Origin of the sequence: Undibacterium sp., from assembly GCF_030683615.1 — a bacterium.
GTDB classification, from domain to species: Bacteria; Pseudomonadota; Gammaproteobacteria; order Burkholderiales; family Burkholderiaceae_D; genus Undibacterium; species Undibacterium umbellatum.
Genome location: NZ_JAUXQE010000005.1, coordinates 228,577 through 286,247, shown reverse-complemented (window position 1 = coordinate 286,247; position 57,671 = coordinate 228,577). Strand labels below are relative to the sequence as shown.

Annotated in this window: 48 protein-coding genes (2 of these 48 only partly in view); 13 read left to right on the top strand and 35 right to left on the bottom strand. The window is 50.8% G+C overall.

Features of this window, described 5'->3' with window-relative positions; genetic code table 11:
* A protein-coding gene (locus Q8K39_RS02570) for an HAD family hydrolase (protein ID WP_305258165.1) crosses the window boundary here: on the bottom strand, positions 1-357 show its 5' portion. The gene continues 330 nt to the left of window position 1, outside the view; the window shows 357 of its 687 coding nt (coding positions 1-357); its start codon is at positions 355-357; its stop codon lies beyond the left edge, outside the window.
* A 75-nt stretch (positions 358-432) separates the two neighbouring features.
* Here Q8K39_RS02570 and Q8K39_RS02565 point away from each other — a divergent pair, with 75 nt between their 5' ends.
* The 4 genes from Q8K39_RS02565 (at position 433) to Q8K39_RS02550 (ending at position 5,047) form a co-directional block, all read left to right on the top strand.
* Entirely contained in the window at positions 433-1,326 is an 894-nt protein-coding gene (locus Q8K39_RS02565) for an NAD kinase (protein ID WP_305258164.1), read from the top strand.
* A 122-nt stretch (positions 1,327-1,448) separates the two neighbouring features.
* Positions 1,449-3,095 (top strand): DNA repair protein RecN, encoded by a 1,647-nt coding sequence (gene recN / locus Q8K39_RS02560; RefSeq protein WP_305258163.1) that lies wholly within the window; start codon positions 1,449-1,451, stop codon positions 3,093-3,095.
* A 13-nt stretch (positions 3,096-3,108) separates the two neighbouring features.
* Positions 3,109-4,215, top strand: a complete 1,107-nt coding sequence (gene hemH / locus Q8K39_RS02555; protein ID WP_305258162.1) for a ferrochelatase — start codon at positions 3,109-3,111, stop codon at positions 4,213-4,215.
* Between the two features lie 7 nt (positions 4,216-4,222).
* Positions 4,223-5,047 (top strand): symmetrical bis(5'-nucleosyl)-tetraphosphatase, encoded by an 825-nt coding sequence (locus Q8K39_RS02550; protein ID WP_305258161.1) that lies wholly within the window; start codon positions 4,223-4,225, stop codon positions 5,045-5,047.
* A gap of 381 nt (positions 5,048-5,428) precedes the next feature.
* Here the strand turns inward: Q8K39_RS02550 and Q8K39_RS02545 are convergent, their stop codons facing one another.
* The 7 genes from Q8K39_RS02545 to Q8K39_RS02515 form a co-directional block, all read right to left on the bottom strand.
* Positions 5,429-6,118 (bottom strand): 1-acyl-sn-glycerol-3-phosphate acyltransferase, encoded by a 690-nt coding sequence (locus Q8K39_RS02545; RefSeq protein WP_305258160.1) that lies wholly within the window; start codon positions 6,116-6,118, stop codon positions 5,429-5,431.
* A gap of 209 nt (positions 6,119-6,327) precedes the next feature.
* The gene (locus Q8K39_RS02540; RefSeq protein WP_305258159.1) at positions 6,328-6,648 is read right to left on the bottom strand and encodes a 1-deoxy-D-xylulose-5-phosphate synthase; all 321 of its coding nucleotides are present in this window, start codon (positions 6,646-6,648) and stop codon (positions 6,328-6,330) included.
* Between the two features lie 8 nt (positions 6,649-6,656).
* Positions 6,657-7,943 carry a dihydroorotase gene (locus tag Q8K39_RS02535; RefSeq protein WP_305258158.1) on the bottom strand — a complete coding sequence of 429 codons (1,287 nt, stop codon included), beginning with the start codon at positions 7,941-7,943 and terminating at the stop codon, positions 6,657-6,659.
* A gap of 7 nt (positions 7,944-7,950) precedes the next feature.
* Positions 7,951-8,922 (bottom strand): aspartate carbamoyltransferase catalytic subunit, encoded by a 972-nt coding sequence (locus Q8K39_RS02530; protein ID WP_186952126.1) that lies wholly within the window; start codon positions 8,920-8,922, stop codon positions 7,951-7,953.
* On the bottom strand, positions 8,915-9,436 hold the full coding sequence (gene pyrR, locus Q8K39_RS02525) for a bifunctional pyr operon transcriptional regulator/uracil phosphoribosyltransferase PyrR (RefSeq protein WP_305258157.1): 522 nt from the start codon (positions 9,434-9,436) through the stop codon (positions 8,915-8,917). The genes Q8K39_RS02530 and pyrR overlap by 8 nt, the downstream gene beginning before the upstream one ends.
* Positions 9,433-9,828 carry a Holliday junction resolvase RuvX gene (gene ruvX / locus Q8K39_RS02520; RefSeq protein ID WP_305258156.1) on the bottom strand — a complete coding sequence of 132 codons (396 nt, stop codon included), beginning with the start codon at positions 9,826-9,828 and terminating at the stop codon, positions 9,433-9,435. The genes pyrR and ruvX overlap by 4 nt, the downstream gene beginning before the upstream one ends.
* Positions 9,828-10,508: a YqgE/AlgH family protein gene (locus Q8K39_RS02515; protein ID WP_186952124.1), complete on the bottom strand. Its 681-nt coding sequence runs from the start codon at positions 10,506-10,508 to the stop codon at positions 9,828-9,830. The genes ruvX and Q8K39_RS02515 overlap by 1 nt, the downstream gene beginning before the upstream one ends.
* A gap of 84 nt (positions 10,509-10,592) precedes the next feature.
* Here Q8K39_RS02515 and Q8K39_RS02510 point away from each other — a divergent pair, with 84 nt between their 5' ends.
* Positions 10,593-12,083, top strand: coding sequence for a deoxyribodipyrimidine photo-lyase (locus Q8K39_RS02510; RefSeq protein ID WP_305258155.1), 1,491 nt, complete (start codon positions 10,593-10,595; stop codon positions 12,081-12,083).
* 575 nt (positions 12,084-12,658) lie between these two features.
* Here Q8K39_RS02510 and Q8K39_RS02505 read toward each other — a convergent pair.
* The 6 genes from Q8K39_RS02505 to Q8K39_RS02480 form a co-directional block, all read right to left on the bottom strand.
* Entirely contained in the window at positions 12,659-19,417 is a 6,759-nt protein-coding gene (locus tag Q8K39_RS02505; protein ID WP_305258154.1) for an Hpt domain-containing protein, read from the bottom strand.
* Between the two features lie 261 nt (positions 19,418-19,678).
* Positions 19,679-22,018, bottom strand: a complete 2,340-nt coding sequence (locus tag Q8K39_RS02500) for a methyl-accepting chemotaxis protein (RefSeq protein ID WP_186952121.1) — start codon at positions 22,016-22,018, stop codon at positions 19,679-19,681.
* 58 nt (positions 22,019-22,076) lie between these two features.
* Positions 22,077-22,661, bottom strand: a complete 585-nt coding sequence (locus Q8K39_RS02495) for a chemotaxis protein CheW (protein WP_230413597.1) — start codon at positions 22,659-22,661, stop codon at positions 22,077-22,079.
* Positions 22,662-22,718: 57 nt separating this feature from the next.
* Complete coding sequence (locus Q8K39_RS02490) at positions 22,719-23,084, bottom strand: response regulator transcription factor (protein WP_186952120.1); 366 nt, start codon at positions 23,082-23,084, stop codon at positions 22,719-22,721.
* 39 nt (positions 23,085-23,123) lie between these two features.
* The gene (locus tag Q8K39_RS02485; RefSeq protein WP_186952119.1) at positions 23,124-23,516 is read right to left on the bottom strand and encodes a PleD family two-component system response regulator; all 393 of its coding nucleotides are present in this window, start codon (positions 23,514-23,516) and stop codon (positions 23,124-23,126) included.
* A gap of 116 nt (positions 23,517-23,632) precedes the next feature.
* Entirely contained in the window at positions 23,633-23,785 is a 153-nt protein-coding gene (locus Q8K39_RS02480) for a rubredoxin (RefSeq protein WP_110255217.1), read from the bottom strand.
* A 169-nt stretch (positions 23,786-23,954) separates the two neighbouring features.
* On the opposite strand from Q8K39_RS02480, the gene Q8K39_RS02475 reads away from it, so the two are divergent.
* Positions 23,955-24,818, top strand: coding sequence for a hydroxymethylpyrimidine/phosphomethylpyrimidine kinase (locus tag Q8K39_RS02475; RefSeq protein ID WP_186952118.1), 864 nt, complete (start codon positions 23,955-23,957; stop codon positions 24,816-24,818).
* Positions 24,819-24,865: 47 nt separating this feature from the next.
* Entirely contained in the window at positions 24,866-26,146 is a 1,281-nt protein-coding gene (gene hemL, locus Q8K39_RS02470; RefSeq protein ID WP_305258153.1) for a glutamate-1-semialdehyde 2,1-aminomutase, read from the top strand.
* A 63-nt stretch (positions 26,147-26,209) separates the two neighbouring features.
* Here the strand turns inward: hemL and Q8K39_RS02465 are convergent, their stop codons facing one another.
* Complete coding sequence (locus tag Q8K39_RS02465) at positions 26,210-27,487, bottom strand: amidohydrolase family protein (protein WP_305258152.1); 1,278 nt, start codon at positions 27,485-27,487, stop codon at positions 26,210-26,212.
* A gap of 100 nt (positions 27,488-27,587) precedes the next feature.
* Between Q8K39_RS02465 and Q8K39_RS02460 the strand changes: the two genes are divergently transcribed.
* Positions 27,588-28,598 (top strand): LacI family DNA-binding transcriptional regulator, encoded by a 1,011-nt coding sequence (locus Q8K39_RS02460; protein WP_186952115.1) that lies wholly within the window; start codon positions 27,588-27,590, stop codon positions 28,596-28,598.
* Between the two features lie 11 nt (positions 28,599-28,609).
* Here the strand turns inward: Q8K39_RS02460 and Q8K39_RS02455 are convergent, their stop codons facing one another.
* Positions 28,610-29,134 carry a YggT family protein gene (locus Q8K39_RS02455; protein ID WP_305258151.1) on the bottom strand — a complete coding sequence of 175 codons (525 nt, stop codon included), beginning with the start codon at positions 29,132-29,134 and terminating at the stop codon, positions 28,610-28,612.
* A gap of 264 nt (positions 29,135-29,398) precedes the next feature.
* Here Q8K39_RS02455 and Q8K39_RS24915 point away from each other — a divergent pair, with 264 nt between their 5' ends.
* Positions 29,399-30,223, top strand: coding sequence for a hypothetical protein (locus Q8K39_RS24915; RefSeq protein ID WP_370868543.1), 825 nt, complete (start codon positions 29,399-29,401; stop codon positions 30,221-30,223).
* Between the two features lie 537 nt (positions 30,224-30,760).
* On the opposite strand, the gene Q8K39_RS02445 is transcribed toward Q8K39_RS24915, so the two are convergent.
* The 13 genes from Q8K39_RS02445 to Q8K39_RS02385 form a co-directional block, all read right to left on the bottom strand.
* Positions 30,761-31,948 carry a ribonucleotide-diphosphate reductase subunit beta gene (locus Q8K39_RS02445; RefSeq protein WP_186952113.1) on the bottom strand — a complete coding sequence of 396 codons (1,188 nt, stop codon included), beginning with the start codon at positions 31,946-31,948 and terminating at the stop codon, positions 30,761-30,763.
* A gap of 77 nt (positions 31,949-32,025) precedes the next feature.
* Entirely contained in the window at positions 32,026-34,923 is a 2,898-nt protein-coding gene (locus tag Q8K39_RS02440) for a ribonucleoside-diphosphate reductase subunit alpha (protein WP_186952112.1), read from the bottom strand.
* A 550-nt stretch (positions 34,924-35,473) separates the two neighbouring features.
* The gene (locus tag Q8K39_RS02435) at positions 35,474-36,928 is read right to left on the bottom strand and encodes a sigma-54 dependent transcriptional regulator (protein WP_305258149.1); all 1,455 of its coding nucleotides are present in this window, start codon (positions 36,926-36,928) and stop codon (positions 35,474-35,476) included.
* The gene (locus Q8K39_RS02430; RefSeq protein WP_305258148.1) at positions 36,925-38,688 is read right to left on the bottom strand and encodes a PAS domain-containing sensor histidine kinase; all 1,764 of its coding nucleotides are present in this window, start codon (positions 38,686-38,688) and stop codon (positions 36,925-36,927) included. The genes Q8K39_RS02435 and Q8K39_RS02430 overlap by 4 nt, the downstream gene beginning before the upstream one ends.
* A 24-nt stretch (positions 38,689-38,712) precedes the next feature.
* A complete protein-coding gene (locus Q8K39_RS02425) occupies positions 38,713-38,946 on the bottom strand; it encodes a PP0621 family protein (protein ID WP_186952110.1) in 234 nt (77 codons plus the stop codon).
* A complete protein-coding gene (locus tag Q8K39_RS02420) occupies positions 38,943-39,752 on the bottom strand; it encodes an inner membrane protein YpjD (protein ID WP_186952109.1) in 810 nt (269 codons plus the stop codon). The genes Q8K39_RS02425 and Q8K39_RS02420 overlap by 4 nt, the downstream gene beginning before the upstream one ends.
* A gap of 68 nt (positions 39,753-39,820) precedes the next feature.
* Positions 39,821-41,179 carry a sigma-54-dependent transcriptional regulator gene (locus tag Q8K39_RS02415; protein WP_370868542.1) on the bottom strand — a complete coding sequence of 453 codons (1,359 nt, stop codon included), beginning with the start codon at positions 41,177-41,179 and terminating at the stop codon, positions 39,821-39,823.
* 34 nt (positions 41,180-41,213) lie between these two features.
* Positions 41,214-43,055, bottom strand: coding sequence for an ATP-binding protein (locus tag Q8K39_RS02410; protein ID WP_305258147.1), 1,842 nt, complete (start codon positions 43,053-43,055; stop codon positions 41,214-41,216).
* A gap of 6 nt (positions 43,056-43,061) precedes the next feature.
* Positions 43,062-43,520, bottom strand: coding sequence for a cache domain-containing protein (locus tag Q8K39_RS02405; protein WP_305258146.1), 459 nt, complete (start codon positions 43,518-43,520; stop codon positions 43,062-43,064).
* Positions 43,521-43,587: 67 nt separating this feature from the next.
* Positions 43,588-44,385, bottom strand: coding sequence for an ABC transporter ATP-binding protein (locus tag Q8K39_RS02400; RefSeq protein WP_305258145.1), 798 nt, complete (start codon positions 44,383-44,385; stop codon positions 43,588-43,590).
* A 1-nt stretch (position 44,386) separates the two neighbouring features.
* On the bottom strand, positions 44,387-45,205 hold the full coding sequence (locus Q8K39_RS02395; RefSeq protein ID WP_186952105.1) for an ABC transporter permease: 819 nt from the start codon (positions 45,203-45,205) through the stop codon (positions 44,387-44,389).
* Between the two features lie 247 nt (positions 45,206-45,452).
* The gene (locus Q8K39_RS02390) at positions 45,453-46,424 is read right to left on the bottom strand and encodes an ABC transporter substrate-binding protein (RefSeq protein ID WP_305258144.1); all 972 of its coding nucleotides are present in this window, start codon (positions 46,422-46,424) and stop codon (positions 45,453-45,455) included.
* A gap of 190 nt (positions 46,425-46,614) precedes the next feature.
* The gene (locus tag Q8K39_RS02385; RefSeq protein WP_305258143.1) at positions 46,615-47,763 is read right to left on the bottom strand and encodes an ABC transporter substrate-binding protein; all 1,149 of its coding nucleotides are present in this window, start codon (positions 47,761-47,763) and stop codon (positions 46,615-46,617) included.
* A gap of 403 nt (positions 47,764-48,166) precedes the next feature.
* On the opposite strand from Q8K39_RS02385, the gene ffh reads away from it, so the two are divergent.
* The gene (gene ffh / locus Q8K39_RS02380; RefSeq protein WP_186952102.1) at positions 48,167-49,534 is read left to right on the top strand and encodes a signal recognition particle protein; all 1,368 of its coding nucleotides are present in this window, start codon (positions 48,167-48,169) and stop codon (positions 49,532-49,534) included.
* 556 nt (positions 49,535-50,090) lie between these two features.
* Positions 50,091-50,498: an SWIB/MDM2 domain-containing protein gene (locus tag Q8K39_RS02375; RefSeq protein WP_186952101.1), complete on the top strand. Its 408-nt coding sequence runs from the start codon at positions 50,091-50,093 to the stop codon at positions 50,496-50,498.
* A gap of 135 nt (positions 50,499-50,633) precedes the next feature.
* On the opposite strand, the gene Q8K39_RS02370 is transcribed toward Q8K39_RS02375, so the two are convergent.
* The 4 genes from Q8K39_RS02370 to Q8K39_RS02355 all read right to left on the bottom strand — a co-directional run bounded on the left by Q8K39_RS02370 (position 50,634) and on the right by Q8K39_RS02355 (position 54,581).
* A complete protein-coding gene (locus Q8K39_RS02370; RefSeq protein WP_186952100.1) occupies positions 50,634-51,290 on the bottom strand; it encodes a hypothetical protein in 657 nt (218 codons plus the stop codon).
* A 15-nt stretch (positions 51,291-51,305) separates the two neighbouring features.
* A complete protein-coding gene (locus Q8K39_RS02365) occupies positions 51,306-52,013 on the bottom strand; it encodes a hypothetical protein (RefSeq protein WP_305258142.1) in 708 nt (235 codons plus the stop codon).
* Positions 52,014-52,146: 133 nt separating this feature from the next.
* Positions 52,147-52,719, bottom strand: coding sequence for a lytic transglycosylase domain-containing protein (locus Q8K39_RS02360; protein WP_186952098.1), 573 nt, complete (start codon positions 52,717-52,719; stop codon positions 52,147-52,149).
* Between the two features lie 125 nt (positions 52,720-52,844).
* Positions 52,845-54,581, bottom strand: coding sequence for a proline--tRNA ligase (locus Q8K39_RS02355; RefSeq protein WP_305258141.1), 1,737 nt, complete (start codon positions 54,579-54,581; stop codon positions 52,845-52,847).
* A gap of 224 nt (positions 54,582-54,805) precedes the next feature.
* Between Q8K39_RS02355 and Q8K39_RS02350 the strand changes: the two genes are divergently transcribed.
* Entirely contained in the window at positions 54,806-55,378 is a 573-nt protein-coding gene (locus Q8K39_RS02350) for an RNA pyrophosphohydrolase (RefSeq protein ID WP_186952096.1), read from the top strand.
* 3 nt (positions 55,379-55,381) lie between these two features.
* Positions 55,382-55,885: a CNP1-like family protein gene (locus tag Q8K39_RS02345; protein WP_305258140.1), complete on the top strand. Its 504-nt coding sequence runs from the start codon at positions 55,382-55,384 to the stop codon at positions 55,883-55,885.
* Between the two features lie 74 nt (positions 55,886-55,959).
* On the opposite strand, the gene proB is transcribed toward Q8K39_RS02345, so the two are convergent.
* On the bottom strand, positions 55,960-57,078 hold the full coding sequence (proB, locus tag Q8K39_RS02340) for a glutamate 5-kinase (RefSeq protein ID WP_305258139.1): 1,119 nt from the start codon (positions 57,076-57,078) through the stop codon (positions 55,960-55,962).
* A gap of 251 nt (positions 57,079-57,329) precedes the next feature.
* Positions 57,330-57,671, bottom strand: the 3' end of a protein-coding gene (gene obgE / locus Q8K39_RS02335; RefSeq protein WP_305258138.1) for a GTPase ObgE. It continues 771 nt past the right edge of the window; the window shows 342 of its 1,113 coding nt (coding positions 772-1,113); the start codon falls outside the window, past its right edge; its stop codon occupies positions 57,330-57,332.

Here is a 57,671-nt window from a genome sequence, read left to right as displayed (position 1 = left end):
CAGTTTTTCTTGCAAGGCTTCCAAAGCGGGCCTGACATCGCTGTACAAGTCCACTTTGTTTCTCGCATCGGCAAATACCGCCATGGCATGGTCAGCTTTTTCGGCTGCAACACCATGCTCATCAAATACTTGTTTCAGCAAGGTATGACGCAAGGCCCATAGGTCGTATTGAAAACGCTGGTCGCTCGCCACCAACAGATTCCTGCGCTCACGCAATTCTTCCACATTATAATTTTGCGCAACGACGGGCACATGTTCATGCATCCATTGCTGCAAAACCGATTCGGCATGGCGAATTACCGGCGCAACCGGCCACAAAGTATCATCCAGATCCAGCAAAACTGCTTTAATTGCCATAAGGAGCACTCATTCCATTCATAGATGCCCTAATTATGTTCTAATCTTAGCCATCATGTCACCCTACCCTTGTTTATGACAGTACAGGCCAAAACAATTGCACTTGTTGGAAAATCTAACGCGGCAGGCATTGCTGACTCGATTAAGGAACTGGCCAATTTCCTCGCGAGCGCAGGGCATCGTGTCGTCATCGAAGCAGAAACGGCACAATACCCGCAATTAAGCGAGTTCAGCAGCATGCCAGTACCAGAGATAGGCAAGCTGGCGGATGTGGCCATTGTGGTTGGTGGTGACGGCACCATGCTGGGAATAGCTCGGCAACTGGCACCCTATAATATTCCCCTGATTGGCATCAACCAGGGGCGGCTGGGCTTCATCACTGATATTGCACTGGACCGCATGATCCCAGTCATTTCGGAAATGCTGGATGGCAAATATGTCTCAGAACGTCGCAGCCTGCTGCAGGCCATTGTCACACGCGATGGCAACCAGATTTTCAGCGGCGTGGCTTTCAATGACATTGTCGTATCACGTGGCGCTGGTTCAGGCATGGTCGAATTGAGAGTAGAAGTAGACGGGCATTTCATGTACAACCAGCGTTCAGACGGCCTTATTGTCTCAACACCGACTGGCTCTACCGCCTATGCACTTTCTGCCGGTGGCCCCTTGTTACACCCCAGTCTGTCCGGCATTGCGATGGTGCCGATTGCCCCGCATGCCTTATCGAACCGGCCCATAGTCTTGCCAGACAGTAGCGAAATCGTGATTACCATCGTGGCCGGGCGCGATATCAGCCTGAATTTTGATATGCAAAATTTTGCCAGCCTGCAGCATCAGGACAGGATTATCGTCAACCGCTCTGCCCATACGGTGACTTTCCTGCATCCCCCAGGCTGGAATTATTACAACACCTTGCGCGAGAAACTGCACTGGAATGAATATCCATCCGTAGAGGGCGCACTGAATTAAGGTTTTTCGCCCACTCTTACGAACACAGAAGTCACAGGCTGTTGCTAGAATAGCGATTTCGCTAAGCTGGCTGATACTTTCCAGCGCCGGTTTTTTAACAAATTCCTTCATGTCTGCCCATTATGTTGCGCACGCTTGCCATTCGTGATTTTGTCATTGTCGATACGCTGGAGCTTGAATTTTCTTCCGGTTTCAGTGTGCTGACCGGAGAAACCGGTGCCGGCAAATCCATCCTGATCGATGCACTGACCCTGGCCCTGGGTGGCAGGGGTGATGCCAGCATGGTGCGCGAATCTGCCAGCAAAACTGATATCAGTGCAGAATTTGCCGTCAATGAAACACTCGCCGTCTGGCTTAAAGAACATGAGTTCTTTGACCAGGACCAACCGCTGATCTTGCGCCGTACCATCGATAATGCAGGCCGCTCCAAGGCATGGATCAATGGCATCACCGCCACAGCCAGCCAGTTGCGCGAGATAGGAGATATGCTGGTGGATATCCATGGCCAGCATGCGCACCAATCACTGTTGAAAACCGAAGCACAGCGCGATTTGCTGGACATGCAAGGCGGATTGCAAGAGCAAGTCAATGAAGTTGGCTTGCGTTACCGCGCCTGGCGCAATATCAGCAAACAACGCGAAGAATTTGAAATCAATGCCAAGAGCGTCTTGCAAGAGCGCGAGCGCCTCGAATGGCAGGTCGGTGAACTCGATAAATTGCAGATCAAACCGGACGAATGGGAAAGTATCAGCCAGGAACATACCCGCCTCGCCCATGCAGCCAGTCTGCTGGAAGGCGGGCAGGAAGCAGCCGCTTTGATCTCTGAATCCGAACATCCTGTCTTGTCTCAACTGACAGCCATTCAGCAAAAACTCTTGAAACTGCTGGCCTATGATGCTGCGTTGAAACCCGTCACTGATGCGCTGGAATCTGCCTGCATCAATTTGCAGGAAACCACTTATGCCCTCAACGATTATCTGAGCCGGACTGAACTTGACCCTGCCCGTTTGCGCGTCGTGGAAAACCGCGTCGAAGCGATACACACCACGGCAAGGCGCTTCCACGTTGCACCAGAAAAGCTGCATGAAGAATTCGCCACGCTGTCTGCGCAACTGGCGCAATTGTCAAATGCGACCGATATGGATGCGCTGAAAGCACAGGAAGAAAAAGCCAGGCTTGCTTATCTGCAGACCGCGCAAAAACTCAGTAAGACCAGGCAAAAAGTCGCCAAGGATTTGGGGGGCGCAGTCACCACAGCCATGCAGGACCTGAGCATGGGCGGTGGCAGTTTCTCGGTCGCCCTGAACCCGGTTGAACCAGCCGTTTATGGCCTGGAACAAGTAGAATTCCTGGTGGCAGGCCACGCCGGAGTGCAGGCAAGGCCGCTGGCCAAGGTCGCATCTGGCGGCGAACTGGCGCGTATCTCGCTGGCGATTTCTGTCATCACCTCCTGCGCTACTGCCACCCCTACCCTGATCTTTGATGAAGTTGACAGCGGCATAGGTGGTGGCGTGGCTGAAGTGGTTGGACGCCTATTGAAACGCCTTGGGCAAGACAGGCAAGTCTTGTGCGTGACCCATCTGCCGCAAGTGGCCAGCCAGGCTAACCAGCACTTCCAGGTTAGCAAGGCCAGCCAGAATGGCAAAACCGTTTCCCAGATAGAAGCACTCGACAATAAACAAAGAGTGGAAGAAATCGCCCGCATGCTGGGAGGCATAGAAATTACGGCGACTACGCGCAAACACGCCAGAGAATTACTGGCATCCTAAGAAAAAATACATCATGCGCTTCCTTAAAGAACCTGAATATTCACACGGCAAAATCGCCAAGACAGCCGTAGTGCTGATCAACCTCGGTACGCCAGATGCACCAACGGCATCGGCAGTACGGCGCTACCTCAAACAATTTTTGTGGGACAGGCGCGTAGTCGAAGTGCCACGTCCGATCTGGTGGCTGATTTTACATGGCATCATTTTGCCTTTCCGTTCTGGCCAGTCTGCAAAAAAATATGCCTCCGTCTGGACCAAGGATGGCTCACCACTAAAGATACACACACAAAAGCAGGCATCATTGCTGAAGGGATATCTGGGTGAACGCGGCCATGAAGTCCAGGTTGCCTATGCCATGCGTTATGGCTCACCTTCCATACCCGATGTCTTGCAAAAGCTCAAGCAAGATGGCTGTGAGCGCATACTGATACTTCCAGCTTACCCGCAATATTCTGCCACCACAACGGCCTCAAATTTTGACGCAGTGGCACAGCATTACCAGCAAGTCAGGAACATGCCAGAACTGCGCTTTATCAAAAACTACCATGACAATGATGGTTATATTCAGGCACTGAAATTGTCCATCATGAATCACTGGGAAACCCATGGGCGGCCAGAAAAATTGATCATGAGCTTTCATGGCTTGCCTAAGGCCTTTTTACTGCGTGGCGATGCCTATCATTGTGAATGCTATAAGACTGCCCGCCTGCTGGCAGACAGACTGGGCTTGGGTAAAGATGATTATATCGTCACCTTCCAGTCGCGCCTGGGGCGGGCAGAATGGCTGCAACCCTATACCGCGCCGACTGTCGTCAAACTGGCAAAAGAAGGTATAAAAAGGCTGGACGTGGTCTGCCCCGGCTTTATTGCGGATTGCCTTGAAACCCTGGAAGAAATCGCCATGGAAGTAAAAGATGATTTTCTCAAAGCGGGCGGCAAGGAATTCAATTACATCCCCTGTCTGAATGAATCACCGGCCTGGATGCGCGCTCTGGCTGAAATTGCAGAACAGCACCTGATAGGCTGGCCTACCATGATCACTGCCAGCGTGCGCGAAGAGCAAAAGCAACACGCACTGATCAGCCGGGCAGAAGCCAAACGCCTGGGTGGAGAGCCCTGAGGCAGCAATGGCAAAGACTTATTTTATCGGTGACATACAAGGCTGTGCCGACCAGTTGCAAAACCTGCTCAGCAAGATAGAGCAGACCGAGCCACATGCCCAGTATTTGTTTGCCGGAGATCTGGTCAATCGAGGCCCAAAATCACTGGCCAGCCTACGCCTGATACGTGATTTACAAATCGCTGGATGGGCAGAATCCGTGCTCGGCAACCATGACCTGCATTTACTCGCCGTTGCGCATGACATACGCAAGGCACACCGCAGCGATACCCTGGACGATATCCTGCAAGCACCAGACCGTGAGGAATTGCTGGACTGGTTGCGACACAGGCCTCTGGCGATTTTGCAGCATCAGCATTTGCTGGTGCATGCAGGCATTTTCCCGCAATGGTCAGCAAAGCAAACCATCAAGCTGGCACATGAGGTAGAAACGCAGCTGCGCAGTGAGGAATGGCTAGATTTATTACGCAATATGTATGGCAACACTCCGGCGCAATGGCATGATGATTTGCAAGGCTATGACAGGTCACGCTGCATCATCAATGCACTGACACGGATGCGTTTTTGTAGTGCAGATGGGGTCATGGATTTTGACAGCAAAGATGGCCTGGACAGCGCACCAAAAGGCTTTGCCCCCTGGTTTGACCTGCCACGCGCCAGTGAAAAAACCACTGTCGTATTTGGCCACTGGTCTACCCTGGGCCTGATCTTGCGTGACAATCTGATCAGCCTTGATACAGGCTGCGTCTGGGGCGGCAAGCTGACTGCTGTCGCGCTGGAAGACAGGCAAGTTGTGCAGATTGATTGTCCGCAGCAGCAAAAGCCGGGATAAAAGTACCATAGGTATTTTTATAAAATAGTTAGCTCGACCTGATTAAATTTAATATGAGCATATTTTGGTACGAAGGCATATTGATCTTGTTGGGAGTGGTAATTTCAATATTTATTGGCCGTGCGACGAAAGATGGTAGCGGCTACGGTCTTATATTTTTTTTCGGGTTAACTTCCGTTTTATTGGCTTTTATTCTCGCAGTTGCCGGAGTAATTTCTTTTACATTTTTGTGTTCAAATATTTCTATTCTATGCGTAGAAAAGGACGACAAAAATTTCTGGGCACAATCCATATCGCTGATCGCTATACCCTTGTATGTTTTGGTAATGATGCGCTTCAAAAATACGGATGAGTAAAGCTATCGATCTAAATTAAAGTAAATCAAATTTCGTCACTCAGTCCTAATTCTTTCATCACAGCTGCACGCGCCACTTGTGCCACTTCTCTGCGGTGCGCACCTTCTGTAGGAATGGCAGGCAGGCGTACCAGTTCTGCCGTCATGCGTGGTGCCAGCAAGATGATGCGCATGCTCTCTGCAAAAGTCATGTCGCCAATAAAATCAGCCGCAGCATGGAACTGCCCTTGCGCATCAAGATAGCGGACAACAAAGGGTTGTACAGGCACGTGTGCTTCTATTGCCGCCTCAAACAGGTTGGCGTGAAAAGAAAGCAGATTACCTTGTGCAGCTGTCGTGCCCTCAGGGAAAAACGCAATACGCTTGCCCGCTTCTATCTGATGTACCAGGCCTTCATAAATACGGCGCACATCACGCTGTCTGCCACGCACCAGAAAAATCGTACCGGCCTTTTCACATAACCAGCCCAGCAAAGGCCAGTTGCGGATATCTGACTTGGCAACAAAATGACAAGGATGCAGGGTATTGATGACAAAAATATCCAGCCAGGAAACATGATTGGACACGATCATCGCCGACGCATTCACCGCACCATCGCTTTTATCTTTAAAAGTCACATCTACAGTACAGATGGCCAGCAATTTGACCGACCAGCGACGAACCAGCTCGTCACGCCTGGCATCAGAAGAAAACGGAAAGATCACGGCGCAAGTCATCAGACCTGCCGTTAGATGGAGAAATATCCGGAAAAAATGCCAAACGATCATACGGACTCACAAAAATACTCACGTAGAGTAACAATTAATAATAGCGAAGCTGAATAAACAAAAGCGGGAGTAAGGCTATACGCGCCTTTACTCCCACTCATCCCACTCGATCGAACGAATTTCTCACTGAGCAGTTTGGATCACGACTTCAGCCTGCTTCAGGCACGCAGCCTTGCCACTTCTTCTTCGGCATCTTCATCGATCAAGACACTCACTGATTCCGCATAATGCACATTGGAACCGCGTTTTTTGACGCCTGAAATCCAATATTCTTCGCGGGTATCGGCGTCGATAAAATTACCGGAAATTCCACCTCCAGCACATGCCTGCAAGGACTTTCCACGGAAGTAAACTGTTCTTCCTGTTTTGGAAAACTCAACCCAACCTATGCGTGCAGCGACGCTATCGCTCAAGCCGTTCTTGTTTTCCACATACATGACGCGTCTTTGTTCGCCACGGGTAAGCTGATTACTTTTCATCTTCGATGTTAATGCAATGTATCAAACGCAATATGCCCCGACACTATCGTCGCCTTGACCACACCCGGCAATTCATAACCCAGGAATGGCGTGTGCTTGCCCTGGCTGGCCAGGGCCCTGGCTTCAACCTTCCAGCGTGTGGCAGGATCAAAGATGCAGATGTCAGCGGCCTGTCCAACAGCGATTTGCCCGGCGGGCACGCCTGCCACTCTGGCAGCATGCTGGCTGATCCTGGACAGTGCTAGTGTCAGGCTGACTTCGCCACGGCTGTCTTCTGCCCATTTCAATGCTAATGATAATAATAATTCCAGGCCAGTAGCACCTGGCGACGCTTCGGCAAAGGGCAGCAGTTTTTCATCATCATCGACCGGTGTATGGTCTGAGCATATCGCATCGATGGTGCCATCTTTCAATGCCGCAGAAATGGCATCACGGTCTCGCTGGCTGCGCAAGGGTGGGGTCAGGCGGGCATTGGAATCAAAGAAACCAATGTCGGCATCCGTCAGATGTACATGGTGGGCACCAACGTCGCAGGTCAGCGGCAAGCCTTCTTTCTTGGCCTTGCGCACCAGTTCCAGACCGGCAGCGGAAGAGATACGGCATAGATGCACTTTGGCACCAGTGGCACGCATGAGTTCAAACAGCGTATGCAAGGCAATCGTCTCAGCCATGACAGGTACACCAGACAAACCCAGGCGTGAAGCCAGTGGGCCGCTGTGGGCAACACCACCCTTGCCTATATAGGCATCTTGCGGACGCAACCAGACGGTAAAACCAAAGGTGGCGGCGTAATCCAGTGCCCTTTGCAGGGTATTGGTATTGGCGATGGTTTCTTCAGCCTGTGAGAAACCTATGCAGCCTGCCTGAGTCAGCTCAGCCATCTCGGTCAGGGATTCGCCTTTCAAACCGACGGTCAGCGCACCCAGCGGATAGACATGCGCCTTGTTTTGCATGCGTGCTCTTTGCTTGAGCATTTCTACCAGGCCAGATTCATCAAGTACAGGGTCAGTATCTGGCGGACACACCAGGCTGGTGACACCGCCGCGCATGGCAGCTTGCAATTCAGATTCAAGCGTAGCCTTGTATTCAAAGCCAGGTTCACGCAGGCGGGCACTGAGATCGACTAGGCCAGCGGTGACGATCAAGCCTGTGGCATCGACAGTTTTATTGGCGACAAAGTCGGCCGGTGCCTGGCCTATGGCGATGACCTTGCCAGCAGCAATAAACACGTCCTGTACTGCATCGGTAGCACTTGCCGGATCAATCACGCGGCCATTTTTGATATGTATCTTCATATTCTCCTCATACCCCGCCGCTGTTGCCTGCAACGATGCTCATGACAGCCATGCGCACGGCGATACCAAAAGTCACTTGCGGCAGTATCACTGCCTGCGGGCCATCGGCCACGGCAGAATCAATTTCCACACCACGGTTCATAGGGCCGGGGTGCATGACGATGGCATCTGGTTTTGCCAGCGCCAGGCGTTCTGGTGTCAGGCCATAGCTCTTGAAATATTCTTGTGCTGAAGGCAGCAAGGCACCGCTCATGCGTTCATTTTGCAGGCGCAGCATGATGATGACATCGACGCCTTTCAGGCCTTCATCCATGTTGTTAAATACCCGCACGCCCATCTGATCCAGGCCGCCTGGCAACAAGGTACGTGGTCCTATCACGCGCACTTCCGGCACGCCCAGGGTTGTCAGGGCATGAATATCGGAACGGGCAACACGGCTATGCAAGACATCGCCAACAATCGCGACTGTCAGGTTGGTGAAGTCTTTTTTGTAGTGACGTATGGTGTACATGTCCAGCAAACCCTGGGTGGGGTGGGCATGGCGGCCATCACCGGCATTCACCACATGCACATGATGCTGTTTAGTGTCATTCAGATGCTTGGCGATCAGGAAAGGTGCGCCGGAAGTTGCGTGACGCACGACGAACATATCGGCATGCATGGCGGCCAGATTGTCGATGGTGTCGAGCAGGGACTCGCCCTTGCTGGTACTGGAAGCCGCGATATTGAGATTGATGACATCTGCCGACAAACGTTTGGAGGCAATTTCAAAAGTCGTGCGCGTGCGGGTAGAGTTTTCAAAGAACAGATTGAAGACGCTTTTGCCACGCATCAGAGGCACTTTTTTGACTTCCCTGTCGCTGACGCTGACGAAAGAAGATGCGGTATCGAGAATATGGTTGACGATGGCTTTCGGCAAGCCGTCTATCGTCAGCAAATGCTGGAGTTCGCCGTGTTTATTGAGCTGGGGATTATGCATGGTCGACAGAGATGCTGAAAGTGCCGTCATCTGCACGTTGCAGATTGACAGAGACGGCGGGTTCAAATGAGGCGGTATGGGCTACAAAATCAGCAGCCACCGGCAATTCGCGGCCACCACGGTCTACCAGGGTAGCCAGCATGATGCGGGCCGGACGGCCATAATCGAATAATTCATTGATGGCGGCGCGGGTGGTACGGCCTGTGTACAAGACGTCATCTACCAGGATGATTTGTGCGCCATCGACATCGAAAGGAATTTGCGTAGGTTTGACTTCGGCATGCAGGCCCTTGGCGGCATAGTCGTCGCGGTAAAAAGAGACATCAATACGACCCGCTTTATTCGGCAAGCCCAGGTCTTGCACCAGGCGCTCGGCTATCCAGGCACCGCCTGAATAAATGCCAACGATGGCAAGTTTGTCTTGTGCCAGCGCATGTGGCCTGATTTGCTCCAGTAGCTGCTGATACAGGGCCTCTGCATCAAGCTGGGCAGCATTAGTCGTCGTGGTAGTCATGGCATTTCATCAAAATATTGTTGCAGAATAAGGGCAGCCGCATCGTCATCGATGAACTCGCCACGCGAGCCTGAGAGTACAGCGGAAGTATAACGTTCATCGACCAGCACGGCAGGCAGATTGAAGCGACCATTGAGCTGGTTGGCAAAGCGCTTGCAGCGCTGTGTCATTTCATTGTCGGCACCATCGGGATGCATGGGCAAACCCACCACGCACAACACGGGCTGCCATTGTTCTATGAGCCTGGTGATGTCAGCAAATTTGCCGTCATTGGTAGGGGCGTGGATGATGCTGAGTGCTTCAGCCTGGCGTAAAAAGGTATTGCCAACTGCAACGCCTATGCGCTTTAAACCAAAATCAAAGGCGAGTATCGTACCTTCGCTTGCAGCCATCAGGCGTGCCCCGCTTCGGATGCCAGCATCAGTGGGTCTATACCCAGTAATTTGATGGCGGCGGCAAAACGTTCTTCCAATGGCAAATCGAACAGGATGCGCGCATCAGCAGCGACGGTCAGCCAGCCATTGGCCAGTATCTCTTGCTCCAGCTGACCAGCACCCCAGCCGGCATAACCGACGCTGATCAGGACTTGCTCGGGCCCGTCACCGGCAGCCACGGCTTCCAGTACATCGCGTGAGGTGGTGAAGGCGATCTCTTCGGTCACTTTTAATGAAGATGAATATTCACCGACAGGGGTATGCAGGACAAAGCCACGGTCGTCCTGCACCGGCCCACCAAATATAACTGGGCGTTTGCCTATGGGGTGGGAATCAGGAATGATTTCCAGCTTCAGGTCTATGCGGTCAAACAGGCCAGCCACCGTCAACTCGATGGCACGGTTGATGACCATGCCCATGGCACCGCGTGGGCTGTGCTCGCATAGATAAATCACCGTGCCGCCAAAGACGGGGTCCATCATGGATGGCATTGCAATCAGGAAATGATTGGTTAAATTCAATTCCAAATTGTTATCGTCTTCGCTTTTCACCTGGAATTTATGTCTGGATGTCTTCGGGGCCGACTGTGTTGCATCGTCGTGCAGATTGGTATGTAGTGATTTTGTTTGCTTCGCCATGGTCACATTTTAGCATTTTTAGCGTGTATTTTCGATGTGTGCTAAGGTGCCACACTGCGTTTTGACCACACCATCAGACAGATCATGCAAGAAAATAAAGTCCATTACCCGCGTTCCCTGGTCTGGTTCCGCCGCGACCTGCGAAATTTTGACCATGCTGCCCTGTACCATGCCCTGCGGCAAAGTGACGAGGTCTACTGCACTTTCATCTTCGATAAAACAATATTAGACAATTTGCCAGAAAATGACAGGCGGGTGGCCTTTATTCATGAAAGTATTATTGAACTGGATCAGGAACTACAGCAAATGGGTGGTGGTTTGCTGGTCTGTTATGCCAAGGCAGAAGCAGCTATCCCGCAACTAGTGGCTGAGCTTGGCGTGGATGCCGTGTTCACCAATCATGATTACGAACCACAGGCAGTGGCCCGGGATGAATCCATCAGGCAAGAATTATTAAAACGAAATTGTGTATTTCTGAGCTTTAAAGACCAGGTTATTTTTGAAAAATCAGAAGTCTTGTCGCTGGCGAATACCCCCTTCTCTGTCTTCACGCCTTACAAAAATGCATGGCTGAAAAAATTTCATGCAGAGGGGAGCGACTTTTATTCGCGCTCTTACCCTATAGAAAAATACGCACACAAGCTAAGCACGATCTCAGCGCAAACCATACCTACGCTGGCAGAAATGGGTTTTGCGCAGGCCGCAGAGCGCCGTATGCCAGTTGCTGCGGGCATGTCGGGCGCACGTACTTTGCTAGAAGACTTTGTCGGCCGCATGAAACTGTATGACCAATCACGCGATTTTCCGGCGGTCAAGGGGCCATCTTATCTGTCAGTCCATTTGCGCTTTGGTACGATATCGATACGGCAACTGGTGCAGGAAGCCATGCGGCAAATACGCATCTCTGCCAATCGCGGAGCAGAAATCTGGTTGTCCGAACTGATCTGGCGCGACTTCTATTTTATGATCCTGCATCACCATCCTCATGTCGCCCATCGCTCGTTCAAGGCAGACTACGACGCTATAGAGTGGGAATCCGGTCCCCAAGCTGACGCCCACTTCGCCGCTTGGTGCGAAGGCCGCACCGGCTACCCCCTGGTCGATGCCGCCATGCTGCAACTGAACCAGACCGGCTACATGCACAACCGCCTGCGCATGGTCACCGCCTGCTTCCTCATCAAAGACCTGGGCATAGACTGGCGCCGCGGCGAAGCCTATTTCGCCGAACACCTGAACGACTTCGACCTCTCCGCCAACAACGGCGGCTGGCAATGGGCATCCTCCTCCGGCTGCGATGCCCAGCCTTACTTCCGCATCTTCAACCCCATCACCCAGTCAGAAAAATTCGACGCCGAAGGCAAGTTCATCAAACGCTACCTGCCGCAACTGGCGAAACTGGACAAACGCAGTATCCATGCACCGTGGAATGCAGCACCGCTATTGCTGGAACAGGCTGGGGTGAAGATAGGCACGGATTATCCATTTCCACTCGTTGAGCATGATGTGGCGCGCAAGCAGACTTTGACGCGGTATGCTGTGGTGAAGAAGGTAGCTGCGCATGAGGGGGATGATTGACGGCTAGTCGAACTCATACCGATAGCAATATGGGCATGCTGGTTTTGACGTTGCCGTTGGTTTTGACGTTGCCGTTGGTTTTGACTTTGTTATTGCAGTTGCATCTGCTTTTGACTTTTGCAGTTCCCATGTGTAGACGCCATTTGTGCAGCACAGAAAATGGAAAGAGAAAGGCCGATGTTTGAGCCGCAGGCGAGTTTTCGGACTTTCCCATTTTCTGTACTGCACAAATGGGAACCCCGCAGGGGCGACTACGCCTGGGTCGCCTTTTTGGCTTACCTTTTTGGCGAAGCAAAAAGGTAAGTAGCTGCCGGTCTACCACCGGCCTGCAATCGCAATTCAACACATGTCTGTATTGAAAATCTGCGGCAGAAAATCCCGTTACGGCATGCAATGAACGCCGCTGGATTCCAGCCATAAGCGTGCTGGAGCGCCAGCCCGGTGGAATGACGACTTTTAGTGCACGGCCATTCAATCACCATAAATTACAACGGCAAAAAACCAATACCAAAAACAAAAACAAAAAAGCAGAGATCACTCTCTGCTTTTTTGACTATCTAAAATCTACAGCCTACTTACACTATCACCGCCGCATCCTTACCCACAAACCCCATAATCGCCCCCAACAGATCATCTTCGCGATAAGGCTTACCGAAGTACTCATTGACACCGAGTTCTTTCGCATAGTTCCTATGCTTATCCGCAGTACGCGAAGTGATCATGATGATAGGGATATGACTGGTACGTGAATCACTGCGTACGTTACGCGTCAGATCGAAACCATCCATGCGTGGCATTTCAATATCAACCAGCATCACGTCCGGTGTCACTGACTGCAATTGTTCCAGCGCATCAATACCGTCTTTTGCCAGAATGACCTGGAAGCCTTCGCGTGTCAGCAAACGCTGGGTTACGCGACGCACGGTCAGAGAATCATCCACCACCATGACAGTATGCTGGGTACGCAGCCCTTGCACAGGCTGGGTTTTCACTTCAGCCACCTCTGTCGCACTTTGCAGGTTCGCGACGGCACCCATATCAGGAATTGCCTCTGTACCCAGTTGTTGCAGGCGCGCATGTTCATGCTCCATGCGTTGTGCCAGCGGTACCGGATTCAGAATCAGAACGATTTCACCGGAACCGAGTACGGTCGCGCCAGCTATACCTGTCATACGTGCCAGTTGCGGGCCGATGTTTTTAACAACCACCTCGCGGTTACCCAGAACGTCATCGACGTGAATCGCGACACGCTCGCCACCGCTCTTCATGATCAGGAGCGGGCTGTATTGCTGTGTCATCGGAGTGGCATCGTCCTGACCCAGCATGGAGGACAGATAGTACAAAGTCACACGCTGACCTTGCCACATGACTGCGCCATCGTTGTAGGCATTTGCCAGGGCATTCGATTTCAGTTGCTGCACTTGCTCGACCAGAACGGAAGGTACGGCAAAAGTACGGCCACCAGAGCTCAGCAATACGACCTGCGTGACAGCCAGCGTCAAAGGCAGGCGGATGGTAAATTCAGCGCCCTTACCTTCATTGCTGATGACTTCAACACGGCCACCCAGCGATGCTGCTTCAGAGCGAACCACGTCCATACCGACGCCGCGACCGGCGAGTTCGGTAATTTCAGTGGCTGTCGAGAAGCCAGGTTCGAAAATCATGTTGGCTGTTTCCACATCACCAGGCGTGTCTTCATTGGTAATCAAGCCAACAGACAGCGCTTTTTCGCGGATGCGGGTCAGGTTCAGGCCCTGGCCATCATCGCTGAAGCGGATCACAACTTCATTACCTTCCTGTCGGATTTCTATCAGCAATTCACCAGTTTCTTCTTTACCTTGATTACGCCTGTTTTCACGGCTCTCAATACCGTGAACAATCGCGTTACGCAGCAAGTGTTCGAATGGACCGGCCATTTTTTCCAAAACGCCCCTATCCATCTCTACCGTTGCACCGCGTATATCCAGGTTGACGCGCTTATCGACTTCTTTGGAAGTCTGACGAGTCACGCGATACAGACGCTCGGAAATGCTGGCGAAAGGAATCATACGCACGCGCATCAAATCCTGTTGCAAGTCACGTGTCAAACGTGCTTGTACCAGCAAGTCATTCGATGCACCATCGATAGTACGGGTCAAGTTGGTTTGTACGGTGGCCACGTCGCTGACACTTTCGGCCATCATGCGCGTCAATTCTTGCAAGCGGGTAAAGCGGTCAAATTCCAGCGGATCAAATTCACGGTCACCAGAATGCGCCATGCGTGAGGTGATCTGCGTTTCTGCCTGAATCTCGACTTCACGCAACTGATCGCGCAGACGGTTGACGTTCTCAGTCAATTCACTGAGAGATGAGCGCAAGGTGCTGACTTCATTTTCCAGACGTGAACGCGAGATGGAAACTTCACCAGCCTGGTTAACCAGACGGTCAAGAATATCGGCACGTACACGCACCAGTGGAACTGGAGTATTTGCACCCACCGGCGTATTTACCGGCGCAGCCACAGCTGTCGACGGTGTTGCACGTGTCATCACAGGCACAACAGGCGTCAGATTCACCAATTCATTGATAACGACTGGCGCATCGGTATTGCTGGCGGCCATTTGCTCCTGGAACTGATCCAGCTCTTGCGCTGTAGTCAGTGGGGCATCCGCCTGTACAGGTGCTGCATACGCTTCCGGATGCAGCAAGCGGTCAAACATGTGCATGCTGTGATCGTGACGTGCCAGCAAATCATCCAGCAGGGAAGCGCGCACTGCGCTACCGCCATGCATCAAGGTTTCGATGCGTGATTCCATGTCATGGATGTGCTGACCCAGGCCCATGGCACCCGCCATACGGGCACTTCCCTTGATGGTATGCATGATACGGGCGATGGCTTGCGGTGCTGCCATGTCGTCCGGCTTTTCTTGCCAGGTACGCAGCAATTGGCCAACCATAGGTAGCAAGTCATTACCTTCTTCTATGAAGACAGGCAACAAGTCCATATCCAGATCATCACGGATCTGTACGGTGCCATCACTTGTTGGAGCCACATATTCGGCTGCGGCTGGCTGTGCTTCCGCAGTAACGACTTCTGGTTCGGCTTCTGGCTCAGGCTGAACAGCTTCCAGTGCCACAGGTTCTGTCACGGATACGGGTTCAATGACTGGCGCAGACTCAACTACAGACTCAGCTTCCAACTCAGGCAATGCCACAGGTTCTAAAGCTCTTACATCCAATGGCAGGACATCGTGGATATCATCCATTGCGTCCGTCATGATGGTACTCATGCGATCAACAATGGTCTCAACTGGCGCGTCTGGTTCTGGTAAAGCTTCTGCGTGTATCGTCGCCAGTGCGTCAAGTTCAGGCAAGATTTCTGCGCTGACTGTCTCTGCTGGCAAATCAGCGACCAGTTCCTCTTCAACGACAGGCAGGGCTTCCAGCACTTCTGCATGTTCGAGATTGAAATCTGGTTCAGGCACAGCTTCAGCAAGTACTGGCAAGTCTTCGAGTGGTAACGCGACCTCAGGTTCGTTGTCTTCGATAGCTGGCAAACCGAGTGACAAATCTGCAGTCAGTGTTTCTTCTACCAGTGCATCGACATGAGGTAAATCCTCAGACAAGGCGACCAGGTCGAGTTTCTCGTTGGTTGAAGTAATGAATTCTTCATCAGCCCCTGCATTGGAACGCTCGATGACGACTTGCAACAAGTGTTCGAGCTGGCGGATTTCTTCTGGTGCCGGCGCTGCCATTTCTGACAAGGCAAATTTTTGCAGCATGCGCTTGGCCGAATCGAGCGAACGGTCGAGCACATCGTACTCAGATTCCAGCAAACTTACTGGATGACGTTCCAGTCTCTGCAAGACGAATTCCAGACTGTGCGCAAGTTCTTGCAGCGGCTTGAGGCCGACTGTCGCTGAACTTCCCGCCAATGAATGGCTGGCGTGGATGGCATGCGTGGAAACATGGCGATCTGGTTCGTGTCTCCATTCTGCAAAATCTTGCACTAGGAAACGGACGATCTCATCCGTTTCTGCCATGTAAATGGAGTACAGAGGCAGACTGATTTCTATATCACCAATGCGCTTGATATTGTCATCCACGCTAGGCGATGGTGCAGACAAATCAGGGAAATCGATAATTTTTGCAGTTGCTGACTCTGCGACTTCGTGTACTTTAGCAATTTCTTCGTTGGCAGCAATCTCCAGCGGCAAGACTACTTCAGGTACTTCGTCTACAGACTCGACGCTTGCAGCAAGCAGGTCGGCGGTTTCTGTTGATAAATCGATGTGAGCAAGTTCTTCTGCAAGTTCCGCGACAGGTAAAGCAGCTTCTGGCAGGTCTGCAGCCACAGTTTCTACCACTGCCGTTTCATCCAGCGTCAATTCAAACGGCAAATCTGCCACCAGGCCTTCAGCTCCCTGAGCTGGCATATCTTCCAATGCGACGGCCACTTCAAGCGCGCGCTCAACAGGCAGGGAGATTTCTTCAATCTTGACAGGTGTATCCAGCGTCAATTCAGGCAATGCATCCGCAGTCTCTTCAGCCGCAGAGGTAATCGTCTCACTCACTGCCGGTACTGCAGATGCCGTTTCGGGCTCAGGCACAAGTTCAACTGGTGTAAATTCAAACGCTTCCAGTTCGACCGGGGCATGCTCAATTGTTGGCACAGCTACTTCAATCTCAGGAATAGCCAGTGCTTCAATTTCAACTTCTTCAGGCAATGCTGCTGCGTAAATTTCTTCTGCAACTGGTTCAGTCAGCACTTCTGGTTCTGGTGTTGTGGGCGCTATTACAAGCTCAGCGACTTCAACAACTTCTGGAATATCCTGATAATCGAGACCTGATTTGACACGTTCAGCGGCAGCGATAATCGCTTTGCCAGTGCGTGGCGAGACGCCGCTTTGTTTTAATTCCTCTACCCACTCAACCATCTCGCGGGCAGTACGGTCCAGCAGGGCATACAGGTTTTCATCACCGCTACGAGAGTCAGACAGCCACAGGTTCATGACTTGCTCTATGCTCCAGGCAGCTTCGCCAAATACCATCAGGCCAACCATGCGGCCACTACCTTTAAGGGTATGGAAGGACCGACGCAAGCTGGTCAGGTATTCCTGGTTATTGGTATCTTTTCTGGACAGTGGCAAAGTAGTCTGGACATAAGCCAGCACTTCGTCAGCTTCCATGAGGAATATTTCCAGCAATTCTGCATCAATGGCATCATCACCAACAGGAATATCCTGAGCCTGCGCAGTTGCTACAACAGGTTCGGCTGCTGCAGTAACGATATCCTGCAAAGCTTCTGAAGTTCCTGACTGATCGGTTTTGCCTAGCATATCAATGGCAGATTTGGCGCGATCTGATGCGGCAGTGTCATCCAGCAGTATAGCCACTGAACGTTCGGACTCCAGCGAACTCTTCAGTTGCGCCTGCAAGCCTGCATCATGTGGTGTTTCTGCCAGAGAGGCGGCCAGACGGGCAGACTCCTGCTGCTGCTGCGCCAGTTCCTGCTCGGCAGTTTTCAAGACTGCGACCTTGGTTTCCTGGCCATGTGCCTCTTCACCAGGCAAAAGTATGTCGGCGCTAGGCAATAATTCCTTGCTCGCTTGTGCTTCCAGCAAGTTGGAACGGAACAAGCCCGCTTCCTGATCAAAATTAAATTTCTTTTTTGCCGTCTCAGGCTGGGATTGCAAAGTCTCGATAAAGAAAGACAAGGCACCGATGTTTTGCGCGACATTTTCATGCGCTGCAGCCTGAGCCACCGGGTCTGCTGCATCTTCTGCCGAGAATTTGCTAATCATCTGACGCGTATGATCAACTGCCAGCAGGGCATCATCCTGATCCAACATGGCTAGTGCGCCGCCGATCTGGTGCAGATTGCCATCGATAGGTTTCAGGGTTTCTTTATCGGCCGGATTGCGGAAATATTCATCCAGCACTTTTTCTATATGGCGCAGACTGGACTGCATCTCGCCTACCAGAACGCCCATAGTCTGACGTTGTTGCGCTTCGCGGGAAATCTCACCCATCCAACTCGCCTGTGTTTGCGGAGTTTCACCGGAAACCACAGACAACAAACGCGTAGTAATCTCTTCTGCCCGGTCTGCAAAATTGGCCGGCAAACGTGTTACATGATCAAGCGCATGCTCGACAAACAACAGGCTGGTCGCCAGTTCTATGCCCAGCTTACTGCCATCAGGGGAATGAGCGACATGGCGCGCAATCCCATTCAATTCGCGCAAGAGTTTTGCCAATGCTGGCGCATTCAAACCTGCGCCAGTATCGGCCAGGTCGGTCATTTTTTGCGAAAACTTTTCTGCCAGGCCAGTTTCGCCATTGGCGATTCTGCCCCAAAAATTTTTCACTGCAGACAATTGCTCCTTCGCAGCTGTCAGCGCACCAGCTGTAATCTGGCCATAATTCTTTTTGTCGTAATCAACGGGCACTTTGTCATCAAGCTGATAAGCCTTGCGTACCCGCGTGACAAATGGGGATGGTGATTCAACCTGGGCCAGGAAAAACAGGGCATCGCGCAACAGGCGTTCAGGAATGGTGCTGACACCTTCTACCAGACGACGGATTTGCAGATTGATGCGGCCAAAAATTTGTTTCACATATTGCTGGTTGTCGATGGCACCATGGCCAACCGCCTCAACAAATGCACGCATCACAACCCAGAAAGCCTTGGCCTGGGAATTGGTTTGACCGTTTTCGATTTCAGCGATCAAATCATGCATGGACTGGGTAGCCAGTTTTTGCTGATCCTTGTCCTTGCTGGTCAGGACGGTCAGCAAAAGTTTTTCAAAACGCTGACGCAAGCCTGTGTAACTGACAGCCACAGCCTTGCTGCTGACAGCCAGTTCAGGTATCTGCTCTTTGGCTGATAAAGAGGGGAAAAACAAATCGGCTGGATGGATACGCTCGGCACCCTTTAATTCCAGCAAAGCGCGGTAGTACGGGAACAGACGCACTGGCTGGTGCGGCGCTCCTGAGAGTAAGTCTTCCAGATAACGCAAGACAGCATGGAAGGCATCGACGATGACTTCTACATTGGCTTGTGTCATCTCAAGCTGCCCGCTTTGCAAGCGCTCGAGCAATTCTTCTATGGTTTCTGTAACGATGGATACGCCATCGATATCAACAATCTGCAAGGCACCATGGGCTTGATGCAGATAGCTTTTTGCATGTAGTAAAGTGGTGGGGCGGGTTTCAGTGTCTTGGGCAAGTGCGTCGGTCAGCATTTTGCCGGCGTTCGTGATTGCTTCCCGCACTTCTCCCATCACCCAGGATAGCGGCCCGATGTCGAACTGCTCCTGTGGAAGATCTGGCGATTTTGAAAAATCGGATGTCATGCGTACTCCGCAAACTCAAGGGTAATGGACCGCAGTCCATTACCGTGCAAATATGATAAGGTTGCAGCTAGTGGGCAGTAACAGTGAAGGCGCACGTGAAGGGCATGTGCCCGGCAAACCAGGGCAAAACCAGGCTTCCAACTATACACAGCGATAGCGACGCTATCGCGAGTATTTGCAAGGTCGCCCTGGTCGGCTCGCACATGGCAGGCACTTCGCTTTTCACTGTTACAGTCCACTCTCACAACCGGGGCGTGAAAATCAGGCAGCAACCCGGAACCGTGACACAGAGTTCTTGAGTTCTTCCGCAAGCATGGACAATTCTTTAATGGAAACCGCAGTTTGCTGCGTACCATGCTGCGTTTGTTCGGTGATGGTCAAAATGTGCTGGATATTTTGTGCAACGCCGTTGGCTGAGGTAGCTTGTTGTTCCGTCGCCAGCGAGATACCTTGAATCAGTTCCGCCAGACGGTTGGAAACGCTACGGATTTCAGACAGCGCCGTACCGGCCGCATCTGACAGTTTTGCTCCCTCAACCACACCCTGAGTGGATTTTTCCATCGCGGCAACCGCGTCATGGGTATCCGTTTGAATCGTACGAACCAGCGCACCAATCTGCTTGGTCGCTTCAGCGGAACGTTCCGCCAAACGCTGAACCTCTTCCGCAACCACCGAGAAGCCTCGACCGGCTTCACCCGCAGACGCCGCCTGAATCGCCGCATTCAGCGCCAGTACGTTGGTTTGTTCGGTAATATCAGAAATCAGTTCAGTGATCTCACCAATCTCTTGTGAAGACTCACCCAGACGTTTAATACGTTTGGAGGTTTCCTGGATTTGTTCGCGAATCTCGTTCATACCCTTGATGGCGTTTTCCACCGCATGGGCACCTTGCTCCGCCGCAGCAACCGACTGACGCGCAACCTCGGCTGATTCATTCGCAGAACGGGAAACGTCAGTAATTTCAGCCGCCATCGTCAGAACCACCTGACCAGCATCAGAAATCTCGCGTGACTGTTGTTCAGACGCAGTCAACAAGTCGCTGGAAATATTTTGTGCTTGTGTAGACGCTGAGGTAACTTGTTCTGCAGTTGCCGTAACACGACCTACCAGACCCCGCAACTCTTCCACCGTATAGTTAACCGAGTCGGCAATCGCGCCCGTGATATCTTCAGAAACCGTTGCCTGTACTGTCAAGTCACCATCCGCAACCTCTTGCAATTCATTCATCAGTCGCAAAATCGCGGCCTGATTCTGGTCGTTCGCGGCTTTCGCTTCTTCTTCCTGTTTCTGCGCTTGCATCATTTGTGCCGCAGCTTCAAGACGACGATCATTCGCTTCCCTGGCGCGGTTACGGCTTTCCTGCAACTGAACGAAACCGATACCAACCGCAGCAAGCAAAGCGAAGAAGGCGGAGCCCAGCATCAACATGAAGTAGATACTGGTACCATCCTGTTCAGCAGTATAGGTTTTCTGCAATTTGGACAATTTTGTTTTGAGATCTTCGTTCTCGTTAAACACCAATTGTTCAGATTGTTTTGCAGCGATAAAGTTTTGCAGATTACCCAGAATGCTGGATACCCAAACCTGATATTCAGCAAAGGTTTTTTGCAACTCGGCCAGCTTGTCGCGGGTGTCCGCATCTTTCGAGGCAGCCAGGCGCAATACATCACTACCATTGAGGAAGCCGTCAACCAGATCACGGAAAGTATTGGTATCCTTACCCAGCAAGAATGCCGTTTCTGGATTAACACCCTCGGAAGTCAGAAATTCATTCGCACTACGACCCAGACGCTGGGTCAACATGACCAGCTGACCAGCGGCATTAATTTCACGAGCAGATCCACCGCCCTGTACTTTCAGGGTAGAGATTTGTTCTGTCAATTCCAGCAAAACCGGAGACAGGGCATTCATTTTTTGCAGGGTCTGACCGAAACCTGTCAATTCTTTCTGACGGTTCAAAATCGTTTCAGCGGCCTTGTTTGAGTTACCCCAAGCTTTTTGCGCTTCCTTGACTGCTGGTTCCAGTACAGAGTCTGCACGCTTGACCGAACGGCCTTGATAATTACCGCCGTTCAACAGAATATTCAAGTCATTGTTCATTTCTGAACGGCTGTCCTTAAGCTGTTTAAACGCCTCGACGTTACCCTGAATCGCATTCGGAGCCGCTTTACCAATACGCTGCGAGTGCATCAGCGCCTCACCAGCGATCTGCGCCTGGGTAGACAAGAGTGTCGAATGCTCAGAATTCAGATAAACGGAAGCACCGCCCAGCAGCAGGAAAAATGCCATGGTTCCGAGCAAGAAGTTGGTCTGACGACGAACCGACATGCCGCCAATGATGGGCAGGCGTATGCCAGTCCCCTTCTCCAGCGCATCACCAATGAAGGTGGCATCACCATAAGACTCAACCTTGGGCACGGCAGTTTCAGCTGCAGCAGGCGGGTTGACGGCTGCCTGCGTTGCAGGAGTCACCATTTTTACATTGTTTGCTTCTTCAATTTCAATCGAATCAGCATTCCCGAACGACCTTGCCGCAACTTCTGCTCCGTCAATTTCCGGATCTTCTTTATCTTTGGACAAGAACGGTAGATTAAATGCCATTACTAAGTCTCCTAAACGATTGAAAAGCTGTCAGTTTTGCTTGTATGCACATACTGACTTAAATACCTATTTGCAAAAAATCCTGGTCCTGCACCAGCGTGGCCAGACTAAGTTCAAACCAGATGTTGCCATCTTTATCCCTATACTTTTTCTTCAACCAGGCCTTGCTTTCAAGCTGATTGTCGTCAAAGGGGATTTCTTCCATTTCTGAAACCGTACGCAAACCCAGAACCTGGGATACCAGCAAGCCACTGTTGAACGCCATGCCAGGTGCAAATGCAACAATGCGGCATTGTGTATCTTGTTTGGTGATATCCATGCCCTGAAAACGTGGCAAATCAATGACACCAGTCAAATTACCGCGAATATTGGACAGACCTATGTACCAGTCGCGCGTCAAGGGCACCCTGGTTAGGGTACCGGCAGTGACGATTTCTCCTGATTCACGCAAATCCAGGAGATAACGCCCCTGTCCTATCATAATGCCCAACTGGCTAAGTTTCGTATAGCCACCACGCTGGGCAGCTTGCATGCGCTCTACCAGCTGCGCCTGAAATTCACGCAGCCGGGTACGACGCACCCCCTTTTCGGGTTTGACAACTTCCAGATTTGCTGCAGCAGTTTCACGCACAGTCTGATTCATGAGGCAATCCGAAGATATCTTATTATTGATGCAAGAATTAAAACTTGTCTAGCCGGATTAACCGAGAGCAGAAATTTTCGCCAGCAATTCTGCCGGGTCAATAGGCTTCACCAGATAATCGCGGGCACCCTGACGCAAACCCCAGATACGGTCAGTTTCCTGATTTTTACTGGTGCAGATAATTACCGGCACGTCTTGTGTGTCAGGGTCTTTGGCGATCGCACGGGTAATCTGGAAACCATTTTGCCCAGGCATGACCACGTCCATCAATATCAATTGTGGTTTGTCTGCCTTGATTTTGCTCAGGGCTTCTTCGCCGTTTTCAGCTGTTGATACTGAAAAACCATTTTTCACCAATACATCGGTCAGGAAATAGCGTTCTGTTGGAGAATCGTCTACTACCAGAATTTTTTGAATGGCCATCTTGTTTTACCTCACATTAACTAACTTAACTATATAAATCTAGGTCGCCGAAGTGTAATTTCTTACCGTTTTCAGCAGACTATCCTTTGTAAAAGGCTTGGTCAGATACTCATCAGAGCCGACCATGGCACCACGGGCGCGGTCAAATAAACCGTCCTTAGAAGACAACATGATTACCGGTGTATCCCGGAATTTCGCGCTTTTCTTAATCAGAGCGCAAGTCTGATATCCATCCAGTCTAGGCATGAGGATATCGCAAAAAATCAGGTCTGGATGAGAATCGTTAATCTTGGCAAGCGCATCAAAGCCATCTTCTGCCAATACTATCTTGTATCCGGCCTGCCCAAGAAAAATCTCGGCCGAACGGCGTATGGTGCTGCTATCGTCAATCACCATGATTTTCAAGTTCTCGTTGCCTGTCAACGTTGACATAAAATCATCTCTTCCCGGCAGTATTAAGGTTACATATCACTGTAACAAAAAAACGCACATTTGCGCTTTTTTTCCTTGAATAAACATATTAAGCAACATCAAAATCGACAAATCGATCAGATTGCCACCATTTCGAAGTCTTCTTTACGTGCGCCGCACTCGGGGCAGGTCCAGTTCATGGGGACATCTTCCCATTTGGTACCGGCTGGAATGCCGTCTTCGGGTGAACCTTGCTCTTCATCATATACCCATCCGCAAATCAAGCACATCCACGCCTTGAAAACTACCTTATCCGTTACCGTATCAGTCACGACTAAAACCCTTCAATCAAGTAAAATATTGAAACTGCTGCAAATATTCTGTTTGCAATGTGTTACTAATGGCAATTGCGCGAGTAATTTAAGTCCTCGCGAAGTCAGCTATATTAATCTACCCAACGTGCAAAACCAAATTTCTCCACTAATACTTAGCTTTGGCGCATCAGATCCTGTTGCTGCCACTGGCATTCATGCCGATCTGGCATCGTTTGCGGCCATGGGCTGTTACGGCCTGCCTGTCATGACTGCCATTTTAACTGGTGATACGTCGCAAATCGATGATTTACATCCACTTGATGGCGATTTAGTCGATGAACAGGCACGCACCGTGCTGGAAGACATGCAAGTACTGGCCTTTAAGATCGGTCAGGTCGGCAGCGTCGAAAATGTCACCGTCATCGCCGAAATTGTCTCAGACTATCCCGAATTGCCACTGGTACTGGATCCCTTCAACGCCGCCCTGGCAGAGCAGGGGCCGGAGGCTGAGGATCTGGTACTGGCAATTCGTGAATTACTGATACCCCAGGCCAACCTGCTGATGATCTCTGCGGTAGAACTGTCACGCCTGGCAGAAACCTGGAAAGACAGTAGCGACACAGAAACTGAAACCCGTGCCGACGCTAATGTTCAAACAGAAGATCTGGCTGACGATGTCATGACACTCATCGAATCCGGCTGCGAGTATATATTAGTCACAGGCACAGCGGGTGAAACCGGTGAAGTAGTTAACACTTTATATAATGAGTCTGGAGCCGTCCGGCGTGATGCTTGGCAGCGCTTGCCTGGCTCGCATGCCGGGGCTGGCTCTACTTTGTCTGCCGCGATTGCCGCTCTGCTGGCTAACGGCCTGGAAATCCCCGAAGCCGTGCTTGAAGCCCAGGAATTTACCCATGCCGCCTTGAGCCATTCACAAAGGCTGGGCATGGGCAGATTAATACCAGACCGTTATTTCTGGGCCAGAGAAACCGAACAGACCACACTGTAGCCACCTATCCACACCGCATTCGCATCATCACTTACTTAAGCTCCATTATGACCGATAAAAACGACATCCTGTTTGCCCGCGCCCAAAAGACCACGCCTGGTGGTGTGAACTCTCCTGTGCGCGCCTTCCGCTCCGTCGGTGGCACGCCGCGCTTCATCACGCGCGCTGCCGGTCCTTATTTCTGGGATGCAGAAGACAAGCGCTATATCGATTACATAGGCTCCTGGGGTCCCGCCATCGTCGGCCACGCGCACCCTGAAGTCATCAGCGCTGTACAGGAAGCAGCCGCTCGCGGCCTCAGTTTTGGCGCACCAACGGAGGGTGAGATCGAGATGGCAGAAGAAATCTGCAAACTCGTGCCCAGCATAGAACAGGTACGCCTGGTGTCCAGTGGAACAGAAGCCACCATGAGCGCCCTGCGCCTGGCGCGTGGCGCCACCAAACGCGACAAGATCATCAAGTTTGAAGGTTGCTATCACGGCCACGCAGATTCCTTACTGGTCAAGGCTGGCAGTGGCTTGCTCACATTTGGCAACCCAACTTCTGCCGGCGTGCCGGAAGACTTCAGCAAACACACTCTGGTGCTTGACTATAATAATTGCGAACAGTTGGAAGAAGTCTTCAAGTCCATCGGTGACCAGATCGCCTGCGTGATCGTTGAACCAGTCGCTGGCAATATGAACCTGATACGCGCCACGCAAGAATTCATCAATACCATGCGCAAGCTGTGTACTGAACATGGCAGCGTTTTGATTTTTGATGAAGTGATGTGCGGCTTCCGCGTGTGCCTGCATGGTGCGCAGGCATTGTATGGTGTGCAGGCTGACCTGACTTGCCTGGGCAAGGTCATCGGTGGTGGTTTGCCGGTAGCTGCCTTTGGTGGTCGTGCTGATTTGATGGGACACATGGCGCCTTTAGGTGGCGTGTATCAGGCTGGCACCTTGTCAGGCAATCCGGTCGCCGTAGCAGCGGGCATGACTACCCTGAAAATTATCCAGGAAGCAGGCTTCTATGAAAACCTGACAGCGCAAACCCGAAAACTGGTAGATGGCTTAAGTGCCGCCGCAAAAGCTGCCAACGTCAGCTTTTGCGCGGATGCCGTCGGTGGCATGTTTGGTCTGTATTTTGCCAATGAAATACCAGGTTCTTATGCCGCCATGATGGCCAGCGACAAGGAAAGATTCAACCGCTTCTTCCACCTGATGCTGGACCAGGGCGTTTACCTGGCACCATCTGCTTTTGAAGCAGGCTTCGTTTCTGCGCAACATGATGATGCCATCATTGCTGATACGATTGCTGCGGCTGAAAAAGCTTTCGCACAACTCTGATCCCCTGACTATCAGAGACTATAAGAGAGCTTGAGAATCAAGCTCTCTTATATATTAGCAGCTTCAGTTTTTCGATCTAAAATCCACCTGCCCTGGCCTGCCTGGCAAATTCAAATTCGCATGCGGCACCGGCGTCTGGCTGATGACTTTGCCGCGGCGCAGCACGTGGGTGCGGGTGGCGCGCAAACGTATTGCTTCCACAGGGTCGCTGGCGTCGAGTAACACCAGATCAGCGTTGCAGCCGACTTCCAGACCATATCCTTCCAGGCCCAGTATACGCGCCGGTGCAGCAGTCACTGCCTGGAAACACTGACGCATGGCATCCTGACCGGTCATCTGCGCCACATGCAAACCCATTTGCGCGACTTCCAGCATGTCGCCAGAACCCAGGCTATACCAGGGATCCATCACGCAGTCATGGCCGAAGGCGACTTCTATGCCAGCGGCCAGCATCTCAGGCACGCGCGTCATGCCACGGCGTTTGGGGTAAGTGTCGTGACGGCCTTGCAGGGTGATATTAATCAGGGGATTGGCGATGGCTGCCACACCGGCTTCACGTATCAGAGGCAGTAATTTACTGACATAGTAATTATCCATGGAATGCATGGAGGTCAGGTGCGAACCAGCTACCCGCCCCTGCATGCCCAGCCTATGCGTGTGATAAGCCAGGGTTTCTATATGGCGTGACAAGGGGTCATCCGATTCATCGCAATGCATGTCGACCCGCAAACCTTTTTCAGCAGCGAACTCGCATAGCAGGCGTACCGATTCGGCACCGTCGGCCATAGTGCGTTCAAAATGCGGTATGCCGCCGACTACATCCACCCCCATGGCGATGGAACGCTTGAGATTATCCATGGCCGTAGTGCTACGTAAAATACCATCTTGCGGAAAGGCCACCAGTTGCAAATCCAGATAAGGAGCAACCCGTCGTTTTACTTCCAGCAAGGCTTCTACGGCCAGCAAACGGTCGTCGCAAATGTCCACATGCGAACGCACCGCCAGCAAACCCCGCCCCACTGCCCAGTCGCAATAACGCATGGCCCGCTCGACCAGCGCTTCTTGCGTCAGCATAGGCTTAAGCTCCCCCCACAAGGCTATGCCTTCCAATAAAGTGCCAGACTGGTTAACACGTGGCAAACCGTAACTGAGCACGGCATCCATGTGAAAATGGGCATCAACAAATGGTGGCGTCACCAGGTTGCCATTGGCATGGATTTCTTCTACCGCACTGACGGGCAAAGCCATATCAAGCGCGACTATGCGGCCATCCTGGATAGCGATATCGATACCCTTGCGACCATCTGGCAAACTGGCATTGCGAATGACAAGATCGTTCATCAGAAATCTCTCTATATGATTAGTACATAGTTATTGCAGAAAATATGCGCCATGAACCTCATCCTGCGTCATAATCTTGGCACAGAAAGGCAGGAATCTTATGGCAACAATGAAGCAAGTCGCAGAGAAAGCCAGGGTTTCAACAACCACGGTTTCTCACGTCATCAATAATACCCGTGTCGTCAGTGAAGATGCACGTGAACGTGTGCTGGCCGTGATCCAGGAATTGCGCTACATCCCAAGCGCTGTTGCCCGCAGTCTCAAAAACGATCGCACCCATACCCTGGGCATGATGATACCGAATAACTCCAATCCCTATTTTGCAGAAATCATACAGGGCATAGAAGACGCTTCATTTAAGCTGGGCTATAACATCATTCTGTGCAATTCCTATGATGATCCGAAAAAGCAAGCAGCTTATATCCGGGTGCTGATGGAGAAACGTATTGATGGACTGATCCTGGTATCGTCGGGATCAGATGAAGAACTGACGCAATTGCTGGCTGACGAAGGCATACCCAAGGTGCTGGTGGATCGTGAAGTGTCGGGTGTAGTGGCCGACTTTATCGAAGCTGACCATGAACAGGGTGGCTACGAAGCGACCCGCTACTTAATAGGACTGGGTCACAAGCGCATTGCCTGCGTTGCCGGACCCGACATACTGCTACCCAGCGGTGATCGCGTCACCGGCTATCGCCGTGCCTTGCAAGAAGCCGGACTTGAATTCAACAGCGCATATCTGTTGCATGCTGACTTTACCAGTCAGGGCGGTTTTAACGCCTTCCAGCAATTGCTGGCGCTGCCACAGCGACCCACAGCTATTTTTGCCAGCAATGATTTGATGGCGATAGGCGGCATCAGGGCAGCCAATGAAGCCGGCATCAAGATACCGGAAGCCTTGTCTGTCATCGGTTACGATGATATTGCCCTGGCCTCGTTCAGCACCCCACCATTGACGACAATAGCGCAGCCCAAGCAAGCCATAGGCAACCTCACGGCACAAATACTGGTCAACCGCATTGTTGACCCGGAAGCGCCATTAAGGCGAGAAATGTTGAAGTCACAACTGGTGATACGGCAATCAACTGCCAGCATACCGTGTGCTGAGTAAAGCTTTGGAACTTACCCGATAGAATTAATCAACACCTGCAACAATATCAAAATAATCATGGGAGAAAAATCCAGGCCACCGATGGCAGGGATCAGCTTCCTCACTGGTTTCAGGAAAGGCTCGTTCAAAGCCCGGACAAAAGGAGCGAAAGGCGCACTGGGGTTTACCCAGCTAAACAATACCTCCAGCAACAGCAAGGCCATAATCTCATAAATTACCCATTGCGCCAACGTGATGCCGGCGATTATGAAAACCTGTTCGATCAAGAATACGGGGGAAATCATCCAGACGATAAAGCCTGCTGCAACCAAGGCAACCAGTATGGCAGCGAGCAGAGTCGCCCAATCGTAACCGGCAAAACCGGGAATGATGCGCCGGATAGGATGCACCAGCCAATCTGTCAATTTGAAAATTGCTTGCGCCAGCGCTGCAGGAGGCCGAATTCGCTGCGCCTGCATCCAGAAACGTAGCAACAGAAAGCCAGCAAATATTCCCGTGACAGCTTTGATAACATAAATTAAATTATTAAGTAACACGACACACCCTTAAAAAAAACCCACTGCATGACGAATCAAACAGTGGGTATTGTGCCTGAATAAAACCAGGCCACCAAGCATATCAAGGATTACGCTGGGCGATTACCAGTTGGGAAAGGCCATGCTGCATTTGGACTAACAACGGTTTTTGCATCAGGTGTCGCTGGTTTTGCTGGAGCGGCCTTTTTTGCGGCTGGCTTAGCCGCGGCTTTTTTTGCTGCTGGCTTTGCTGCTGCTGGCTTAGCGGCTTTGGCTGCTGCAGGTTTGGCAGTTGGCTTCGCTGCTGGTTTTGCCGCTTTAACTGCTGCTGGCTTAGCTGCTTTAGCAGGCTTGGCGGCAGCTTTTGCTGCTGGTTTAGCTGCTGGTTTAGCTGCTGCCTTAGTTGCTTTAGCCGCTGGCTTGGCTACTGCTTTAGCTGCTGCTTTTTTCGCTACTGGCTTAGCGGCTGCTTTTTTAGCTGCTGCTGGTTTGGCTGCTGCCTTAGTAGCTTTCGCTGCTGGCTTAGCAGCTGCCTTGGTTGCTTTCGCTGCTGGCTTAGCTGCTGCTTTTTTAGCTACTGGTTTAGCTGCCTTGGCTGCTTTAGCTGCTGGCTTAGCTGCTGCCTTGGTTGCTTTCGCTGCTGGCTTAGCGGCTGCTTTTTTAGCTACTGGTTTAGCTGCCTTGGCTGCTGGTTTAGCAGCTGCCTTGGTTGCTTTCGCTGCTGGCTTGGCTGCTGCTTTTTTAGCTACGGCTGGTTTGGCTGCTGCCTTGGTTGCCTTAGCTGCTGGCTTGGCTGCTGCTTTTTTAGCTGCTGCTGGTTTAGCTGCTGCTTTAGCTGCTTTAGCTGCTGGTTTAGCTGCAGCTTTTGCTGCTGGCTTGGCCGCTGCTTTTTTTGCTGCCGCTGGTTTAGCTGCTGCCTTAGTTGCTTTAGCTGCTGGCTTAGCTGCAGCTTTTGCTGCTGGCTTGGCCGCTACTTTTTTCGCTGCTGCTGGTTTAGCTGCGGCTTTTTTTGCAGCAGGCTTCTTGGCTGCTACTGGTTCGTCCGGGGACGGTTGTGGTGCTGTTGCCATTTTGTTTCTCCTTCGATTGAGATGGAAAAAAATCAGATAAAAATTAAATCCGCTCGATCCATTCAAGCGGATTATTCATCGGCACAAACATGATCGCTGTTTGCGCTAATGAATTCTGCACCGGCCGAACTGCTCCATCCCCTCTATTGATGGGGCACTTCAGCCATCATGGTTTGCTTAATGTTACTTAATGCCGGCTCCTCGCCTGGCGGCAAACCCAAAAACGCCCGCATTAAAGCAGACGCCGGTATCCTTTTGCGAAATACAAAGACCAATAGCCACAATACCCAGTGTAGCCAGGTATTGCGGCACTAACAGTTCAAAACAATGTTGTCTATGACTGTCCATTCAGTTTGGTGAGGCCTCTCGCGTTTTACATCTTGTGCAAATCATGAGCAATCCCGGGGGGACACTGACAGCTTGCGGCGTTTCCTGATTTGATGATTTGCGGTGTTTGCATTTCCTATCTGGGGTCTTGCAAACCCAAATTCAACATCACATCAAAACTTCAATCACATGCTCGCACTACTTGATCAGAAATCCCTGACCCGGATTTTGGCGATCGCTTGTTCAGCAATTATTCCCAGTTGAGGGCTCCGCCAGTTTGATACTCAATTACACGTGTCTCAAAAAAGTTGCGCTCTTTTTTCAGGTCTATCATTTCACTCATCCAAGGGAAAGGATTTTCTTCCTGAGGGAACAGCGTTTCGAGACCAATTTGTTGTGCGCGGCGATTTGCAATGAAGCGTAAATAACCCTTGAACATTGGCGCATTCAAACCGAGCACTCCACGCGGCATTGTATCCTCTGCGTAACGATATTCCAACTCCACAGCACGCAAAAACAACGATTTAATTTCATCACGAAATGCTGGCGTCCACAAATGCGGATTTTCCATCTTAATTGTATTGATTAAATCGATCCCGAAATTGCAATGCATCGATTCGTCGCGCAAGATGTATTGATATTGTTCTGCCGCGCCCATCATTTTATTTTGACGACCAAGCGCCAGAATTTGTGTGAAGCCAACATAGAAGAACAGACCTTCCATCAGGCAGGCAAATACGATCAGGGACTTGAGCAAAGTCTGATCTGCCTCGGTGGTGCCAGTCTTGAATGCAGGATCAGTTAACACGTCGATGAAAGGAATCAGGAACTGATCCTTGTCGCGAATGGAATCAACTTCATTGTAGGCGTTGAAGATTTCTGCTTCATCCAGACCCAGCGATTCAACGATGTATTGATAAGCGTGAGTATGAATCGCTTCTTCAAATGCCTGACGCAACAAATACTGGCGGCATTCCGGTGCCGTGATATGGCGGTAAGTACCGAGCACGATATTGTTGGCAGCCAGGGAATCAGCGGTGACAAAGAAACCGAGATTACGTTTCACCAGTCGACGCTCATCTTCGGTCAGACCATTTGGGTCTTTCCAGAGTTCAATATCACGCTGCATATTGATCTCTTGCGGCATCCAGTGATTAGCGCAACCTGCCAGATATTTATCCCAGGCCCATTTGTATTTGAAGGGGACCAACTGATTCACGTCGGTGGTGCCATTGATAATGCGCTTGTCAGCAGCATTGACACGGCGCGTCACATTTTCAGCAGCGATTGCGACTGGCTTATTGACCAGCGCAGGATTGAGAGCGACTTCCTGTGTTTGCAAACGTGGCTGCAAATCCATGCCGCTTACCTGACGTGGTGCTGGCGTTGCCGCGCTCGCCGGAGCTGCCGGCTGGACTTCATCATCCCAAGATAACATTATCTATTTCCTTACTTTTTGTAACAGCTTGTTCTTCAAGGGAAGAAGCAAGGCTTCTTCCCGCAATCTCTTGACACTTATTGGCAAGCTTCGCACTCTTCAAAACCGGCATCACCTGGACGCAACATACAGGCCGGGCCATCGGTTTCCTGAGCTGGTGCTGCGACATAGCCACCACCACTACCATCCACCCCAACCGCATTCAATGCACCTGTTTTGCTGGTGGATTTTTCAGTGTGCGTTGCACCTATGGTACGCAGGTAGTAAGTGGTTTTCAAACCACGCAACCATGCCAGCTTGTAAGTCTCGTCCAGTTTCTTGCCGGACGCACCTGCCATATAGATGTTCAGGGACTGTGCCTGGTCTATCCATTTTTGACGACGCGCAGCCGCCTCGACCAGCCAGGACGGGCTGATTTCAAATGCAGTTGCATACAGGGCACGCAGATCTTCCGGGATGCGATCAATGCGGGCCAGGCTGCCATCAAAGTATTTCAGGTCAGAGATCATGACTTCATCCCACATGCCGCGGTCTTTCAGATCGCGCACCAGATGTTCATTGATCTCGGTAAATTCACCGGATAAATTCGACTTCACATACAGGTTTTGGTAAGTCGGCTCGATACAGGCAGCTACACCAATAATGTTAGAAATTGTTGCAGTCGGCGCAATCGCCACGCAATTGGAATTGCGCATACCAAATTTCTTGATGCGGTCACGCAGTGGGTACCAGTCCATGGTTTCTGAGAAATCTGCTTCCAGATAACCGCCGCGTTCTTCGGCCAGCATCTTCAGGGAGTCTTGCGGCAGGATGCCACGGTCCCACAAAGAGCCAGGATAAGAACTGTAACGGCCACGCTCCTCAGCCAGTTCAGTCGATGCCCAATATGCGTAATAGCAAACGGCTTCCATGGAAGTATCAGCGAACTGTACGGCATCCATCGATGCATAAGGGATGCGCATCATGTGCAGGCAATCCTGGAAACCCATGATACCCATACCGACAGGACGGTGGCGCAAATTGGAATCGCGTGCCTTCTTCACTGCATAGTAGTTGATGTCGATGACGTTATCCAGCATACGCATCGCTGTACGCACAGTTTTTTGTAATTTAATGTGATCCAGCTTGCCGTCTTTCATGTGGGCAGGCATGTTGACCGAACCCAGATTACATACAGCGATCTCGCTATCGTTGGTGTTCAGAGTGATTTCTGTACACAAGTTCGAACTGTGAACTACGCCGACATGTTGTTGTGGCGAGCGGATATTGCAAGGATCTTTGAAGGTGATCCATGGGTGACCAGTTTCAAACAGCATGGACAACATCTTGCGCCACAAGTCCAGTGCCGGGATTTTTTTCGACAGCGTCAGTTCACCATTGGCGGCTTTTGCTTCATAAGCGACATACGCCACTTCAAAAGCCTTACCAAATTTGTCATGCAGGTCTGGTACATCGGATGGGGAGAACAAGGTCCAGTCGCCTTTTTCCATGACACGCTTCATGAACAGGTCAGGAATCCAGTTCGAGGTATTCATGTCGTGAGTACGGCGGCGGTCATCGCCTGTGTTCTTGCGCAGATCGAGAAACTCTTCGATATCCATGTGCCAGGTTTCCAGATAGGCACACACTGCACCCTTGCGTTTACCACCCTGGTTAACAGCCACCGCCGTATCGTTGACGACTTTCAGGAAAGGTACAACACCCTGGGATTTACCGTTCGTGCCTTTAATGTGCGCGCCGAGCGAGCGTACTGGCGTCCAGTCATTGCCCAGACCACCTGCATATTTTGCCAGCAGTGCGTTTTCCTTGATGGCTTCGTAGATGCCATCGAGATCATCGGCAACTGTCGTCAGGTAGCAAGAAGACAGTTGTGAACGCTGGGTGCCGGAATTGAACAGGGTCGGTGTCGAGCTCATGAAGTCAAAGCTGGACAAGAGATTGTAAAATTCTATTGCGCGGGTTTCGCGATCGATTTCGTTCAGGGACAGGCCCATCGCTACACGCATATAGAAAGCCTGAGGCATTTCTATTCGGGTACCACGTACATGCAGGAAGTATCGGTCATACAAGGTTTGCAAACCGATATAACCAAATTGCAGATCGCGGTCAGCAACCAGAGCATTCGCCAGTTTCTTCAAATCAAACTGCCCCAGTTTGGCATCCAGTAAATCTGCTTCGATACCCTTCTTGATGAATTTCGGGAAATACTCCAGATATTCTGCAGCAGCATCCTGTTGCGCCACTTCTTTGCCAAACACCTCTTTACGGACCGTATGTAAGAGCAAACGTGCCGTGACCTGGCTGTAGGCCGGTTCTTTTTCCATCAGCGCGCGGGCGGCCAGGATGGCGGATTTATACAATTCTTCTACCGGTACGCCGTCGTACAGGTTTTTCAAAGTCTCTGCCAGAATCGCATCTGGATCCGCCAGTTTGTCGAGACCCAGGCAGGCAGCGGCAATCATCTTGCGTACTTCTGCCACGTCCAGCGGACGAGGCTGTCCATCAACAATCACATGTAATTGTGGTGCGGCGGCTTCTACATGGCCAGGCGCATCGTTGACACGGCGACGCTCTTCCATTCGTTTGGCACGGTACAAGACATAAGAACGGGCGACATCATGTTCGCCTGAGCGCATCAGCGCCAGTTCAACCTGGTCTTGCACATCTTCTATGTGGAAAGTACCACCGGCAGGCTGGCGACGCAGCAAGGCGGCAACCACGCTGGCTGTCAATTGCTCAACCAGCTCGCGTATCCGGGCCGACTCTGCACCATGTCCACCGTTCACCGCCAGGAATGCCTTGGTCATGGCGATGGCGATCTTGGATGGCTCAAAGCCAACCACGGAACCATTACGGCGAATGATGCGGTATTCGCTATAACTGTTCAGGCTGGCGGCAGCAGGTGTGGCTGCGGCATGCAAGCCTGAGCCCAGTTCTGGCTTGGACAAAGTGGATATTTCGTTAGAAGAGTGCATTGATCCTCCGGATGCGGTGTTATTTTTTGCCAGCAAAGTTCATGGATACAGAACTCAGCCAGTCAGGGGGTTAAACGGGATACGCGCAATACTGTAGCTATCCGGACAGGACGAAAATTCGTGATATCCGGTTTATTTTGTTCACATCATTCGCCAGACAATTGCAAAACAAGAGGGGAAATTGAAGCAAGGCAAGAAAACAAGTAAATCTTCGAAACCACTACATCTAGTGCGCTATTTTTTATTTGCCCTAATTCTAGTGCCCCATCTAGTCATATGCAACCGCTTTTTATTTAAATAATTGAATTATTTTTTTCATTAAAAGGGCGTTTAGGTGTTGACTTTCGCAAAGCCTAGAAAAGCACGAGCACAGACGCGAGTGGGCACTAACATGCATGAACGATGTGAGATGCATCTTCCTGCTTAGCAGGATCAGGAAGATGATCATGTAGATACCAATGAGTAATCGTGAGCAAGAAAACGACATGCAACTTGTCCTGACGGCCAAGCCAGCTCAAGTGCTGTTGGTCACGAATGACAGTAAAAAGATTTATTCCTGAATTTTCAATTTCTGAATTTGATAACGCAACTGCCGGAAACTGACGCCAAGCAACTCTGCCGCCTGGGTACGGTTATTCCTGGTCTGATGCAAGGCACGTCTTATCATTTCGCGTTCAACGTTTTCCAGAAAATCGGGCAGGGAGCAAGGCAAACTCGGTGCGGAAAATACATCAATCTCGGCAACATGTGCCAACTCGTGCACTATACTGGCACTGGCTGGGGGAATTTCTGCCGGGGTTACTGGCATAACCAATATTTCCGGCATTTTTCTGGTGCCACGCAAGGCTAGGTCGGTTACTTCTATACAACCATCATTGGCAAAGGCAATGGCACGCTCAAGTATGTTTTCCAGTTCACGGACATTACCAGGAAAATCATAACTGATTAATGCATCAATAGCCTCGACCGACATATCAATGTCACTGCCTGTGAGTTTTTTCAGGATATTGCGGGATAGCTCAACGATATCTTCCAGCCGCTCACGCAAAGGTGGCAGATGCAATTCGATGACATTCAGGCGGTAATACAAATCTTGCCGGAATCGCCCCTCTTCTACACAGATGGCCAGGTTTTGGTGTGTGGCACTGATGATACGTACATCCACCGCCTCTTCTGCGGTAGCCCCCACTTTGCGAACCCGTCTTTCCTGGATGGCACGTAACAGCTTGACTTGCATGGCTAAGGGCAAGTCAGCCACCTCGTCAAGCATCAAGGTGCCACCATTGGCCGCTTGAAAAAAACCATCCCTGTCATCAGCAGCGCCAGTAAACGCGCCCTTTCTATAGCCAAAGAATTCGGCTTCCATGAGCGTTTCAGGAATCGCGCCACAGTTGACGGCAATAAAGGGTTTGTCTGCTCTGGCACTACTGGTATGAATTTCCCTGGCTGCCAACTCCTTGCCACTGCCAGACTCACCAGTAATGATAACCGGTGCCATGCTGCGCGCCAGGCGACTGATCTGCGCCCTGACCTCCTGCATGCCTTGCGACTGACCTATCATGAAAGAATTGGCAGGGACTGCCCGTTTTTCCGGCGCTGTCTGCTGCTCTTTCTGGACCTCACTGGTTTGCAAGGCGGACCTGACCAACTTGCGCAACTGGTCCAGGGCCACCGGTTTGGATACATAATCGAAAGCACCAGCCTTCAAGGCAACTACCGCATTGTCGGCACTACCGAATGCGGTAATCACGGCAATCGGCGTGTTCTTATAGTTGGCATTGATTTCTTGTACCAGCTCCATGCCAGAGCCATCAGGCAGGCGCATGTCTGTCAGCACTAGCGCGTAACTATGTCTGGCAAGATGGCTGCGCGCCAAAGCTAGGGTCTCTGCACTGTCCACATCCAGACCCATCTTGATCAGCGTAATTTCCAGCAATTCGCGCAGATGCGCCTCATCGTCGACCACCAGGATACGGGGACAGCTCGTAACTTCATTCATACTCATGCACTATATCCAGAGAAATTAATTACAAAACGTCCACTAGGCTCGGCCTTGCCGTCTCCGGCTTCTTCCACCCTGTACTCATAATCAAGCAAGGCACGGTTATTCAAACACAATTCCCTGGCCATGTACAAGCCCAGACCAGTGCCCATGCGCGATGTTGTGTAGAAAGGCTCAAATAAGTGCGAACGGACATCATAAGGAATGGCCGGGCCATCATCTTGTATATGCAATTCCTGGCGACCGCTGGAATTGACCTGGGCAAACAATTTGATACTACCTGCTTGCCCGCTGGCATAACGTATCGCATTCGACAAAAGATTCAAGACTACTTCACGCAGGTGGCTAGGATCAAAGTCGATCATGAAATTCTTGTCTGTCACTACCACGATCAGATCAGTGGCTAAACCTCGGGTTTCGACAAAGTCTCTGACCATTTCCGTGATCAGATCCATGACATAGTAAGGCGAAACATCCGACTGAGCCTTGCGTGACAGCTTCAAAATATCTTCAATGAGTTGATTCAGGCGCGCCACATTGTCATCAACAATTTTCAGCAAGCGACTTGCCTGCTTGCTGTCCTGCCCCAGACTATCAAGGTCTTCATTGAGCAAAGAGGCAGCATAGGAAATTGATGACAGTGGATTGCGCACCTCATGCGCAATACTGGCCGTCAGGCGTCCCATGGAAGCCAGTTTTAATTGCTGAGCCTGGTTTTCTATATCGGATACGTCCTGCATGAAGACGATAGTGTAAGTGTCGGCCCGGTCTTTCAAAGCACCGGCATTGACGCCCTTGATGGCGACGAAACGCAGTTTGAGGTGCGTGACAAAGTGCGGTCGCTCGCGTTCAAAGCGCTCACGGCTTGCAGTATCGGCAGCCAGCTCACCCAGTTCAGGGCGGACATCATCCAGATAACAGCGTATGGATACGAAAGATATTTCTTCCTCTTTACGTCTATCCGAAAAACTGGGGCGCCCTTTCATGCCGTTCAGGATTTCAGAGACGGGACGCAAAGGGGCAATATCGGCGAGTTCCACTCCTATCATCTCCTTGGTCAGACTTCCTCCCAGCATACGCACTGCCGCCGGATTGATTTCAAACATACAGGCATTCTGGTCAAGCACCAGAATGCCATCTCCCATATCTGCAATGACCAGTTGATTAATAGCCTGCTGTATTGCCAGCGCGTTACCACGCTGAGCTGCCAGTTGCTCCTGATTGATGAGATTATGGGCAAGACGATTGACCACTGAAACTACTGCAAAATAGGCGGCACCAAGCAGGCCTGCCTGCGACAAAGGTGTTCCTTCTTCCAGTTGCAAATAATGATAGCCGCTCTCTATCAATAAAAACAGAACGACGATGGAAGTAAAAAAGAAAGACCAGATCAATGGGCTGAGTATCGCGGCACCCGCCAAAGGAAACAGGTACAAAATCCCCAAACCACTTTTAGTGCCACCTCCAGCCAGATACATGACGGAAATAATGATAATGTCCAGCAATATCTGTGTGCTCAGTTGCCACATGAAGCGGCGTGGATACAATTGCTTGAGCACCAAAAAGCCAACAGCAACCAGCAGATAGATCAAGCCTATGTCGCGACCAAACAAATGCTCAAACGCCCAGACATCCTTGTCACTGCGCAAGCTGAGCAAGATCAGCAAGCTGGCAGCTACCACCACGCGTGATGCATTCAGCGTTTGTAATGAACGCCAGAACGAATGGGAGGGCTCAACTGCGACAGAGTGAAGTTCAGACATCAGTATCCTGATTGGATGTCAGCTTCATGCGAGATCTGCATGTTCTTTACTACAATACACTTGCTCGCCGCGCTGCACAGCTTCTGACGCGGGCAGATAAATCTGGCAATGCGCGCAGCAAACCATGGCCTCGGCAGATGCAGGATTTTGCGGGTCGGGCCTGGATGTCGTTGCTACCGGACTGCGTGGCGGCTGCATTTTCTTCTTCAGAGCCAGGATGATCAGCACCAGCAAACCCAACCAGAACAAAATTCTCATGACAGGCTCCTGTGCAATAAGACTTCCAGGACAAAGCGGCTACCGACATAGGCCAGTAGCAAGGTGACAAAGCCCGACAAGGTGAAGCTCAGTACAGTCTTGCCACGCCAGCCACGCCAATAGCGCCCGGTCAGCAAGATGGCAAACAAGAGCCATGACAAAAGAGACAACAAGGTCTTGTGATCCCATTTAAAGGCAACACCCAGTACCTGCTCTGAAAATATCACGCCCGACAAAACAGTCAGTGTCAATAAGACAAAACCAAACAGCACAAAACGAAACAGGATTTTTTCCATGGTCAGCAAGGCAGGCAATCTGTCGACCAGTTTGTTGAGCCACTCTGCTTGTTGAGTAGCGCGCAATTGATGCAAATGTTTATCTTGCACCGTCATGACGAGCGCATGAAAAGCTGCAATGGTCAGTGTGCTATACGCCAGCATGGCAATCACCACATGCCAGGGGAACATGGGGGTCTTGCCTGCCAAAGCAATCAAATTACCAGGGAAGAAACTGGGCAAGACAGCCATTACGGCTGCATTCGGCATCAACAGCAGACGCAAACCGTCAAGAGCGGCATTTCGATTCTCCAGCCAGCAAACAAACACCGACACCCATAAGGCTGCCGACAACATGACGGCAAAGCCCACTCTGAGAGCATGATCAGGAAAAATTGTCAGCCATAATGCCAAACCATGGGTCAGCCAGGCCAGGCCACTGACGACACTGCCCAGCGTCAGCCTGCTTCCAGGCACGATGACGCTCACTATATATAAGGCGGCGGCAAGAAATGATAGATAGATTTGCATGGGCCAAGTTTACACCATGTCGCATGAAATTTGGATTATGCACATTCTGCAGCCTCCACAGCTCGCTCCTAGCCTGTCACGGGATTGATCGAAGACAAAGTTTTTTGATATTTCTTGATCTTGTCGTACAGGGTTTTCTTGGGTATACCAAGCAATTCGGCCGCCGCAGCCACATTATTGGCGTTCTTTTCCAATGCACTCTGGATCAGACTGGCTTCATACGCGTCCAGCTTCTCAGGCAGCTTGGTCTCTGTCGCTGGCTGAGCATGGCTACTTTGCAGCACAGGCACATCACCAAACTCGAGTACCCCTAAAACCAGTTGATCTGCAAAATTGCGCAACTCGCGTACATTGCCCTGCCAGTCGGCCTGCATCCAGTGCTGCATTTGAGCAGCGGACCAGACCGGTACTTGTCTTTGGTAGCGCAGTGCTGCCCTCTGTACAAAATACGAAAGCAACAAGGGAATGTCTTCGCGCCGTTCATTCAGCCTGGGCAAATGCATGGTAATGACACTGAGACGGTAATACAAGTCTTCACGAAATTGTCCTTGCGCACTGAGTTTCAACAAATCAGTTTTGGTGGCCGCGATGATACGGCAATCCAGTACGATGGATTGATTGCCGCCCAGCCGTTCCAGGCTGCGCTCTTGCAAAACCCTGAGTAACTTGATTTGCAGGTTCAGCGGCATACTTTCAATTTCATCAAGAAATACCGTGCCGCCATGTGCATATTCCAGCTTGCCTATGCGGCGTTTCTGGGCGCTAGTGAAGGCACCAGCCTCATGCCCAAAGATCTCACTCTCGAATACCGACTCTGGCAAAGCGCCACAATTGATCGCCACAAATTCGCCTTTGCAGCCACTGGCCAGGTGCAGTTGCCGCGCCACGACTTCCTTGCCAGACCCGGTTGCGCCATTAATCAATACATCAACCTGAGTGGGACCTATGCTTTGTATGAATTTCCTGACCTTTTCTATTTGCGTGCTTTGCCCTATAAGATCTGGTGTTGCAGCATGGGTCAACCACGATAATTTGAGCTTGCGATTTTCCATGACCAGCCGTCTTTTTTCCTGAGCGCGCAGGCAGGCGTCCAGCAGCCGTTCGGCAGCGAAAGGTTTTTCCAGAAAATCATAAGCACCATGGCGCATGGCATCTACCGCCATACTGACATCACCATGACCGGTAATGATGATGACGGGCAGTTCTGCATCGATGCTGCGTACTTTTTCCAGCACTTCCAGCCCAGACTTGCCGGGTAAACGAACGTCGGTAACGATAATGCCAGCAAAATCAGCCTTGATATAAGCATCAGCCATTTCAGCACTGGCGCAAGCCTGCACCCCAAAACCACCAAGTTCCAGTGTCTGGGTGGTTGCCAGGCGTACTGCCTGCTCATCCTCTATTAATATAGCGAGCATTTCAGTCATTGTGTTTCCTTACTATGTATACAGTCATGCGCGATCAGGCTGTGCTTGTGTTATTTGCCTGTTCAACAGCCAGCGGGATGCAAACTGTGAATTCTGCACCGCCATCTGGGCGGTTATTCGCCACCAGGCTGCCATTCATGGCCTGCACGATGGATGAAGAAATCGCCAGGCCCAGCCCCAGTCCATGACCAATTTCCTTGGTAGTAAAAAATGGCTCAAACAAATGTCCCGCTACATGTTCAGGGATGCCAGTGCCACTGTCGGCAATACTGATTCTTGCCATGCCATGTTCACGACAAAGGCTGACATCAACTACCTTGAAAGGGCTATTTTCTACCGCATCCAGGGCATTGCGTATAAGGTTGATCAAGACTTGTTCTATCCTGACGGTGTCACCGAACACCTTGGCAGGCTCGGCAACATGCACATGCAAGTTCACGCCGCGCCTGTCGGTCTCGCTGCGCAACAAGCTGACTGCAGACTGGATAGCAGTCTGCACATCCACTTCGGCAATCGCATTCGGGCTTTTTCTGGCAAAACCCTTGAGCTGTGCAATGATGCTGCCCATGCGTTCGCTGGCATGGCTGATATGTTCCAGGTTGGCCAAAGCTTGTTCAGCCTTGCCACGATTCATAAAAGTAATCGCATTGTCGGCAAAGGCGCGTATCGCTGTCAGTGGCTGGTTCAACTCATGGGTGATGCCGGTTGCCATCTGCCCCAGCATGGCAAGTTTACCAGCTTGCACCATCTCATTCTGGGTAGAGCGCAGCAGGGTTTCGGTCTGCTTGAGTGTCAGGTAGCGGCTTTCAAGTTCTGCATTCGCCTGCGTCAATTGATGGGTGCGTTCAGCGATATGCAGCTCCAGTTCGTCCGCCGCCTTCTTGAGCGCGCGTTGAGCCAGTCGCCCCTCTTCCAACCTGCGGCGACGCTGGTCAAACACGGCGGTAAAGGCCAGGGCTATTCCCAGCATCAGAGCAACCACCAGGGAAGATTGCAAACCTGCGCGCATGACTTTGCTCTGATCGGGAAACAACATTAACTGCCAATTCAGGCGCCCTATCGGCCTTTGCAGATACTCGTCATAACCCTTCTTTTCCGCCAGCGGCAATTGCGCAATTGCTTCTATATGCTTGCCACCATATTGCAAAGTCACTTTCAAGTCCTGTTGGATGGCTGGAGACAGGTTTTGAAGACTATGATATTTCCAGGGAGCGCGATTGCTCAAAAACACCACGCCATGTCGGTCACTAAGCGCAATTGGCTCCTCACTACTGTGCCAGGCTTGCTCAAATTCATCGAGAATGATCTTGACTGCGATGACCCCTATCGGTGCCTGACTACCTCGCTTGCTGCCAGGTGAGTAGACAGGCTGGGAAATAAAATAGCCGGGGATATTCGTGGTGTTACCTATCGCATAAAAGTGGCCAGGCCGCGCTTCTTTCAAGGCTTCAGAAAAATAAGGACGAAAAGCGAAATTTTGTCCCAGATAGCTTTGTGCAGTATTCCAGTTGCTGGCAGCAATGGTATTTCCCTGCACGTCCATGAGATAGATGGCAGCTACTTTGGCTTGTTCAGCCAGCTCCTGCAGGCTCAGATTCAGTGCCTGTATCTGCGTGGCATTCTGCTTATGCAGCAACGCTTCTGCCGTCAGTGGCAGATAAGAAATGGCGAAAGGCAGGGTTTCATAACGCTCCAGCACAGATTCAATATCCAGGGAGATGATCTGCAACTGCCTGTTACCGGCTTGCCGGCTATTTTCCCTGGCAATGCTGGCAGCCACAAAATAGCTGGCGACCACCAGCGCAAAGCTGGCGAACGCAACGCAGATAAAAATCAGGCGCCGCTCACGGACATTTTCAGTATGCGACGCCGTCACAAGCTTTTACTTATAAATACCGCAGTTGATAATAATATCTTCATACTTTTCGAAATACATGGATTTTTGCTCTATCTGTTTCGAGACAGGATTGACGAACTTATAGTCTTGCCAACCTTTTCCCTTGGCTTTCGCAAGCTCCATACGTTCGCGTACAAACAGCTTGCCGTCGGCATCTTTCAAATCCAGCAAATCCTTGCCCTGCATTTTGGCATTGGCACCATGGGCAAGATTTTTGCCATTCATATCATTGATAGTGATATACAGGTCACGATCACGGAATGGTCCTTGCAAATTATTCACATCAGCAATGGTTTTCTCTCTGCCATTCGCCTTGATACTGGCAATCACTTTTTGCACCATGGCAACGGCTTCGGCCGCCGTGCCATGCGTGCTTTGCGCCTGACTTGGCGCGCCCAACAAGAAAACCAATCCCGCTACTACAATTCGTGCGAATTTCAACATGATGTCTCTCCTTATGATTTTTTGGGCGCGCCCGGAATATCCAAACGCTGTCTTTTGCTAACCAGGCTTAATCGACTGCAGCCATTTTCAGCTCATCATTATGGTGTCTTTGCTGCTCTTCCATGACCAACTGTCCCAACTCGCGTTTCAGGGCATTGAAGCCAGGGTCAGATGGATCACGCGAACGCGGCAATTCAACCAGCAAATCCTTTTTCACCGTACCTGGCCGGTAAGTCATGACAACGATACGGTCAGCCAGGTAAATTGCTTCTTCTATACTATGCGTAACGAAGATGATGGTTTTCTTCAGCTCTGACCAGATGCGCAGCAACTCATCCTGCAAGTTGCGACGCGTCAGGGCATCCAGCGCACCAAAGGGTTCATCCATTAACATGATAGGCGAATCCAGCGCCAATACACGGGCAATTGCAACCCTCTGACGCATACCGCCAGATAAATCCTTGGGAAAGCGTGCTTTAAAATCGCTCAAGCCCAGCATGGCCAGCAGACTGGCGACTCTTTGCTGGATACCTGCCTTGGCCATTCCCTTGATTTCCAAGCCAAAGGCAATATTCTGCTCCACCGTCATCCAGGGGAACAATGCATATTCCTGAAACACCATGCCACGGTCAGGACCGGGGGCGCTGACCTTCTGCCCATTGGCAATAATGCTGCCAGAAGTCGGCAAGGAAAAACCCGCAACCGCATTCAGCAAGGTCGACTTGCCGCAGCCAGATGGTCCAAGCAGGCAAACGAACTGCCCTTCCGGTATTTCCAGATTGATGTCACGCAAGGCCACGACTTCTTTGTCAGCGGTCTTGAAAATCTTGTTCACAGCTCCAATGCTGATATGACTATTGTTCATCTCAATTCTCCAATCCACGGTGCCAGCGCAGCAAATAATTGTTCAGTTTATTCATGGCAAGATCAATTGCCAGCCCCAGCAAACCGATGCTCATCATGCCTGCGATAATCTTGTCGGACCAAAAGTACTCACGCGCTTCCAGGATACGGAAACCCAGGCCATTGTTCACGGCAATCATTTCCGACACTATCACCACGATAAACGCAGTACCAATACCAATACGCACACCAGACAAAATATAAGGCACAGCCGCAGGCAGCATGACTCGTACAAACATGGTGGTCTGGCTGGCACCCAGATTACGGGCAGCCCGGATATAGATACCATCAACATGGCGGACACCGGCGATGGTGTTCATCAGCACCGGGAAAAATGCACCGATTGCAATCAGGAAGATGGCAGGTGGATTACCCAGACCAAACCAGAGTATCGACAAAGGGATGTAGGCAATTGGCGGTATCGGGCGCAATACCTGCACCAGGGGATTCATCCATGCATACATTCTTTGACTGGAACCCATCGCCAGACCAAGCGGCAAGGCCAGCCCCGCCCCCACCAAAAAACCCACTACTACACGGTACATGCTGCCCATGGTATCGCGTATCAATTCCCCAGAAAAAGCCCAGGCCAGCCAACTTGTGGTAGCTGCATCCCTGGCTTCATAGGGTGATGCGTACTCTATCCATTTTTTTACCACGGCCAGCGGCGAAGGAAGTACTTGGGCATTAACCCAACCCATGCTGGTCACCACATGCCAGATTGCGATCAGGATAACGGGCACGATCAGCCCCGCGCCAATTTCACGCCATTTGAATTTCATGATTTTTCCTTCAAGATTTGAGGAGCTGGGTGAGCAGATTTTTGCTCAAAGAAGCAGGCTCACCTTTTGCTCAAGCTAAAGACTTACTAAGAACCTGTTTACGATCTTACTGTGCGAACGTGATCGGGGCTCATGTGCTGCTCAAAATGCTCATGTACTTAAGTACATTCCGCTTTTTGCGCTGCACTTTTGTTACCCTGCCCCCGCTGACACTCGCTCGCTACAGATCGAAAACCGGTTCTAAGGCTTATTTTATGTTCAGGCTCTTCTTGGCTTGTTCCAGAAGATCGGTTTTTACCCAATCCTTGGCGACTGGCGGCTTGACCATTTTTCCTACGCCATATTTTTGCATCAGATCAGTGGTGATCTGAATATGCTCTGCCGTTACATCATAGGTGTAAGGCGAGTTTTCAATTGCATTGACGAAATCTTCATGGCTGACCTGGCCCTTAAACATGTTTTCACGCACATATTTCTCAGCCAGTTCCTTGTTTTCAATGAAGGTTTTGGTGGCTTCGACAAAGCAGCGCATGAATTTTTCGGCGACTGGACGGCGTTCTTTGTAGAACTTCTCGGTCATGACCATGGTACGCACAGGCTCACCTATTGGTGTGTCGTAAGGCTTGATGATTTCATTACCAAAACCCTTGTTGATGGCCTGGGAAGAATAGGGCTCGGACTGCATGATCGCATCGATATTCTTGCCCAGCAAAGCCTGGTTCAGGTCAGGGAAACCAAGGTAAATGATTTGTACATCCTTGCCTGGCTGGTCAGAATAAGTCAGGCCGTGTTGTGACAGTTCTGCTGCCAGCAAAATGTCCTGAATGCCACCACGGGTAACGCCAACTTTTTTGCCTTTCAAATCCTTGACTGTTTTTATGCCCAGATCTGTGCGCCCGACCAGGCGTGCGCCACCCTTGGCAAAACCAGCGACCACGTAGATAGCAGTGCCACTGGCCCGTGCAGATATGGTTGCTTCTGAAGATACGGCACCCACATCAAGTTCGCCAGCAATGACTGCCTGCATGGCATCCAGGCCTTTGGCGAACACCCGTTCTTCCACCTTGATGCCGCACTTGGGGGCGATTTCCTTGATATACGATACCGCGCCATAATGCGCAAATTTCAGATTACCCAGTCTGACAACGTCCTGGGCCTGGGCCGCGCTGGCAAACAATCCTGAACTAATTACACTGGCAAGCAAAATCTTTTTAAACATCGTTGTCTCCTGAAGTGTGATTTAATTTTTTCCTACACGCACTGATTAGCAGATATTGTGCCAGCATAAAAATTTAAGTAAACGACTGATTTTATTCATTTTTTTGCACATAAGGTCGCTGAATTGATGCGAAAAACCGGATTACACCTGTCGGGTATTCCGTGTTTTCGCACTGACTTGCTGATGTGGGCTAGCGTAGAAACTTGCCGTCACGGCCTATCATGGTCAGGTCTACAAACTCACTGCCGCTATGGTCCCGCTCACTATAAGTCACGGTAATACCACCCAGATCAACCTTGTGCATGGATTCCAGTGCCCGTATCAAGCCATCGCGTGTCAAGCCCTTGCCTGCCCGCTTCAAACCTTCTACCAGCAACTTTGCTGCTACAAAACCTTCCATCGCTGCATAGGATGGTGCTACACCATTGTCCTTGGCGATGGTCTTGAACTCTTGACCAAGCATCGTCGACACCAGATGTGGTGCAGGCATGATCTGCGAAACCATGATGCCGGTTGCGACTGGACCCAGGGAGTCAATGAAGGATTGCGAAGCATTATTTGACAGCGTCATGACTTGTATTGTGCTGCCTTTGGCACGCAAGCCACGCACAACATCAGCCACAGTCGTAGCCGAGCCGATGATGATCAAGGCTTTGGCGGGGGACTTGATCACTTCATCGATGGCCTTGGGAACATCAGGCTTTGCTCTGTCATATTTGCTGATTAACGAAGGTTTCAGCTTAAAGTGATCCATCGAAGCAGTAAAACCGGCCAGGCCGTCACCACCGAAAGTATCATCCACGTGCATCAGGGCAATGTCTTTCAAGCCTATGGTAGAAAACTGCTCTACCGCTTTTTTCACTTCATCCTGATACTTGGCCCTGACATTGAAGATATAACGATTAACCGGGCTGTGGAATACCGCCGCACCAGTGCTTGGGGCAATCAGGGGTACTTTATTGGCCGCCAGTATGGGTAAAATCGCCTGGGTATGCGGTGTCCCACGGCTCTGGAACAAGGCAAAGACATGGTCCTTTTTAATCAGGGTCTCGGCATTGCTGGCCGCCGTGACTGGATCGAACTTATCATCAAGAATGCGCAATTCTATCTTGCGACCATTAATGCCACCGTTCTTATTGACTTGATTAAAATATGCTGCAGCACCAGCATTCATTTCCTTGACAGGGCCAGCGATCTGCCCGGTCAAACCTACAGTTTGTCCTATCAGTATGTTATTGTCAGTGACACCCTCTTCTGCCTGACTGTAAACAGAAAAAGTAAGCAGGGTGCACAAGCAAATGATGCGTGGCAAGCGCCAGGCACGATGAAGTCGACTCATGATTGTCTCCAGATTATTGAGCGGCTATTTTTAGAATCTGCGACAAAAACAAGGTGAACAAAGCGGTTGGCCTTGTCATCTTGATATTGTAGCAAGCTCTGGGATAGCGCTCTTATTAGCAGACTTCATACCAAGCAAGAATGAAGGCTGGCAAGCCGTTTTTAACCGTTTTTCAAAGCAAAATATATCCGTAATATCCCGCATGCGTCTGAAATTTCGCACATATGACAAAAATAATTCTGGATTTCCAGAATTCTGAACACATCTTCTTTGCACAATCTGCGAAATGCCAGAGTCTGCATGCGGCTTCGGGTAAAATGCCTGCTTTAACTGCTACTGCAGGCCCTCTGGTTCGCAGTAAGTGCCGCTCTATTGATTTTTTCTTAAGATTTCCTAAGCAAACATGCTCGATAACCTTACCCAGCGCCTCGCCAAAGTCGTCAAGACCATGCGCGGCGAAGCCCGTCTGACTGAATCCAATACCGCCGACATGTTGCGCGAAGTGCGCATGGCCTTGCTGGAGGCAGACGTTGCCTTGCCTGCAGTGCGTGAACTGATCGCCCGCGTCAAAGAAAAAGCCATGGGCGAAGAAGTCATTTCCTCCCTGACACCGGGTCAGGCCCTGGTCGGCGTGGTACAGAAAGAACTGGCCGCCCTGATGGGGGCAGACCTTGGCGAAGAGGCTTCTCAACTGAGTTTTAACTGCCAGCCACCGGCAATCATCCTGATGGCCGGTTTGCAAGGTGCCGGTAAAACCACGACAGTCGGTAAGCTGGCCAAGTATCTGCGTGAGCAAAAAAAGAAAAAAGTATTAACAGTTTCTGCCGACGTTTACCGTCCAGCTGCGATAGGTCAGTTGCAGACTGTGACAGCACAGGTTGGCGCCGACTTTTTCCCATCTCTGCCCACTGACAAACCGGTAGATATCGCCCTGGCTGCGCTGGACTACGCAAAAAAACATTATCACGATGTATTGATCATCGATACTGCAGGTCGTCTGGGTATAGATGAAGCGATGATGCAAGAAATTGCTGCTGTCCACGCTGCCGTCAAACCGATAGAAACCCTGTTTGTGGTGGATGCCATGCTGGGTCAGGATGCCGTCAATACCGCCAAGGCATTTAATGATGCCCTGCCTTTAACAGGCGTGGTACTGACCAAGCTCGATGGTGATGCACGCGGCGGCGCGGCCCTGTCGGTACGTTATATCACCGGCAAACCGATCAAATTCGTCGGTGTCGCAGAAAAACTCGATGGCCTCGAATCCTTCGATGCCACCCGTATGGCCAATCGCATCCTGGGCATGGGTGACATCCTGGCGCTGGTGGAATCGGCGCAAAAAGGCATGGATGTGGCCGCAGCACAGGATCTGGCGCACAAGATCAAGGATGGCGGCAAATTCGATATGAATGACTTCAAGATGCAAATTTCGCAGATGAAGAACATGGGCGGTCTGTCGAACCTGATGGATAAGCTGCCGGCGCAAATGCAGCAGGCGGCCAGTGGTGCCAACATGGACCAGGCTGAAAAGCAGGTACGCCGCATGGAAGGCATGATCAATTCCATGACACCACAAGAAAGAGCCAAGCCAGAATTGATCAAGGCTTCACGCAAGCGCCGTATCGCCGCCGGTGCCGGTGTACAGATACAGGAAGTCAATCGCATGCTGGCCCAGTTTGATCAGATGCAATCGATGATGAAGAAATTGCGTGGCGGCGGCATGATGAAGATGCTGCGCAGCATGAAGGGAATGATGCCGGGCAAGCGCTGAGTTTTTGCCAGATTTAGCTAGAACTCATTTCATAAATAGGGTGAGATGCGTTTGTCTCATAGCGTGAGCTGGCAAGGCGGACGAGGCAGTCAATAGCGGTGCTATTGATAACGAGTCCAACGCAGTCCAGCACGCGCTATGAGGCAAACCCTTCGGGAACTGACGATTTGGGCGCATTGCAGCGTTGTGCCCTTTGCTAAGGCAGGAGCCTTAGCTTCAGGTCACGCCTTGCACTGCATCCCAAATCGTCTTGTTCGCACTCATCCTATTTATGAAATGAGTTCTAAATTCAGCTAAATTTTTCGCAGTATTTCTGTTCGCATTTCTCTCTATGAAAAAATGCCGGATAGCAGCCAAAATGGCGCTAATCCGGCATTTTTTTAGACTTAAATCCAACGACAGGCAAATTCCTGCACTTTTTCATGAAATTCCAGCAAAAAACACTTGCATCCCTGTAAAAACCGCACCACTATTAGCGATGCGTGAAGTGACGCAATGCAGGAGCTTTTCAAAACGATCAAAGCTCCGTCCACGAAATTTGTGAAGGAGGCTATTTATGGCAACAGCACCAAAGAAACCAGCAGCAAAACCGGCAGCTAAACCAGCGGCTAAACCAGCAGCAAAAGCAGCCGCTCCAAAGGCAGCAGCAGCGAAACCTGCAGCAAAAGCAGCAGCGCCTAAAAAAGCCGCAGCCGCCAAACCAGCAGCAGCACGCAAGCCAAATGCAGCGTTCATGAAACCTATGACTATCTCCCCAGTTCTGGCAGCAGTCATCGGTGCAGCAGCAATTCCTCGTACTGAAGTCACTAAAAAAGTATGGGAATACATCAAGAAACACAAGCTGCAAGATGAAGCAAACAAACGCAACATCAACGCGGATGACAAGTTGAAAGCCGTTTTCGATGGCAAAAAACAAGTGTCCATGTTTGAAATGACTAAACTCATTTCCGGTCATCTGTCCTGATTTTTTCAGGAAGAGATTCCCGAAGTTGCTTTGGGAAACTTAAGGGAAGCAGTTAGTCCCATCCCAAACAAAAATGCCCGCATAGCGCGGGCATTTTTGTTTTTATTTTCTGCAAATTCATTTATGGACGCCCACTTACAAATTGCCGCAAGTGACGGGGACAGTTGCCAGCTCATTGCCGATAATCTCACCGGGCTTGCGATGCAAGATGCAATACGTTCCGTAAGGGGTGATGACTTTTGAGACTGGCCGACCATCACCGAGTATATGCACTTCGTGTTTATAGCTTTCCCGCATGACAGTAGAGGATGATTTCACCGCAGCACCAAACTTTTCCATGGGCGCGGGGGCAGTTTTGGCGCTGACCTGATCGCGGTACTGAAAGTCTTTTTTCAAACCATTGAAAATCTCCCTTGTGTCACGGTTAACGGGCATTTCATTTCCGGAACTTGCTGGCTCTTTTTCGACTGACAGATTCGATTGTTCTTTGTCGCTGACAGTCGCTTTGTCTGTGACGCCGATAGCGGAACTGTGCCGCGGAACTGGCATGACTCTGCTTTGACGAGATGGTTCTGTCAAATCCTGCGTAGCTGGTGAGCGTGGTGTCAGTTTCATCTGCTCAGGCTGATTCAAAAAAATCAGACTGCCACTAGTTGTTTGCGTCGCCCCATCTTTGTACATCGCATTTGACTGCGACCACAGCAGATACAAAGCCGCGTGCAACAGGAGGACTACAAACAATATCTGCCACTCATTGCCTTGAGCAGGCGCTCGATAAGAAGCTAGCAGCATGTATCTCTCCTCGCCTCAATAGCTGCCGCAACTGACTGTCTGTATGCCTGGGGATCGCGTGATATCTGCGCCGGGTTTTGCGCCTATTACACAATAGGAACCTGCTGGTGTCGTAACCTTGGTCATGGCCGTACCATCCGCCATAATAATGTTCTTATAGCTGGTGCCACGAGGACGCGCAGCAGCGGCAACATTGATGCCAAATTGCACCATGGATGATTTTTCTGGCTTGATATCGGTCAGGATGCGATTTGGCATTTCGCGCTCTACCTGCTTGATGACTTTGCTGATGTCACGCTCAATGACGACAGGCGGCTCACTAGTTAATGCAGGCATGCTTGATTCAGTATTCGTGACCGGGGGAACTTTGATGCCTGTACCTGCATCACTGGTAACGGGTATGTTGGGAGCATTCAGCACTAGCGGTGCGCGGGGTTTGTTTGGCAACGACAATTGGCTGGGTGGCGCCACTGGTTTGGTCAGGGGTATAGCCTGTTCAGGCTTGGTTTGTACTGGCGCTTCCAGCATGCGAACAACAAAAGCCAGTGGCGTGCTCATTTCATGTTTATGTCTGACCAGGCTTGGCCAAAGCATGATCAGCAAGAAATGGGCAAGCAAAACCGTAAGCAGCAATTGCCAGCGTGGGCGCAATAACTTGCGCCAGTCTGTGCTGCCAAAATCTTCTTGATAAAAGAGTGCCTGCATGTCGGGTCTTGGTGTCATCCTGAATATGATCGGGCATTCTGGAATGCCCGATCATACTTGGCCCGTGATTTATGCAAAGGACTATTTTACAAGACCAGGAGTAGCGTTAATTGCTACCTGAGGGTGATGCAGATTTTACTCAGCAAATGAATCAGCTGTTGAATTCCCAATTTTTCCAGTTGGAAAGCACTGCCTTGGGATATTCAGGGCGGCCACGGCTACCATTGTAGCGACCTAGTGCCAGGTAGAGATCACCTTTTTCCATATCAATATACAGACGTAAAATCGAGCAGCCATAACGCAAGTTTGTCTGCATCTGGAACAGTTTTTTCGCATCGCCATCACCAATCACACGAGACCAGAATGGCATGACCTGCATATAGCCACGTGCTCCGACAACAGAAGTCGCATATTTGCGGAAGGCAGACTCTACCTGTATCAAACCCATGACCATGGCAACATCGAGGCCAGCGCGCTTGGATTCATACCAGATGGCATCCAGCAATTCCTTGCGGGTCTGTAAATCGGGGATGCGTCGCTTAAGGCGCGATGCCATCTCACCTTGCCAGTTGATGTACTTGATACGTTCTTCTATGGTGGCAAACGTAGGTTTGGGTGGCGTGGAATCAGAAACGGCTTTGGCCAGTGCAAGGCGTACTGAATCTGCCATGGCTTCTTCTTTTTGATTACCGGCTTGCACCGGTAATGCAGAAACAGCCAACATGCAGATTACCAGATGCAGGATGGATTTTTTCCACCCTGCACATATGACTTGCAGATCAAACTTACCGCTGAATCTTCCTTTGCTCCACACGCAAAAGCGCAAGAAAAAATACTTCATCCTGCGGCTTATTTTTCTACCATCTTGGCCTGGATGAAGGCCAGCATCTCGGCCACAGGCACATTGCTGGCTTCAGTATCGCGACGGCCCAAATATTCCAGCTTGCCTTCTTTAAGACCACGGTCACCGATGACGATGCGATGCGGCACACCAATGAGTTCCCAGTCAGCAAACATGGCACCAGGACGTTCGCCACGGTCATCCAGTATCACGTCGATACCAGCAGCAATCAAAGCCTGGTACAGGGATTCAGCCTCAGTCTTGACAGCTTCACTGCGGTCCATGCCCATAGGGCAGATGACGACTTCAAACGGTGCAATTGAAGTTGGCCAGATGATGCCCTTGTCATCGAAATTCTGTTCTATTGCAGCACCCAGAATACGGGTGACGCCTATACCGTAGCAACCCATTTGCAGCAATTGTGGTTTGCCGTTTTCATCAAGGAAGGTGGCTTTCATATCGTCGGAATAGCGGGTGCCAAGCTGAAATACATGGCCAACTTCGATGCCGCGCTGAATAGCTAACATACCTTTGCCATCTGGAGATGGATCTCCAGCGACGACATTGCGTAAGTCAGCAACTGCTGGCTCAGGCAAATCACGACCCCAGTTGGCACCGGTGAAGTGAAAATCAGCTTCATTCGCGCCACAGACAAAGTCAGCCATGTTGGCGACGGTTCTGTCAGCCACGATATTGACTGGTTTTTGTGTGCCGATAGGGCCGAGGTAGCCTGGCTTGGTACCAAAATGCTCGACAATTTCTGCCTCGGTAGCAAAGCGGTAGTTGGCCATGCCAGCTATTTTGCCTGCCTTGACTTCATTGAGTTCATGGTCGCCACGTAACAGCAGCAGCCAGATTTGCGCTGCCTTGCCACTGTCTTTTTCCGCATCAACTGCGAGCACGATGGACTTGACCGTCGTTTCCAACGGGATGTTGAGCAGTTGCGCGACATCTTCACACTTGGCTTTACCTGGCGTGGCAGTCTTGGTCAGCGCAGTTGCAGCGGCTGGGCGGCTGGTTTGCGTAGGCAAGGCTTCTGCCGCTTCCATATTGGCGGCGTAATCAGAAGTCGGGCAATACACCAGCGCGTCTTCACCAGTATCAGCAATGACGTGGAATTCATGTGAGCCAGAACCACCAATCGCGCCGTTATCAGCAGCTACCGCACGGAATTCCAGGCCAAAGCGCTGGAAGATACGCGTGTAGGCGTCATACATGACTTCATAAGACTTTTGCATGCCTTCGACATTGCGGTCAAAAGAATACGCATCTTTCATGGTGAATTCACGGCCACGCATGAGACCAAAACGTGGCCGGCGTTCGTCACGGAACTTGGTCTGGATGTGATAAAAATTCACAGGCAACTGGCGGTAAGAGCGGATTTCTGTGCGTATGACATCAGTAATCGCTTCTTCCGACGTAGGCTGGATAATGTAATCGCGGCCATGGCGGTCTTTGACGCGCATGAGCTCCGGGCCCATCTTGTCCCAGCGGCCAGTTTCTTGCCAGAGTTCTGCAGGTTGTACGACGGGCATCAGCATCTCTATCGCTCCGGCGCGATTCATTTCTTCACGAACAATGTTCTCTACTTTGCGGATGATACGCAAGCCCATGGGCATGTAGTTATAGATGCCGGAACCGAGGCGCTTAATCATGCCCGCACGCATCATCAGTTTATGGCTGACGATTTCGGCATCGGCAGGAGCTTCTTTCAGTGTGGAAATAAAAAATCGTGTAGCACGCATGACAGTGATTCTTTTTAAATGGAGGGTTATAATCAACTCAATTTTAAAGGATTAGCTGGCTAATGCGCCCACTCTTTGCACATTTGATGAAGGAAACTGCGATTTGTTCGCCTCCATGGAGGCTGTCCGCTGAAAAATGCAGTGTTTTTCGACGAAACAAACGCTCTCTACGCTATCTATTGCAGGAGCAAGCCGTTTAGCCACAGAAAGTTTCGAGGTTGAACATGCTGGATCGTGAAGGCTTCCGCCCTAACGTTGGCATAATTTTGCTAAACGCCAACAATGAAGTCTGGTGGGGAAAGCGGGTGCGCGAGCATTCCTGGCAATTCCCCCAGGGTGGCATTAAATATGGTGAGTCACCGGAACAGGCCATGTACCGGGAACTCGAAGAAGAAACCGGCTTACTACCTGAGCATGTCAAAGTCATAGGGCGTACCCGTGACTGGCTGCGCTATGAAGTGCCGGATCATTTTATCAAGCGTGAAATCCGCGGGCATTATCGTGGGCAAAAACAGATCTGGTTCCTGTTGCGCATGATAGGCCGTGATTGCGATGTCAATCTGCGGGCCAGCACCCATCCTGAATTTGACGCCTGGCGCTGGCATGACTATTGGGTCCCGCTGGATGTAGTAATTGAATTCAAACGTGGTGTTTATCAACTGGCCTTGCAGGAATTGTCGCGCTATGTGCACCGCACAGAGCACCCCAATTCCAATCGCAGCCGCTATTTGCGTAATCAGCAACAAACACCCAAAAATCAGGATTGCAAGAAAACCGAGCCAGAAGAGTCCAAATAATTTATGTTGAATAAAAAACTAGGTCGTATCATCCTTACCCTGGCCTTGCTGCCTGGCAGCTTTGCCTATGCGGCAGACCAGGAAGAAGATGACAAGGAGTGGCATGAGGTCGTCCTGCAATTACCAGAGGCACCAAAGCCGGAAAACCTGCTGAATTTTTACAAGAGCCCCAGCCAGTCTTTTGCGATTGACACCAAATCTCTTACAGTGGCAACGGATGGCACCATCCGTTATAGCCTGGTAGCAACCAGCGCTGGGGGTGCCAAGAACATCAGCTATGAAGGCCTGCGTTGCCAGACTTATGAGGTCAAACTGTATGCCTTCGGTCGGCCTGACGGCACATGGTCGCGCTCACGCCGCAACCAGTGGGATGGCATCACGAACACCGGTGCAAACAAACAGCATGCAGCCTTGTTCTCTGACTATTTTTGCGAAGGCAAAACCATCGCAGGCAAAGTCAATGTGTTGCTGGACAAACTGCGCGGGAAAAAGATGTCATATTACTAGCCAGCTGCAACAGGATGCAGGAATAAAATGGGCGCTGATTTTTTTCACTCATGCGCCCATTTTTTATATCTGATTCATAGCAACACCAGATTATCGCGGTGTATCAATTCAGATTCTTCAACAAAGCCAAGTATGGATTCTATCTCGCTCGAAGCATGGCGCTTGATACGACGAGCATCTGCGCTTGAGTAATTAATCAGCCCCCTTGCTACCGGAGTACCCGCCTCATCACAGCAAGTAACCACTGCACCACGGCTGAATTCGCCGCGTACATCGAGTACGCCTATGGGTAGCAAGGATTTGCCTTCACGTATCAGTTTTTGTACGGCACCCGGATCCAGCACGACCTGGCCCAGGGTCTGCAAATGATCCATCATCCATTGCTTGCGCGCCGCCACCGGGGCCATTTGCGAAATCAATTGTGTACCTATGGCTTCGCCCTGCGCCAGACGCAGCAAGACATTCTCTTCGCGGCCCCAGGCGATGACCGTGTGCGCCCCAGAACGCGCGCCCCTTTTGGCGGCGAGTATCTTGGTCAGCATGCCACCACTACCGAGGCTGGAACCAGCACCACCTGCCATGGCTTCCAACGCCAGGTCACCTGCCCTGGCTTCGTGCACGAAGGTTGCATTCGGGTCTTTGCGTGGGTCCGCTGTATACAAGCCCTTTTGGTCAGTCAGGATGATGAGAGCATCGCCTTCTATTAAATTGGCTACCAGGGCGCCGAGCGTGTCATTGTCACCAAACTTGATTTCATCGGTAACCACTGTATCATTTTCATTGATGATGGGGACGATGCCCAGGCGCAGCAAAGTGAACAATGTCGAGCGCGCATTCAGGTAGCGTTCACGATCCGCCAAGTCGGCATGCGTCAACAAAATTTGTGCTGTACCTATCTGGTGTTCACGAAAGCTGCTTTCATAAATTTGTGCCAGGCCCATTTGACCGACGGCAGCACAAGCCTGCAATTCGTGGATGGCAGTCGGTCGTTTTTCAAAGCCCAGGCGTTGCCGCCCTTCGGCGATGGCACCAGAGCTGACCAGCACGACTTCCTTGCCCATGGCACGCAAGCCAGCGATCTGGGCAGCCCATTTGGCGATGGCCTGCTTGTCCAGCCCCTTGCCATCATTGGTAACCAGGGATGAACCTACTTTGATAATCAGGCGTTTTGCTTGCTGAATGACAGATTGCATAAATAAGGGACAAATGTGATTTGGTGATGTTGCCGCACTTCAGCGGCGAACAAATCAAAATTATACTTTATATGGATACTATCGCTGCAATCTAAATTTAATTCACATTTAAAAGGCATATTCTACTTTTTATGAGATTTTAATTATTAAAAAGAAATTTTCCAAATAAAAAATAATCACCTTTATACATTTTTAGTTGTTGATGAACAGATGGTGGACGTAAAAAAACCTGGCTTTCACCAGGTTTTTTATTAGTCTTCCAGCACTTTAAAACGCGGATCATCCGGATCAATGGACAAAATACCCTGCGCTTCTTCTTTCATCGTGGTTTCTTGCGAACGCTGCTCATGTGTACGTTTTTCTTCCAGATATTTATAAATCTCGGTCACCAACTCTTCACAACCTTCGCGATTCAAGGCAGAAATTTCAAAGACCGGGCCTTTCCAGGCAAAACGCTTGATGAAGTCTTTGACCTTTTTCTTGCGTTCGTCTTCTGTCAATACGTCGAGTTTATTGAGTACCAGCCAGCGTGGCTTCTCATACAGACTTTCGTCGTATTTACGCAATTCCTTGATCAGCGCCTTGGCATCTTT

What these genes read in the sequence shown, in the direction of transcription:
- Q8K39_RS02565 (WP_305258164.1), top strand. Translation starts at nt 433, where the DNA reads ATGACAGTACAGGCCAAAACAATTGCACTTGTTGGAAAATCTAACGCG.
- recN (WP_305258163.1), top strand. Translation starts at nt 1,449, where the DNA reads ATGTTGCGCACGCTTGCCATTCGTGATTTTGTCATTGTCGATACGCTG.
- hemH (WP_305258162.1), top strand. Translation starts at nt 3,109, where the DNA reads ATGCGCTTCCTTAAAGAACCTGAATATTCACACGGCAAAATCGCCAAG.
- Q8K39_RS02550 (WP_305258161.1), top strand. Translation starts at nt 4,223, where the DNA reads ATGGCAAAGACTTATTTTATCGGTGACATACAAGGCTGTGCCGACCAG.
- Q8K39_RS02545 (WP_305258160.1), bottom strand. Translation starts at nt 6,118, where the DNA reads ATGACTTGCGCCGTGATCTTTCCGTTTTCTTCTGATGCCAGGCGTGAC.
- Q8K39_RS02540 (WP_305258159.1), bottom strand. Translation starts at nt 6,648, where the DNA reads ATGAAAAGTAATCAGCTTACCCGTGGCGAACAAAGACGCGTCATGTAT.
- Q8K39_RS02535 (WP_305258158.1), bottom strand. Translation starts at nt 7,943, where the DNA reads ATGAAGATACATATCAAAAATGGCCGCGTGATTGATCCGGCAAGTGCT.
- Q8K39_RS02530 (WP_186952126.1), bottom strand. Translation starts at nt 8,922, where the DNA reads ATGCATAATCCCCAGCTCAATAAACACGGCGAACTCCAGCATTTGCTG.
- pyrR (WP_305258157.1), bottom strand. Translation starts at nt 9,436, where the DNA reads ATGACTACCACGACGACTAATGCTGCCCAGCTTGATGCAGAGGCCCTG.
- ruvX (WP_305258156.1), bottom strand. Translation starts at nt 9,828, where the DNA reads ATGGCTGCAAGCGAAGGTACGATACTCGCCTTTGATTTTGGTTTAAAG.
- Q8K39_RS02515 (WP_186952124.1), bottom strand. Translation starts at nt 10,508, where the DNA reads ATGGCGAAGCAAACAAAATCACTACATACCAATCTGCACGACGATGCA.
- Q8K39_RS02510 (WP_305258155.1), top strand. Translation starts at nt 10,593, where the DNA reads ATGCAAGAAAATAAAGTCCATTACCCGCGTTCCCTGGTCTGGTTCCGC.
- Q8K39_RS02505 (WP_305258154.1), bottom strand. Translation starts at nt 19,417, where the DNA reads ATGACATCCGATTTTTCAAAATCGCCAGATCTTCCACAGGAGCAGTTC.
- Q8K39_RS02500 (WP_186952121.1), bottom strand. Translation starts at nt 22,018, where the DNA reads ATGGCATTTAATCTACCGTTCTTGTCCAAAGATAAAGAAGATCCGGAA.
- Q8K39_RS02495 (WP_230413597.1), bottom strand. Translation starts at nt 22,661, where the DNA reads ATGAATCAGACTGTGCGTGAAACTGCTGCAGCAAATCTGGAAGTTGTC.
- Q8K39_RS02490 (WP_186952120.1), bottom strand. Translation starts at nt 23,084, where the DNA reads ATGGCCATTCAAAAAATTCTGGTAGTAGACGATTCTCCAACAGAACGC.
- Q8K39_RS02485 (WP_186952119.1), bottom strand. Translation starts at nt 23,516, where the DNA reads ATGTCAACGTTGACAGGCAACGAGAACTTGAAAATCATGGTGATTGAC.
- Q8K39_RS02480 (WP_110255217.1), bottom strand. Translation starts at nt 23,785, where the DNA reads ATGTGCTTGATTTGCGGATGGGTATATGATGAAGAGCAAGGTTCACCC.
- hemL (WP_305258153.1), top strand. Translation starts at nt 24,866, where the DNA reads ATGACCGATAAAAACGACATCCTGTTTGCCCGCGCCCAAAAGACCACG.
- Q8K39_RS02465 (WP_305258152.1), bottom strand. Translation starts at nt 27,487, where the DNA reads ATGAACGATCTTGTCATTCGCAATGCCAGTTTGCCAGATGGTCGCAAG.
- Q8K39_RS02460 (WP_186952115.1), top strand. Translation starts at nt 27,588, where the DNA reads ATGGCAACAATGAAGCAAGTCGCAGAGAAAGCCAGGGTTTCAACAACC.
- Q8K39_RS02445 (WP_186952113.1), bottom strand. Translation starts at nt 31,948, where the DNA reads ATGTTATCTTGGGATGATGAAGTCCAGCCGGCAGCTCCGGCGAGCGCG.
- Q8K39_RS02440 (WP_186952112.1), bottom strand. Translation starts at nt 34,923, where the DNA reads ATGCACTCTTCTAACGAAATATCCACTTTGTCCAAGCCAGAACTGGGC.
- Q8K39_RS02435 (WP_305258149.1), bottom strand. Translation starts at nt 36,928, where the DNA reads ATGAGTATGAATGAAGTTACGAGCTGTCCCCGTATCCTGGTGGTCGAC.
- Q8K39_RS02430 (WP_305258148.1), bottom strand. Translation starts at nt 38,688, where the DNA reads ATGTCTGAACTTCACTCTGTCGCAGTTGAGCCCTCCCATTCGTTCTGG.
- Q8K39_RS02425 (WP_186952110.1), bottom strand. Translation starts at nt 38,946, where the DNA reads ATGAGAATTTTGTTCTGGTTGGGTTTGCTGGTGCTGATCATCCTGGCT.
- Q8K39_RS02420 (WP_186952109.1), bottom strand. Translation starts at nt 39,752, where the DNA reads ATGCAAATCTATCTATCATTTCTTGCCGCCGCCTTATATATAGTGAGC.
- Q8K39_RS02415 (WP_370868542.1), bottom strand. Translation starts at nt 41,179, where the DNA reads ATGACTGAAATGCTCGCTATATTAATAGAGGATGAGCAGGCAGTACGC.
- Q8K39_RS02405 (WP_305258146.1), bottom strand. Translation starts at nt 43,520, where the DNA reads ATGTTGAAATTCGCACGAATTGTAGTAGCGGGATTGGTTTTCTTGTTG.
- Q8K39_RS02400 (WP_305258145.1), bottom strand. Translation starts at nt 44,385, where the DNA reads ATGAACAATAGTCATATCAGCATTGGAGCTGTGAACAAGATTTTCAAG.
- Q8K39_RS02395 (WP_186952105.1), bottom strand. Translation starts at nt 45,205, where the DNA reads ATGAAATTCAAATGGCGTGAAATTGGCGCGGGGCTGATCGTGCCCGTT.
- Q8K39_RS02390 (WP_305258144.1), bottom strand. Translation starts at nt 46,424, where the DNA reads ATGTTTAAAAAGATTTTGCTTGCCAGTGTAATTAGTTCAGGATTGTTT.
- Q8K39_RS02385 (WP_305258143.1), bottom strand. Translation starts at nt 47,763, where the DNA reads ATGAGTCGACTTCATCGTGCCTGGCGCTTGCCACGCATCATTTGCTTG.
- ffh (WP_186952102.1), top strand. Translation starts at nt 48,167, where the DNA reads ATGCTCGATAACCTTACCCAGCGCCTCGCCAAAGTCGTCAAGACCATG.
- Q8K39_RS02375 (WP_186952101.1), top strand. Translation starts at nt 50,091, where the DNA reads ATGGCAACAGCACCAAAGAAACCAGCAGCAAAACCGGCAGCTAAACCA.
- Q8K39_RS02370 (WP_186952100.1), bottom strand. Translation starts at nt 51,290, where the DNA reads ATGCTGCTAGCTTCTTATCGAGCGCCTGCTCAAGGCAATGAGTGGCAG.
- Q8K39_RS02365 (WP_305258142.1), bottom strand. Translation starts at nt 52,013, where the DNA reads ATGACACCAAGACCCGACATGCAGGCACTCTTTTATCAAGAAGATTTT.
- Q8K39_RS02360 (WP_186952098.1), bottom strand. Translation starts at nt 52,719, where the DNA reads ATGTTGGCTGTTTCTGCATTACCGGTGCAAGCCGGTAATCAAAAAGAA.
- Q8K39_RS02355 (WP_305258141.1), bottom strand. Translation starts at nt 54,581, where the DNA reads ATGCGTGCTACACGATTTTTTATTTCCACACTGAAAGAAGCTCCTGCC.
- Q8K39_RS02350 (WP_186952096.1), top strand. Translation starts at nt 54,806, where the DNA reads ATGCTGGATCGTGAAGGCTTCCGCCCTAACGTTGGCATAATTTTGCTA.
- Q8K39_RS02345 (WP_305258140.1), top strand. Translation starts at nt 55,382, where the DNA reads ATGTTGAATAAAAAACTAGGTCGTATCATCCTTACCCTGGCCTTGCTG.
- proB (WP_305258139.1), bottom strand. Translation starts at nt 57,078, where the DNA reads ATGCAATCTGTCATTCAGCAAGCAAAACGCCTGATTATCAAAGTAGGT.